The organism is Azospirillum sp. FG154 (assembly GCF_057809575.1).
In genome coordinates this window covers 56995-99735 of record NZ_JBMDKF010000023.1, presented here as the reverse complement: position 1 = coordinate 99735, position 42741 = coordinate 56995, and the positions used below count along the sequence as shown (strand labels likewise).

General features: G+C 67.1%; 34 protein-coding genes (1 of these 34 only partly in view). 23 read left to right on the top strand and 11 right to left on the bottom strand.

Features of this window, described 5'->3' with window-relative positions:
* The first annotated feature begins 180 nt into the window (after positions 1–180).
* Together ACODS4_RS22025 and ACODS4_RS22020 are read left to right on the top strand one after the other, a co-directional pair.
* Positions 181–1467 (top strand): exonuclease SbcCD subunit D C-terminal domain-containing protein, encoded by a 1287-nt coding sequence (locus ACODS4_RS22025; RefSeq protein ID WP_488867568.1) that lies wholly within the window; start codon positions 181–183, stop codon positions 1465–1467.
* Positions 1467–5198, top strand: a complete 3732-nt coding sequence (locus tag ACODS4_RS22020; protein WP_488867566.1) for an AAA family ATPase — start codon at positions 1467–1469, stop codon at positions 5196–5198. The genes ACODS4_RS22025 and ACODS4_RS22020 overlap by 1 nt, the downstream gene beginning before the upstream one ends.
* A 12-nt stretch (positions 5199–5210) precedes the next feature.
* Here ACODS4_RS22020 and hepT read toward each other — a convergent pair whose 3' ends face one another.
* The 3 genes from hepT to ACODS4_RS22005 all read right to left on the bottom strand — a co-directional run bounded on the left by hepT (position 5211) and on the right by ACODS4_RS22005 (position 7085).
* On the bottom strand, positions 5211–5627 hold the full coding sequence (gene hepT / locus ACODS4_RS22015) for a type VII toxin-antitoxin system HepT family RNase toxin (RefSeq protein WP_488867564.1): 417 nt from the start codon (positions 5625–5627) through the stop codon (positions 5211–5213).
* On the bottom strand, positions 5617–6021 hold the full coding sequence (gene mntA, locus ACODS4_RS22010) for a type VII toxin-antitoxin system MntA family adenylyltransferase antitoxin (RefSeq protein WP_488867562.1): 405 nt from the start codon (positions 6019–6021) through the stop codon (positions 5617–5619). Before mntA ends, hepT begins: the two co-directional genes overlap by 11 nt.
* Positions 6022–6110: 89 nt before the next feature.
* Complete coding sequence (locus tag ACODS4_RS22005) at positions 6111–7085, bottom strand: replication protein RepA (RefSeq protein WP_488867560.1); 975 nt, start codon at positions 7083–7085, stop codon at positions 6111–6113.
* Positions 7086–8188: 1103 nt separating this feature from the next.
* Between ACODS4_RS22005 and ACODS4_RS22000 the strand changes: the two genes are divergently transcribed.
* From ACODS4_RS22000 to ACODS4_RS21985, 4 genes are all read left to right on the top strand, one after another.
* On the top strand, positions 8189–9220 hold the full coding sequence (locus tag ACODS4_RS22000; RefSeq protein WP_488867558.1) for an AAA family ATPase: 1032 nt from the start codon (positions 8189–8191) through the stop codon (positions 9218–9220).
* Positions 9207–10079, top strand: a complete 873-nt coding sequence (locus ACODS4_RS21995) for a ParB/RepB/Spo0J family partition protein (protein WP_488867556.1) — start codon at positions 9207–9209, stop codon at positions 10077–10079. The genes ACODS4_RS22000 and ACODS4_RS21995 overlap by 14 nt, the downstream gene beginning before the upstream one ends.
* Before the next feature lie 119 nt (positions 10080–10198).
* The gene (locus tag ACODS4_RS21990) at positions 10199–10549 is read left to right on the top strand and encodes a hypothetical protein (RefSeq protein WP_488867554.1); all 351 of its coding nucleotides are present in this window, start codon (positions 10199–10201) and stop codon (positions 10547–10549) included.
* Entirely contained in the window at positions 10491–11603 is a 1113-nt protein-coding gene (locus ACODS4_RS21985; RefSeq protein WP_488867552.1) for a tetratricopeptide repeat protein, read from the top strand. Before ACODS4_RS21990 ends, ACODS4_RS21985 begins: the two co-directional genes overlap by 59 nt.
* Positions 11604–11719: 116 nt before the next feature.
* On the opposite strand, the gene ACODS4_RS21980 is transcribed toward ACODS4_RS21985, so the two are convergent.
* Positions 11720–12280, bottom strand: coding sequence for a mismatch-specific DNA-glycosylase (locus ACODS4_RS21980; protein WP_488867550.1), 561 nt, complete (start codon positions 12278–12280; stop codon positions 11720–11722).
* Positions 12267–13193: a LysR family transcriptional regulator gene (locus tag ACODS4_RS21975; RefSeq protein ID WP_488867548.1), complete on the bottom strand. Its 927-nt coding sequence runs from the start codon at positions 13191–13193 to the stop codon at positions 12267–12269. The genes ACODS4_RS21980 and ACODS4_RS21975 overlap by 14 nt, the downstream gene beginning before the upstream one ends.
* Positions 13194–13386: 193 nt before the next feature.
* Between ACODS4_RS21975 and ACODS4_RS21970 the strand changes: the two genes are divergently transcribed.
* The 3 genes from ACODS4_RS21970 to mgrA all read left to right on the top strand — a co-directional run bounded on the left by ACODS4_RS21970 (position 13387) and on the right by mgrA (position 16936).
* Positions 13387–14823, top strand: coding sequence for an MFS transporter (locus ACODS4_RS21970; RefSeq protein WP_488867546.1), 1437 nt, complete (start codon positions 13387–13389; stop codon positions 14821–14823).
* A gap of 35 nt (positions 14824–14858) precedes the next feature.
* Entirely contained in the window at positions 14859–15788 is a 930-nt protein-coding gene (locus ACODS4_RS21965; RefSeq protein WP_488867544.1) for a LysR family transcriptional regulator, read from the top strand.
* Positions 15789–15901: 113 nt separating this feature from the next.
* Positions 15902–16936 (top strand): L-glyceraldehyde 3-phosphate reductase, encoded by a 1035-nt coding sequence (gene mgrA, locus ACODS4_RS21960; RefSeq protein WP_488867542.1) that lies wholly within the window; start codon positions 15902–15904, stop codon positions 16934–16936.
* Positions 16937–17183: 247 nt separating this feature from the next.
* On the opposite strand, the gene ACODS4_RS21955 is transcribed toward mgrA, so the two are convergent.
* The 3 genes from ACODS4_RS21955 to ACODS4_RS21945 all read right to left on the bottom strand — a co-directional run bounded on the left by ACODS4_RS21955 (position 17184) and on the right by ACODS4_RS21945 (position 21510).
* Complete coding sequence (locus ACODS4_RS21955; protein ID WP_488867540.1) at positions 17184–18848, bottom strand: ABC transporter ATP-binding protein; 1665 nt, start codon at positions 18846–18848, stop codon at positions 17184–17186.
* A gap of 25 nt (positions 18849–18873) precedes the next feature.
* A complete protein-coding gene (locus tag ACODS4_RS21950; protein WP_488867538.1) occupies positions 18874–19956 on the bottom strand; it encodes an ABC transporter permease in 1083 nt (360 codons plus the stop codon).
* 168 nt (positions 19957–20124) lie between these two features.
* Entirely contained in the window at positions 20125–21510 is a 1386-nt protein-coding gene (locus ACODS4_RS21945) for a CmpA/NrtA family ABC transporter substrate-binding protein (RefSeq protein ID WP_488867536.1), read from the bottom strand.
* An 807-nt stretch (positions 21511–22317) separates the two neighbouring features.
* On the opposite strand from ACODS4_RS21945, the gene nirB reads away from it, so the two are divergent.
* From nirB to cobA, 4 genes are read left to right on the top strand one after another with little or no spacing between them, the layout of a single operon-like run.
* Complete coding sequence (nirB, locus tag ACODS4_RS21940; protein ID WP_488867574.1) at positions 22318–24810, top strand: nitrite reductase large subunit NirB; 2493 nt, start codon at positions 22318–22320, stop codon at positions 24808–24810.
* Between the two features lie 5 nt (positions 24811–24815).
* Positions 24816–25202, top strand: coding sequence for a nitrite reductase small subunit NirD (gene nirD / locus ACODS4_RS21935; RefSeq protein ID WP_488867534.1), 387 nt, complete (start codon positions 24816–24818; stop codon positions 25200–25202).
* Positions 25195–27915 (top strand): molybdopterin-dependent oxidoreductase, encoded by a 2721-nt coding sequence (locus ACODS4_RS21930; protein ID WP_488867532.1) that lies wholly within the window; start codon positions 25195–25197, stop codon positions 27913–27915. The genes nirD and ACODS4_RS21930 overlap by 8 nt, the downstream gene beginning before the upstream one ends.
* Positions 27890–28855, top strand: a complete 966-nt coding sequence (gene cobA / locus ACODS4_RS21925) for a uroporphyrinogen-III C-methyltransferase (protein ID WP_488867530.1) — start codon at positions 27890–27892, stop codon at positions 28853–28855. The genes ACODS4_RS21930 and cobA overlap by 26 nt, the downstream gene beginning before the upstream one ends.
* A gap of 18 nt (positions 28856–28873) precedes the next feature.
* Here the strand turns inward: cobA and msrQ are convergent, their stop codons facing one another.
* The 3 genes from msrQ to ACODS4_RS21910 form a co-directional block, all read right to left on the bottom strand.
* Entirely contained in the window at positions 28874–29548 is a 675-nt protein-coding gene (gene msrQ, locus ACODS4_RS21920) for a protein-methionine-sulfoxide reductase heme-binding subunit MsrQ (protein ID WP_488867528.1), read from the bottom strand.
* A 2-nt stretch (positions 29549–29550) separates the two neighbouring features.
* Positions 29551–30498 (bottom strand): protein-methionine-sulfoxide reductase catalytic subunit MsrP, encoded by a 948-nt coding sequence (msrP, locus tag ACODS4_RS21915; protein WP_488867526.1) that lies wholly within the window; start codon positions 30496–30498, stop codon positions 29551–29553.
* A gap of 209 nt (positions 30499–30707) precedes the next feature.
* A complete protein-coding gene (locus ACODS4_RS21910; RefSeq protein WP_488867524.1) occupies positions 30708–31691 on the bottom strand; it encodes a LacI family DNA-binding transcriptional regulator in 984 nt (327 codons plus the stop codon).
* Positions 31692–32174: 483 nt separating this feature from the next.
* Between ACODS4_RS21910 and ACODS4_RS21905 the strand changes: the two genes are divergently transcribed.
* The 10 genes from ACODS4_RS21905 to ACODS4_RS21860 all read left to right on the top strand — a co-directional run.
* Positions 32175–33254 (top strand): ABC transporter substrate-binding protein, encoded by a 1080-nt coding sequence (locus ACODS4_RS21905; RefSeq protein ID WP_488867522.1) that lies wholly within the window; start codon positions 32175–32177, stop codon positions 33252–33254.
* A 12-nt stretch (positions 33255–33266) separates the two neighbouring features.
* Positions 33267–35417, top strand: a complete 2151-nt coding sequence (locus ACODS4_RS21900) for an ABC transporter permease (protein WP_488867520.1) — start codon at positions 33267–33269, stop codon at positions 35415–35417.
* Positions 35414–36550 carry an ABC transporter ATP-binding protein gene (locus ACODS4_RS21895; RefSeq protein ID WP_488867518.1) on the top strand — a complete coding sequence of 379 codons (1137 nt, stop codon included), beginning with the start codon at positions 35414–35416 and terminating at the stop codon, positions 36548–36550. The genes ACODS4_RS21900 and ACODS4_RS21895 overlap by 4 nt, the downstream gene beginning before the upstream one ends.
* A 55-nt stretch (positions 36551–36605) precedes the next feature.
* Positions 36606–37988, top strand: coding sequence for an alkaline phosphatase family protein (locus ACODS4_RS21890; RefSeq protein WP_488867516.1), 1383 nt, complete (start codon positions 36606–36608; stop codon positions 37986–37988).
* 71 nt (positions 37989–38059) lie between these two features.
* Positions 38060–38836, top strand: coding sequence for an inositol monophosphatase family protein (locus ACODS4_RS21885; protein WP_488867514.1), 777 nt, complete (start codon positions 38060–38062; stop codon positions 38834–38836).
* A 194-nt stretch (positions 38837–39030) separates the two neighbouring features.
* Positions 39031–39816, top strand: a complete 786-nt coding sequence (gene hutC, locus ACODS4_RS21880; protein WP_488867512.1) for a histidine utilization transcriptional repressor HutC — start codon at positions 39031–39033, stop codon at positions 39814–39816.
* Positions 39817–39891: 75 nt separating this feature from the next.
* Positions 39892–40746, top strand: coding sequence for a transporter substrate-binding domain-containing protein (locus ACODS4_RS21875; protein ID WP_488867510.1), 855 nt, complete (start codon positions 39892–39894; stop codon positions 40744–40746).
* Positions 40747–40865: 119 nt separating this feature from the next.
* Complete coding sequence (locus tag ACODS4_RS21870) at positions 40866–41513, top strand: amino acid ABC transporter permease (protein ID WP_488867508.1); 648 nt, start codon at positions 40866–40868, stop codon at positions 41511–41513.
* Positions 41514–41525: 12 nt separating this feature from the next.
* Positions 41526–42200: an amino acid ABC transporter permease gene (locus ACODS4_RS21865; RefSeq protein WP_488867506.1), complete on the top strand. Its 675-nt coding sequence runs from the start codon at positions 41526–41528 to the stop codon at positions 42198–42200.
* A gap of 2 nt (positions 42201–42202) precedes the next feature.
* Positions 42203–42741, top strand: the 5' portion of a protein-coding gene (locus ACODS4_RS21860) for an amino acid ABC transporter ATP-binding protein (protein WP_488867505.1). 292 nt of this gene lie beyond the right edge of the window; only the first 539 of its 831 coding nucleotides appear in the window; its start codon is at positions 42203–42205; its stop codon lies beyond the right edge, outside the window.

Below are 42741 nucleotides of genomic sequence, written 5' to 3'. Positions count from 1 at the left end.
CGCTCCGTTCGGACCGCGTCGGCGCTGTTCGCGTCGGGAGGCGCTTTATAGGCGGCTGCCCGACACCACGCAACTCCTTTTTTCAGGCGTAACGCATTTTTTTCGGAAACCGGGTTCCGCGCCGCTGCGGCGGGCGCCGTTGTATAGTGGCGCCCCGATCCGCTGACCGAGCCTGCCGCCATGCCGTCCCCCCGTCCGTTGCGCCTTCTTCACACCGCCGATTGGCATTTGGGCCAGACGCTGCATGGAATCGCGCGGGATCCCGAGCACGCCCGATTCCTCGATTGGCTGCTCGACCGCCTCGCCGAGCATGAGGTGGACGCGCTGGTGATCGCGGGCGACGTGTTCGACGGGCAGAACCCGCCCATTCCGTCGCTGTCGCTCTTCTATCGCTTTCTCGCCCGCGCCAAGGCGCGCTTTCCCCGATTGGATATTGTCGTGTTGGCGGGCAACCACGACAGCGCCAGCCGGTTGGACGCGCCCGGCCCCTTGATGGACGCGCTGGGGGTGCGGGTGGTCGGCGCCCTGCCCGTTTCATCCGATGGCCGTTTTGATCCGGCGGGGCTGGTGGTTCCCTTGCACGACCGCGACCGCGCCATCGCCGCCCGCTGCGTGGCCATGCCCCATCTGCGCCCCGCCGACCTGCCGCCGCCGGACAATCCCGAGCCGGACAATCCCGAGGATGAGGCGTCCGATCCGCTGATTGAAGGCGTTCGCCAGTTGTATGATCGCGCGGGCGAGGCGGCGCGCGCGGTTCTGCGGCCCGGCGAGGCGCTGGTCCTGACCGGCCATTGCTACATGCGCGGCGGCGTGCTGTCGGATTTGAGCGAGCGCAAGATCCTGGGCGGCAATCTGCACGCTCTGCCGGTGGAGATTTTCCCCGAGGACGCCGCCTATGTCGCCTTGGGCCATCTGCACCGGGCGCAGTCGGTCGGCGGGTTGGATCATGTGCGTTACAGCGGATCCCCCCTGCCTTTGGCGCTGGATGAGGAGCCGTACCCGCATCAGGTGATGCTGGTGGAACTGGCCGAAGGGCGGATGGTCGGGCGGCGCGCCCTGCCCGTGCCGCGCTTCGTCGCCATTCGGCGGATTCCCGGCGGCGGGCGCTTCGCCACGCCGGACGTGGCGCTCGACGCGCTGCGCCGGATGGATCTGGACGAGACTCTGCCGCGCGAGGCCTGGCCCTTCGTCGAGGTTTCGGTCGAGCTGCCCGAACCCCGCCCTGCCCTGCGCGAGGAGGTTGAGGCGGCGCTCGCCGGGCGACCGGCACGGTTGGTCAAGTTGGCGGCGCGTTTGACCGGCGACGGCGCGGCGTTGGCCGACCACGCGCCGACGGTCGAGCTGGCCGCTCTCGCGCCGGAGGATGTGTTTCACCGGCTCTACCGCCGCCAACACCAGGGCGATCCCGCCCCGGATCTGCTGGCGGCCTTTCACGAGTTGCTGGTTTCGGTTCAGGAGGGCGTGTGATGCGGATTTTGGCGGTGCGCGGCGGCAATCTGACCAGCCTCGACGGGCCGTTCGCGGTCGATTTCAACGCCGAACCGCTGCGCCGGGCCGGGCTGTTCGCCATCACCGGCCCGACCGGAGCGGGGAAAAGCACCATCCTCGACGCGCTGTGTCTGGCCTTGTTCGACCAGATGCCGCGCCTGCCCAAGGGACGCGGCGAGCAATCGGCGGCGGAACGCGATCCGAAAACCCTATCGGCCAACGATGTGCGCGGCGTTCTGCGGCGGGGCGCGGCGTCGGGCTGGGCCGAGGTTGATTTCGTCGGCGTCGATGGCCTGTTCTACCGCGCCCGTTGGGAGGTGCGCCGCGCCCGCTTGAAGGCCAGCGGCGCCTTGCAGGCGCAAAGCCTGTCGCTGACCAGTTTGGACGGAGAGCAGCGCTTCGGCGACGGCAAGAAAGCGGTGCTGGAGGAGATTGAGACCCGCCTGGGCTTGAGTTTTGAACAATTCCGCCGCGCCGTTCTGCTGGCCCAGGGTGATTTCGCCACCTTCCTGAAGGCCCCCGCAACGGAACGCTCGGCGTTGCTGGAGTTGCTGACCGGCACCGAAATCTACTCCACCCTGTCGAAAGCCGCCCATGAACGGGAACGGCGGGAGCGGGAGGCGTTGACCGCGCTGACGGCGCAAGGCGGCGGCATCGGCGTTCTGGACGCCGACGCGCGCACGGCGCTGGAAACGGAGGTCGGCGACGCCGACGCGGCGGTCACAGCGGGCGAGCAGGCGTTGGAACTGGCGCGGGCGGCGGTGGCGTGGCACGCGCGCGACCGCCAACTGGCCGAGGCCGAACAGCAAGCGACCGACGCGGCGGCGCGGACCGAGTCGGCGTGGCGGGAGGCCGAACCCCGGCGCGTCGAGGCCGCCTTGCGGTCGGCGTTGCAACCTCTGCGCCCGGTGATCGTCGAGGCCGACCGCGCCGCGCGGGACGCCGCCGAGGCGCAAGCCGCCGACCAACGCGCCCGCGCCGCCTTGCTTCAGGCGCAAACCGCGCTGACCAACGCCGCCGAACACCACAACACGGCCAGCCTGCGCTGGGAGCAGGCGACCGCCGAGCAGGAAGCCGCCGAACCGGATTTGGTCCGCGCCGCCGATCTTGACGGGCAGATCGCCGCGCTGGTCCAGGAAAGCGACGCCGCCCGGCGCGCGCGCGACGCGGCGTCCGAACGCCGGACGACGGTCCACGCCGCGCAGGAACGGGCCGAAGCGGCGCTGACCGATTGCCGGGCGCGGGTGGTCGCCTTGGAAAACGCTTTGGCGGAGCAAAACGGTTTGGCTCCGCTGGCGACGCAATGGTCACGCTGGGACGCCGCGCTGGGACGCCACGCCGAGGCGGCGCGCCAATGCGCCGAGGCCGAACGTGAGGTCGCGCGGCGCGCGACGACGCTGACCGACCTGACCCGGCAGGCTGAAGACGCCGCGTTGGCCGTCACGGAAGCCGAAGGCCAAAACGCCCAGGCCGAGACCACGTTGGCCACCGTTTTGGCAGAAGACGCCCCGGCGTTGGAGGCGACCAGCCAAGCCCGCAAGGCGGCGAGCGAGCAGCGCGACCGGCTGCGCGCGCTGGCCAGCCTCGCCGAACGGGCGGCGCAACGGCGCGAGGAACGGACGACCGCCTGCGCCGAGGAAGCCCGCCGCCGCGACGAGGCCGAGCGCGAAACCGCCGCCGCCGCGACCTGCGCCGAGGAGGCGCGGATCCGGCAGGCGGCGCGCGACGAGGCCGAACAGACCTTGCGCCGCCTGCAACTGACCCAGCGCGAGGATGTGGAAACGCTGCGCCATCGGCTGGTGGCGGGCGAGTCCTGCCCGGTCTGCGGATCGGAGGATCACCCGTGGGCCGACCACCGCGCGCCGCTCGCCCGGCTGACCCACGAGCAAGAGGAACGGCTCGCCGCGTTGAACGAGGCCGTCGCCGCTCTGCTGTCCCGGCAAGCCGGTCACGCGGCGACCGCGCGGGCGGCGCGGGCGGCGGCGGACGCCTTGGCCGAACGCCGCAGCGCCCTGTCGCGCGAGATTGCCGCCGACGCCGGGCGCTGGACCGAACAGGCCGCCGCCTTCGCCCTGCCCGTCGAACCGGACGGCGCGGCGGTCGCGGAACGGCTCGCTGAATTTGATACGCGGCTGGCGACCCTCGCCGACGATGAAACGCGCGCGCTTGACCACCGGCGGCGGTTGGACAAGGCGCGGGCGGCACAGACGCGGGCAAATCAGGCTCTGGTCGAAAAAAGGGCTTCTTTGCAAACGGTTAAAGACACGCTCGACGCGGCGGGCGCCGCCCAGGCGTTGGCGCTGGCCCGGCGCGACCACGCCCAGGCCGACCGCGACGCGGCGTTGGACGAGGTGGCTGAAGCTTGCGCCGGTCAACCCAACTGGCGGGCGGCGGCGGTCGCTGACCCCAACGGATTCCGGGCCGGATTGGCGGCGCGGATCACGGCGTATCAAAATCAGCGAGAGCGGTTGGCGGTGGAACAGCGGGCGGCGGACGAGGCCGCGCTCGATCTTGACCGCAAAAACGCCGAACGGGCTGGGGTGGAGACGGCGGACGTTGAGGCGCGGCAACGCTTTGACGATGTGTCCACACGATTGGCGGCGCGCCAGACGGAGCGCGCCGGGTTGCTCGACGGCCAGCCGGTCGCCGAACGCCGCGCCGCGCTGGCCGCGCGCGCGCAGGAGGCTGGGACGGCGGCGCAACGCGCGGCGCTGGCCCGGCAGGATTCCGCCGCCCGTCTGACCGCCGCCGAACGCGAGGTCGAACGTTGCGGCGCGATGGCCAAAAGCAGCGCCATCCAGGCCGATTCCGCCGCGACGGCGCTGTCCAACGCCGCGACGGCCTGCAAGGTGACGGCAGCGGAGGCGCGGAGCAAGCTGGCGCTTCCCGAGGCCGAACGGCTGGCGGAGGAGCGGGCGCTCGCTGAACTTGAAACGGCGCGGCGCGACGCCGCGCTGCTGGCCAACGAACGCCAACGCCAGCGCGCCGACCACCACGCCCAGCAGCGCCCGGAAACCGACCCGACCGAAGCCGAAGCGGCGGCGAACCGCTTGGCCGAACGCCTGACGGCGGATCGGCTGCGCCAAGGCGCGGCGCGCGGGCGCTTGACCGCCGACGACGCCAACCGGGCGCGCTTGGCCGATCTGACCGTCGCCATCGACGCGCAAAAGGCCCAACATGGGCTGTGGGCCTCGCTGGCCGGGTTGATCGGTTCGGCGGACGGCCAGAAAATGCGCAATTTCGCCCAGAGCCTCAGCCTGGACATGCTGTTAGGCCACGCCAACCGGCATTTGGACGATCTCGCCCGCCGTTACCGGCTGGAACGGGTGGCCGGGGCCAACCTCGACATCCAGGTGATCGACCGCGAGATGGGCGACGAGCGGCGCGGCGTTCACAGCCTGTCGGGCGGCGAATTGTTCCTGGTGTCGCTGGCCTTGGCGCTGGGGCTGTCGGCGATGGCGGCGGGAACCGCCGGGGGGATCGGCACCCTGTTCATCGACGAAGGATTCGGCTCGCTCGACCCCGACAGCCTGGACGTCGCCCTGTCCTGCCTGGAAGCCTTGCAGGCCGGAGGACGGCAAGTCGGCGTCATCAGCCATGTTCCGGCGATGGTCGAGCGCATCGGCGCGCAAATCCGCGTGACCCCGCTGGGCGGCGGGCGCAGCCGGGTGTCGGTGCTGTCCACCGGCGTCGGCGGAACGGAGGCGTAAGACGCGGGCGCGTCAGCCGGGCGAGCGGGTGAGGATCGCCCGGCTGAAGGCCAGAAAATCACCAAGATGGCGCTCGATCACCGCGACGGTGATGGACAGTTGCAGGCTTTGATAATCGTGAACGGCGATGTTGCGGTAGCCGACCATCCGTTGCAGCGCCTTGGCAAGATCGGCGTCGATCCATCCGGCCTGCCCCAGCAGCGTGAAGACGTCGCGGGCGCTCTGGGGGGCGCCCAGCCGCTCGCGCCGGATGATGACATGGCCGATGTCCAGACAGGCCTCGCACGCCCGCTGGATGTTCAGAATGGCGGCGTCCTGCCGGGTGAGGTCGCTGGCGAAGCTGGCCGGATCCTTTTGGTACTCTTCGGTCGCCCGCGCCACGCAGCGTTCGATGGTGGCCGCCTTGTTGAGCAGGACGTCATCCACCATAGACGCGCCCATCCCTCACAATGTCGGCCAACAGCGGCGCGCGGGCTTCGTTCAAGGACGTCATCGCGCTCCTGATGTAGGCGTCGTAACGATCCGCCTCCGCCCCATCGGCAAAGAGGCGGCGTCCGGTGGTGATGATTTGGAATTGCATCACCGTGCTGGCCGTCCGCAAATCAACCAGATCGACATCGACGTTCAATTGCCGGGCGATGGCTTCCCCGGCGTCCCACAGCCGAACGGGATCGGCGGGCTTGGGCAGAAGAACGGCGAGGTCAAGGTCGCTGTCAGGACCATTCGTCCCCGCCGCCCGGCTGCCGAACAGGATCAGCGCCTGGAGATCGGGCAGCGCCGCCCGCGCCGCCGCCAGAATGTCGATGTCGGAGATCGCCGCCATGCCCTCGCCCCACCATCATCCGTTGGGACGATAGCGCGTCGGGCCGCGCGCCGAAAGAGCGTGACGACCCAACCCCCGACCGAGGCCCGTCAGCGCAGCAGGGCCGGACGCAACACCGCGTGCTTGTTCGACGGCACGGCGGGCGGCGACGGACGCAGCAGCAGGCCCTTGGAGGTCGGTTCGATGTTGGCGTCGGGATAGACCGCCATCACGTCCTTCAAGGCTTCCTTCAGGCGGAAGGCCAGCACGCGATGCTCGCTGACCGACCCGAAATGCTGGGACAGCGCGTGCCAGGGCACCAGCGTCTGCTTGTCCAGCCGGTGCAGGCGGTGGACCAGCCAGACATAGGCGTCGAGCGCCAGGGCCGAGTTTTTCAGCTTGGCGATGGCGTGCTCGTCCAGCGGAACGGCGTGTTCCATCAGATGGTCGAAGAAGGAGGTGGTCAGACGGACGAAGCGCACCCATTCGCCGCCGGTGCGGAACAGATCCGGGGCGTCCTCGTCGTCGCGCCACAGCTTGATGCCGTCGATCAGCCGCTGGTCGGAGATTTCGGCGCTGGAGCTGCCGGTCGTGGTCCGCAGGGTGAATTCGCACCGGGCGATGCGCAGAACCTGTTCGCGCACCGGCTTGTAATTGCCGCGCTCGCCGCCGGTGGGGGCCAGACCGAGACGGCGCAGCCACGCGCTCATGCTCGGCCCCAGATCGACGTGCGGCGTGCGGGTCTTGCGCGCCTCGGTTTGCAGGTAAATCATAATCAGCCGCGCCTTGGCGCCGTAAGGCACCCCGACATCCAGCACGGTGCCGTCGCGCAACGGCAAAATGCCGGGACGGACGACGAGCTGGTAGCGACCGTTGTTGCGCACCCAAGGGGCGGTTTCGTCCTTGGGCTTGCGGTGGGGCAGCGAGGCTTGGCAGAATCCGGCGTGGAGATAGCCGATGGCGTCGATCTCGTTGGAGATCGCCTCATGGGCCATAATCACGCGCCGCCGCTCCTTGGGGTCTTCGGTTCGCGCCAAGACCGCCTCAAAGCCCTCCAAGGTCAGTTGCTCGTGGATCTTGGCCATGGACACCCTCTGCTTCCTTCTCGACGCAACCGGCTGCTCACCGCCAGTTCGTTTCAGAAAACACAAAATCTGGGGGCTGTGAAGCCGCGCCACGTCAAGATTCGCTGAGTTTGCAACGTCGGCTGCGGAATCCGTTGCAAGTTCAGCGAAGGCCCAAAGCCGCTGATCCGGTCGCATGTTTCAAATTCAGCGTCAGCCTTTCCGTCGAAACCCCGGAAAATGGCGGTTTTCCGCCAATTCGTCCGAACTGCCGCCGGGTTGTCCACGCTGACTCCGCAACGCGACGGCCCGCTTGGCCAACTGTCCACGCTGACTCCGCAACAGGCCCGTCGCTGAAAACGCAACGCCAACCCCGGATTTCGCGCTGAAGTCGCAACGAATCCAGGGCTTTTCCACGCTGAAGTCGCAACCATGTCCTATATAAGACTCCCTATAAGATTCTCCGATAGAGTCCGGTCGCGCGCAGCCTGCCCGCTCGCATCGCGAGAAACCCAGCGTTTCCGCCAAATTCCCGCCGAATCGCTCCACACCCCTCGCTGAAATCGCAACGCGCCAGCCCCGATTCGGGCTTAGCGAGTGGTTTTCGCGAGGGTTGATCGCTGATTTTGACACGAGGGATGCATTCCCGTGAGACTCGGAAAAGGCCAACCCAGGACCGCTGAATTTGAAACAGAAACACAGCAAAGCATTGCCAACGCTGACTTTTTACGACTCGCCACGACTCGCGATTCGCAACGCTGAACTTGAATCACGGCGTTCCCGAGTCGGAACATTCGAGCAACGCTGAATTGGCAACAATCAAGGTTAAGGGAATCAAGGATCGACTCGCAACCAACGGGTTCCCCCAACGCTGAATTTGAAACATCATCGGCTCGGCCATTCGCCCCTATAAGAGAAGAGTGCGCGCCGACCAAAATTGAGCGTTTCTGACCCATCCCGTCATACGACGTCGTATAGGAAAAACCTCTCATACGACGTCGTATAATCACCCCATCGGACCCTCGTATGACGCAAGCGATGCGGTTCGGCTTGACCGCTTGCGTCACATCCGTAAAGTGGCGGCGAGCGCGGAATCCCGCCTCGCCACCGAATTCGGAGATCTCATGACCGGCGAAGAACTGCGCGCCCTGCGGGAGCGGCGCGGCGAAGACCAGCTTGGATTCGCCGGTTGGCTGAACGGCCATCTCAACCGCCGCTACGACCGTTCGCGAATCAGCCGTTGGGAAAGCGGGGCGGAACGCATCCCCCAGCAGATCGAAAGCTTCATCCGGGCGCAGACCGCGCCCGTCTCCGGCCCTGCCCTGCCCGCCGAACTGCGCCCGGTGCGCCGCGCCGTCATCGCGGTCGCCAACCAAAAGGGCGGCGTCGGCAAAACCACCACGGCGGTCAATCTGTCCTACGCCCTGGCCACGCTTGGCTTGTCGGTTCTGTTGATCGACAGCGACCCGCAGGCCAACGCCACCGTGCATCTGGGCATTGATCCAGGCGAGGTGGAAACCGCGCGCAAGGGGCTTTACGGCGTGCTGCGCGGCGGCGCGGGCTTCGACAGCATTTTGCAGGCGGTCTGCAACGGCGCCTTCACGCTCGCCCCGTCCAGCATCGGCTTGGCGGCGGCGGAAACGGAACTGGTGGCCGAACCCGACAATTCGCTGGTGCTGAAAGAGAAGCTGGCCGACGTGCGGGAACGGTACGACGTCGTCGTCATCGATTGCCCGCCAAATCTGGGCCTGTTGACCATCAACGCGCTGGCGGCGTCCGATCTGGTGCTGATTCCGGTGCAAACGGAGGTCTTCGCGGGCTTGGGCGTGCCGCTGTTGATGGAGACCATCGCCAAGATCCGGCGGCGCTCCAACCCGTCGCTCAACATTTTCGGGATTTTGCCGACCATGTATTCGGCGCGGCTGACCCAGGATCAAGCCAGCCTGAAAGAGATTCAGGCCCATTATGAAGGCCGCACGCGGGTCTTGTCCGTCGTCCCCCGCGCCACCCTGTTCGCCCAGGCGTCCGGCGCCGGGCGTCCGGCGATTGAGGCCGACCCCAATTCGGCCAGCGTCCAGGCCTACACCGACCTTGCCCGCGAGGTCGCCGCTCATCTGATTGCCCGCCCTGTGGAGGCCCGCCATGGCGCCGCGTAAGCTTGAACGCACCAGCAGCTTGATTCTCGACAAGGCGGCGCAGCGCGGCGGCGACGCCCTGTTTGGTCTGTCGGCGGATTTCCCCCGCCTGATCGAGCTGGATCTCGACCGCGTTCACCCCAACCCTGACCAACCGCGCCGCCATTTCGACGAGGAGTCGTTGCGCGAGCTGGCCGACTCCATCGAACGCCACGGCCTGAAACAGCCGGTGCTGGTGCAGGAGATGGGCGAGGGCGAGTACCGTCTGGTGGCGGGCGAGCGGCGCTTGCGCGCTTGCGGCTTGGCCGGGCGGCGCACCATCTTCGCAATCGTCACCGACGGCGATCCCGACGAGCTGGCCTTGATCGAGAACATCCAGCGGGTCGATCTCGACGCCCTGGAAATGGCCCGCGCCTTCGCCCGCCTGATCGACCGCCACGAGTACACGCACGAGGCGCTGGGCCACGTCATCGGGCGCAGCCAGGCGGAGGTGACGCGCACCCTGTCGCTGCTGCGCCTGCCGCTGTGGATCCTCGACGACTTTGAAACCCGCTACCGTTCCGTCCCGAAAAGCATCCTGACGGAGATCGCCGCCGTCGATGACGAGGACGTCCAACGCCGCCTGTGGAATCTGGTGAAGGACGGCGGCACGGTGAAGGCCCTACGCGAGGCCAAGCGCGGCGAAGCCCCCTCCCCGCGCGGCGACCGCAAACCGGCGCCGCCGCCCATGGTCCGGCTGGTCACGGCGGCGCAAAAAATCGCCCGCGACTTCGCCAACGTCGATGTCCGCGACCTGCGCGACCATCGCGGACGCTTGAGCGATGCCGAATGGACGGAACTGCGCCGTTTGCACGCGCTGCTCGATCAGCTTTTGGCGTGATCCGGGTGCGGCGCGCCAACAGCCGGTAAGCGCCGCGCGCCGCGCCAATCTTCAAAGTTGCTTTTCCTCGCCCCTCTTCGCATCATGACCGCTAAGGCGACCGGATGCGGGGATGGGCTATGGATGACGCGCTGCTGAAAAGCCTGGGGCAGATCGCGGGCATTGGCGGCCTTGGCCTGGGCGTGGTCTTGCTGGTGTTCCGCGAGATCATCCGCAAAAGCGCGAGCGGACCGGGCAAGGGCGCAAACGATAGCCTGCTGACCACGCTCGCCTTTCTCATCACGCTGGTCGGATTGGTCGGGATCGCCGCGTGGGTCTGGGGCAACACGAAGGGGGGCGATGCCGCGCCCACACCCTCAACCCACAGCATCAGCGGCGACGTCAAGGCGACCAACGGCGGTGCCGTTATCAATGGCGACGTCCACGGCAACATTGGCGGCGCAGCCCCGTCGGCGCCAAAAGCGCCGTGATCCGATGAACTGCTCTGCCCTTTCCGTGATTGGGGTGTCGTTGCTGTCCCTGTTGGCAGGGGTAGTGATTACAGATCGGTTCTCAACACCCTCCTCAAACGCGCGGGATATCACCGCCGATCACGGCGGCACCGCTGTGAACGGGAATCTATCCGTGTCATTTGGGCTGACGCTGATGCAGCTTAAAAAGTTGGTGATCGAGTACGCTCGGGAGGACAGCGCGGCGGTTCAACAGGTCACGGTCCTCAGCGAACAGTTGGGGGTGACGAAAGGGGCGCTTCGTAGTTTTTTTAAGACCCTGGAGCAGAAGGAGGTTCCGCTCGACCAGCTTGCCACGCGGTTGAGCGAGATCGCGCGCGATCACAAAAAGCTGTTGGCGGAGGTAGCGGCCTTCCGGGGGAAGGATGATCCGAATATCGTCCGCCTCAGCGACGACGCCGAAACCGCCCTCCGTGATGGCCGGAACGATGATGCGCGACGCCTGTTGACTCAGGCCAAGACCGCCAACATCGCCGCCGCTGACCGGCTGGGCAGCGCGAAGAATACACACAAACGCCGCGCGGCGGAAAAGGCAGCGGCGCTGGGGGGCTTGGCCAACACCGAAATTGACTACCAGAGCGCGGCAGCATCCTTCGCCGAAGCCGCCGCGCTGTGCCCACCGGGCGACGCGCCGCTGTGGGCTGGCTATCTGTACAGCGCTGGACTGGCAGAATTCAGAGCCGGACTCTACACGACGGCAATTTCGTTTTTTATCAAAACCCTGGAGATTCGCGAGAGGGCGCTCGGCCCCGATCATCCCGACACCGCCTCCAGCCTCAACAGTCTGGCTGCGGTGTACGCTGCGCAGCGTCAGTATGATGCCGCCATGCCTCTCTTCAGTCGTGCCCAGTCGATTTATGAGAAGGCGTTTGGTCCCAACGATCCCAATACGGTTCTCGTCCTAAATAACCTGGCCAAGCTGCATCAGGCAGAGGCCGAGGCATTGTTCGCGGAGGTCAAAGCACGGGAGGGGCGAGCGGCCAACCAAGCGGCGACGAAAACCGCGCTGCCTTGAGGGCAGGGGGTATCGCATTTGGAAACAAAACTCCTTCCAACGAGGATTTTCGTTATCCCCGCGAAGGCCGGTTTCTTTGAAAAGGAGCCTGCTCGTCATAGGCGATCACTCTAACCTTAAGCCCGCAACCGCTCGATTTCCGCCTTCACCACACCATACCAAACCAGCTTTTCGCCGTAGGGCAGGCGGGCGAGGCCGCTGGGGGAGGGGATGACGATGTCGGTGACGCCGTTGAACAGGGCGTCAGCCTGCACGCCCCAGGGCGCTTCGGCTCGCCCGCTCGCCGCCAGATAGACGCCCTTGCCGGTGTAGGCCAGGATGGCGGGGCGGATGGTTTCGACGATGCGGGCCAGACGGGGCAGACCGGCGCGCAGTTCGGTCCGGCTGAGGTCGGCGGCCGACGCGGTGGCGCGGGCGACCAGATTGGTGGAGCCGAGGCCGAAGCTGGGCAGCAAGCCGTCCTCCTCGCAGCGCAAAAGGCGCGGGGTCAGACCGGACTCGGCCAGCAGGCGCCAGAACTGGTTGCCGCGCCCGGAATAATGATGGCCGAGCGCGCCCGACCGCAGGCCGGGGTTGAAGCCGACGAACAGCGCCGCCAGCCCCGGACCCAGCACATCGGGCAAAGGACCGTCAGGCGGTGGAAGCGCGGCGGCGGCGGTTGGCTCAGGGTTGGTCATGCGGGATGTCCAGGCCGCCCAGCGTGGCGGCGCAGGCGTCGCGCACGCAGCCGCGCAGCCAGCGGTGGGCCGGGTCGGCGTCCAAACGCGGGTGCCAGAGCAGGGAGATCGTCACCTCCGGCGCGGCGAAGGGCAGGGGGAGGCTGCGCAACCCGTCGCGCAACAGGCCGGTGTGGCGTTCCGGCACGGTGGCGATCAGGTCGGAGCGTCGGGCGATGGCCAGCGCGGCGGCGAAACCGCCGACGCTGGCGACGATGCGCCGTTCCAACCCCAACGCCCGCAATGCGCCGTCCACCGGCCCCTTGCCGGGCGCGGTGCGGGTGACGCAGACATGCCGCCCCTGGGCGTAGCGGTCGGGGGTGAGGGGGGCGTCGGCCAGCGGGTGGCCGGGGCGCAGCACGGCGACGAAGCGGTCTCGGAACAGGGCCTGGGCGCGCAGCTCCGGCCCCATCGCCGGGGTGACGACGCCGGTTTCCAGATCGACCGCGCCGTCGCGCAAAGGGGCGCTGTCCTTGTCGGGTTTGGGCAGGAAGAACAGATGCACGCCGGGGGCGACCGCGCCGACCGCCGCGATCAACTCCGGCCCGACATTCTCGACGAAACCCTCGCTGGTCCGCAGGGTGAAGGTTCGGGTCAATTGTTGCGGATTCAGCGTCTCGGTTGGGCGCAAAACCGCCGCGCCCTCCTCGACCAGTTGGTGGACCCGCTCGCGCAGTTCCAGCGCGCGCGGGGTGGGGACCAGAGCGCGCCCGGCGCGGACCAGCAGCGGATCGCCCGTCGCCTCGCGCAGGCGGGCCAACGCGCGGCTCATCGCCGATGGGCTGAGGCGCAGCCGCCGGGCGGCGCGGGCCACGCTGCCCTCGGCCAACAGAACGTCCAGCGTGACCAGCAGGTTGAGATCGGGAAGCGGCATGGGCCGACTGTAGCATGATCCGACGGGAGCATGAATTGGGCTGACGGCGAGGCTGGCGATGTGGCGTCGCGCGCATCCATTCCCTGCGCCCGACGCGCGTTCCGCCGCCGTCCGGGGCGGGGCTAGGTTGGGGGCAACGGTCAGGCCGGGGCGGATCACAGACCCCGGCGCCCATGACGTCGGAGTGTTTGCGATGAAGAATCCCACGGACCCGCCAGCCCCCTCCCCCGGCCTGGATGGCGCGGCGACAGGGCGGGAGCGCCGGGCGCTCGTCAGCCTCTGTCTGGTGACGCTGCTGTCCTCGTTGGGGGCGAGCAGCGCGAATGTCGGCCTGCCCACCCTGGCGCGGAGCTTCGGCGCGTCCTTCCAGGACGTGCAATGGATCGTCTTGGCCTATCTGTTGGCCATCACCTGTTTGATCGTCGGGGCCGGGCGGCTGGGCGACCGGCTGGGCCGCCGCCGTCTGCTGTTGGGCGGGGTGGCGGTCTTCACCGTCGCGTCGCTGCTGTGCGGCGTCGCGCCCACTCTGGGCCTGTTGATCGCGGCGCGGGCGGCGCAGGGGATGGGGGCCGCCGTCATGATGGCGCTGACCATCGCCATGATCGGCGACAGCGTGCCAAAGGCGCGGACGGGCCGCGCCATGGGGTTGCTCGGCACGATGTCGGCCATCGGCACGGCGCTGGGGCCGTCGGCGGGCGGCGCGCTGCTCGCCGTGGCGGGCTGGCCCGCGCTGTTCCTGGTGAACGCTCCGTTGGGGTTGCTGGCCTGGGCGCTGGCGCGCGGCAGCCTGCCCGCCGACCAACCGCGTTCATCGGAGCGGCGGCCAGCCTTCGACGTCGCCGGAACGCTGCTGCTGGCGCTGACGCTGGCGGCTTACGCGCTGGCGATGACGGTCGGGCAAACGGGTGGGGGGGCGGATTTCGGGTCAACCGGGGTGGGGTTTCTGTTGGCGGCGGCGGTCGGGCTGGGGCTGTTCTTGCGGGTCGAGGCGCGGGCCAAGGCGCCGCTGGTCACGCTGGCTTTGTTCCGGGATCGGGCCTTCCGCGCCAGCCTCGCCGCCAACGCGCTGGTGTCCACGGTGATGATGGCGACGTTGGTGGTCGGCCCCTTCTTCCTGTCCCGGTCGCTGGGGCTGGGCGAGGCGCTGGTCGGGTTGGTGCTGGCGAGCGGGCCGGTGACGTCGGCCTTCAGCGGCGTGCCCGCCGGGCGGCTGGTGGACCGCTTCGGAGCCGACCGTATGGTGTCGGCGGGGCTGGTCTTGGCGGCGGCGGGGGCCGTGGCCCTGGCGCTGCTGCCGGGTTGGTTCGGCGTGGCGGGCTATGTCGCCGCCATCGCGCTGCTGACGCCCGGCTATCAACTGTTCCAGGCGGCCAACAACACCGCCGTGATGATGGATGTTCCTCCGGATCGGCGCGGGGTGACGTCGGGGCTGTTGACCCTGTCGCGCAATCTGGGGCTGGTGTCGGGGGCGTCGGTGATGGGCGCGGTGTTCGCGCTGGCCGCCGGCGACGTCGCCAGCGCGGGGCCGCAGGCGGTGGCCGACGGCATGCGGATCACCTTCCTGGTCGCCGCCGGGCTGGTGGTGGTGGCCTGGCTGTGGTTTTCTCCAAAACAGCGCCGCGTTGTCTGATCCGGCGTTCCTGTTGGCGACAGAGTCCAGCCCCCATGCAGTTTGATCGTTCCCGTTTGGCCGACCTCAGCGTCTTCGCCACCATCGTCCGGCGGCAGAGCATCAAGCAGGCCGCGCACGAGTTGGGCCTGACCAGTTCGGCGCTGAGCCACCGTTTGCGCAAGCTGGAGGCGGATCTGGGGGTGCGGCTGGTCAATCGCACCAGCCGGTCTTTGACGCCGACGGAGGCCGGGGCCGCGTTGGCGGCGCAGATCGAGGCGGCGTTGCGGCTGATCGGCGACGCGCTGGCCACGCTGACCAGCCAGCAGGACGCCCCGTCCGGGCGGTTGCGGATCAATGTGTTGCGCGACGCGGCGCGGTATCTTCTGGCCCCGGCGCTGCCGCGCTACGCGGAGCTGTATCCGGGCATGTCGCTCGACATCACCATCGACGACCACATGGTCGACATCGTCGCCGAAGGGTTCGACGCGGGCATCCGCTACGGCGACCGGGTGCCGCAGGACATGATCGGCGTCGCCCTGTCGGGGCCGCAGTCCTGGGTCGTGGTGGGATCCCCGGCGCTGATCGCGCGGGTCGGGCGTCCCCAATCGCCCGACGATCTGTTGCAACGGCCCTGCATCGAGATGCGGTTGGGCGACAACAGCCGTTACGCCTGGGAACTGGGCAACGCGGAGGAACTGCGCCGGGTGGATGTCCGGGGGCCGCTCTGCGCCAACGAAAGCCAACAGGGCATCGAAGCGGCGCTGGGCGGCGTCGGCTTCGCCTATTGCCTGGAGGCGCTGGTCGGCGACCATCTGGCCAACGGTCGTTTGGAGGTGATGTTGCCCGAATGGCGGTCGGACGGCCCACCCTTCATGATCTATTACCCAAGCCGCCGCCAGCTTCCGCCGGGAATGCGCCGGTTGATCGCGCTGATTCGGCAACAGCAGGGGCTTCCCCCATTGGCGATGGACGGCGGTGGCTGACCGCATCGTGTATCTGCGCTCAACCCATCATTGACTGTGGTTCAGGGGGCTGGCGTTGCGTGGGCGGCGGGCTTGGTCCATCTCAGGTGGCGTCGCCTTTCGGGAGAGTCATCATGAACTACGCAGCCGCGCCAAACCGCTACGCCTCGGGCATGGTCTATCGCCGCACGGGTCGGAGCGGCATCGACCTGCCCGCGATTTCGCTTGGCCTTTGGCACAATTTCGGCGGCGCCGATGTTTTTGAAAATGGCCGCGCCATTCTGCGCCGCGCCTTTGATCTGGGCGTGACCCATTTCGATCTGGCGAACAATTACGGCCCGCCGCCCGGCTCGGCGGAGGAGAATTTCGGTCGGATCCTCGCCAGCGATTTCCGGCCCTACCGCGACGAGATGATTGTTTCCTCCAAGGCCGGTTGGGACATGTGGCCCGGCCCCTATGGCGGCATCGGCGGCAGCCGCAAATATCTGATCGCCAGCCTCGACCAATCGCTGCGGCGGATGGGGTTGGATTACGTCGACATCTTCTATTCCCACCGCGTCGATCCCACGACGCCACTGGAAGAAACGATGGGGGCGCTGGCGCATCTGCACCGGCAGGGCAAGGCGCTGTACATCGGCATTTCCAGCTATTCGCCCGAACTGACGCGCAAGGCCGCCGCGATCCTGAAGGAGGAACGGGTGCCGTTGTTCATCCACCAGCCGAACTACAACATGTTCAACCGCTGGATCGAACATGGCCTGTTGGATGCGCTGGACGAGTTGGGGACCGGCTGCATCGCCTTTTCGCCCCTGTCGCAAGGGCTGCTGACGTCGCGCTATCTGAACGGCGTGCCGGACGACGCCCGCGCCAAGCGTCTGGGCGGGTCGCTGGGGGCCAGCGCGGCGAACGAGGCGCTGTTGGGCCGCATCCGCGCGCTGAACGCCATCGCCGAGGCCCGTGGCCAGACGTTGGCGCAGATGGCCATCGCCTGGACGTTGCGCGACCCGCGCGTCACCTCGTCGCTCATCGGGGCCAGTTCGGTCCGGCAGTTGGAAAACTCGCTGGGCGCGCTGGACAATCTGGCCTTCAGCGCCGAGGAACTGGCCGCCATCGAGCCGCACGCCCACGACGCCGGAATGGATTGGTGGAAGTCCTCCACCGAGCTGTGAGTCGGCGAGCTGTGAGCCGGGATCATCGGCTGCGGGCCATTGAGCGGCTTGGCGCGCGGTGGGCAAGGGTGGTAAAACGCTTGTGCGTCGGGCCGCTGAATTGGTGACAAAGCCCGGAAACAGCCTGTGTTTTCAACGCGCCGACGCTGCGATGATACGCAAATCCTGTTTTGCTTCCGAGACTCCTGGTCGGCGCGGCGCGCCCTTCCTCCCCCGCGACGCAGGAGAGGAAGCGGCGGGCGTCGCGTCAGGCCGCTTTCTTGGGGGCGCTGTGGTGGGCGCCCTCCAGGAAATCAAGCAACTCGGCCCGGTATTCGTAATAGCGCGGGTGCTCCAACAGCGATTGGCGGGTGCGCGGGCGGGGAATGTCCACCTTCAGCACATGGCCGATGCGGGCGTTGGGGCCGTTGGTCATCATCACCACGCGGTCGGCCAGCAACAGCGCCTCGTCCACGTCGTGGGTCACGCACACCGCCGTCACCTGCGTGCGCGCCCACACCTCCATCAGCACCTCTTGCAGTTCCCAACGGGTCAGGCTGTCGAGCATGCCGAACGGCTCGTCGAGCAGCAGCAGCTTCGGCGACAGGGCGAAGGCGCGGGCGATGCCGACACGCTGCTTCATGCCGTTGGACAGCTCCGCCGCCTTCTTGTCCATGCTGTCGCCCAAGCCGACGCGGGCGAGGTAATAGCGGACGATGTCGGCGCGCTCCGCCCGCTTGGCGTGGGGATAGACGCGATCCACCCCCAGCATGACGTTTTCATAGGCGGTCAGCCAGGGAAACAGGCTGGGGGCCTGGAAGACGACGGCGCGGTCGGGACCGGCGGTCGTCACCTCCTTGCCGTCCAGCACGATGCCGCCGCTGGTGACGTCGGCCAGACCGGCGACCATCGACAGCACGGTGGATTTGCCGCAGCCGGAATGCCCGATCAGCGAGACGAACTCGCCCTTGCGCATCTTCAGGTCAAAGCCGTCCACGATGGTCAACGGCCCCTTGGGCGTGGCGAAGGTTTTGGTCAGTCGGGTGAATTCCAGATAGCGCTCATCCACCACATGGCTGGCCTGGGCGGCGCGGTAGGCCTTGGGCGGTTCCGACGCGGTGATCGGGCGGATGTCGGGCAGGGGCAGATCCTCCCCCGTCGCGGCGGCGCGCGCGATTCCGGCGTTCATCAGATAGGCCGTGACCTTCGCCCGCAACCGCTTGAAATCCGGGTCGTGGTTGACGGCGGTGCGGTCGCGCGGGCGGGGCAGATCGACGGTGAAGGCCGGACCCAGCGTCGCGCCGGGGCCGGGCGTCAACGGGATGATGCGGTCGGCCAGCAGGATCGCTTCATCGACGTCGTTGGTGATGAGGATGACGGTCTTGCGGTCCTTGCGCCAAATCGCCTCGATCTCGTCCTGCAATTTGGCGCGGGTCAGCGCGTCGAGCGCCGACAGCGGTTCGTCCAGCAGCAGCATGTCGGGCGACATCGCCAGCGCGCGGGCGAAGCCGACGCGCTGGCGCATGCCGCCCGACAGTTCCTTCGGTCGGCGGTCGGCGGCGTGGCCAAGGCCGACGGTTTCCACCGCCCGCCGGGTCAACACGCCGCGTTCGCCGCCGTCCTTGTCCTTGTGGACGGAATCGACGGCCAGCGCGACGTTCTCCTTCACGCTCAGCCACGGCATCAGCGAGTAGCTTTGGAAGACCACGCCGCGCTCAGGCCCGGGGCCGCGCACCGGCTTGCCGCGCATCAGAACCTCGCCGCTGTCGGGCGTCGTCAGGCCGCCGATCAGGTTGATGAGCGTCGTCTTGCCTGAGCCGGAAAAGCCGACGATGGCGACGAACTCCCCCTCCGCGATGGTCAGATCAATGTCGCGCAGGATGTTGGTCGCGCCGTAGGACTTGGAAACGCCCTTGAGTTCCAGAATCGCCATGGTCGTTGTCTCCGGGAGCGAGAGGTCAGCGGTTGCCGGTGTGGGTGACGGCGGTTTGGAAGGCCAGCATCACGCGGTCCAACAGGAAGCCGATCAGGCCGATGGTGAAGACGGCGACCATGATCTTGGCCAGCGAGCTGGACGACCCGTTCTGGAACTCGTCCCAGACGAACTTTCCAAGGCCGGGGTTCTGCGCCAGCATTTCCGCCGCGATCAGCACCATCCAGCCCACGCCCAGCGACAAGCGCAGACCCGTGAAGATGAAGGGCAGGGAGGAGGGCAGAACCAAGCGGCGCACCATGGTCAGGCTGGACAGTTGCAGCACCTTGCCGACGTTCATCAGATCCTTGTCGATGGACGACACGCCGACGGCGGTGTTGATGAGCGTCGGCCACAGCGAACACAGCGTGACGGTGATGGCCGAGGTGAGGAAGGATTTGTCAAAATACGGGTTGTCGCTCGACACCGTGGCCGACACCACCATCGTCACCAGCGGCAGCCAGGCGAGCGGCGACACCGGTTTGAACAGTTGGATCAGCGGGTTCATCGCGGCGTTGATGGTGCTGGACAGACCGCAGGCCACACCCAAGGGAACGGCGATCAGCGCGCCGATCAGGAAGCCGGTGAAGACCGTCTTCAGGCTGGTGACGATCTGGTCGAGGTAGGTCGGCTTCCCGGCGTAGGGGCGGGTCTTGACCTCCGCCGCTGGATCCTTGGCCAGGGTTTCGGCGTTGCGCTTGGCCTGCCGGTCGTAGAAGGCGGCCTCCTTGGCGCGTTCGGCCTTGTGGTCGGCGTAGAGGTTGGTCGCCTGTTCCCACACCTGGGCCGGGCCGGGGATGGCGCCGAGGCTGGTGTGGACCTGCGGGGCGGCCCACGCCCAAGCGGCGAGGAACAGCAGGATGGCGGTCAGCGGAATGCCCATCTGCCGCCACAGCTCGACGGCCTGGACGCGCGGGTTTTCACCGGCGGCGAGCCGCAGCAGCGGCGCCAGCCAGCCCAGCCCGACGGCGGTTAGCCCGGAGGCGATGCGGTTGAGCGTGTGGGCGCGCCGGGCCTTGCGTTGGGCGCGGGCGAGGTCGGATGGGGCGGCGTCGGTCAGACTGGTCATGGTGGTTGGTTCCTTCATGATCCCTTCTCCCCCCTGGGGAGAAGGTTAGGATGAGGGGGTTCGGCGGAGCCGAAAACGTCCGGCTGGCGCGTCCCCCTCACCCTGACCCTCTCCCCGGGGGGGAGAGGGGATGAATCGCGGTGGAGGGACGCGCGGGGAATGGAGCGATCACCCCCCCACCAACTGCCCGCCCTCGACCTTTTGATTGCCCTTCAGGCCGATGGGCTGCTTGTTCAGATACTCGTTCGGCTTGTGGCCGTCGTAGGCGATGCCGTCGATGAAACCGGCGTCGGCCGGCTTGTAGCCGTCGCTGGTCCAGGGGAAATCGGCCTCCTTGGCCTTGCCCTCTTCCACCAGCAGCTTGGCGGCTTTCAGGTAAATCTCGGGCTTGTAGACCTTGCGGGCGGTCTCGTCGTACCAGGAATCGGGCTTGGCCTCGGCGATCTGGCCCCAGCGGCGCATCTGGCTGAGATACCAGACGGCGTCCGAATAGAAGGGGTAGGTGGCGTTGTAGCGGAAGAAGACGTTGAAATCGGGAACGTCGCGCTTGTCGCCCTTTTCATACTCGAAGGTGCCGGTCATCGAATTGGCGATCACCTTGGCGTCGGCCCCGACATACTCCGACTTGGCCAGAATCTTGACCGCTTCGGCGCGGTTGGCGTTGTTGTTTTCGTCCAGCCATTGGGCGGCGCGGATCAGCGCCTTGACCACGGCCAGATGCGTGTTGGGATTCTTGGTCGCCCAACCGTCGGTGACGCCGAAGACCTTTTCCGGGTTGTTCTTCCAAATTTCGGTGTCGGTGATGACCGGCACGCCGATGCCCTTGGCGACGGCCTGCTGGTTCCACGGCTCGCCAACCGAATAGCCATAGATGGTTCCCGCTTCCAACGTCGCCGGCATCTGCGGCGGCGGGGTGACGGACAGCAGCGCTTCGGCCTGGATCTGGCCCGACACGTCGTTGGGGGCGTAAAAACCGGGGTTGATTCCGCCCGCCGCCAGCCAATAGCGCAGCTCGTAATTGTGGGTGGAGACAGGGAAGACCATGCCCATGTTGAAGGGCTTGCCCGCCGCGCGGTAGCTGGCGATCACCGGCTTCAGCGCGTCGGCCTTGATCGGGTGCGCCGGCTTGCCGTCCGGGCCGTTGGGCACGTTGGCCTTCATCTTCTGCCAGACCTCGTTCGACACGGTGATGCCGTTGCCGTTCAGGTCCATGGAAAAGGCGGTCACGACATGCGCCTGGGTGCCAAAGCCGATGGTGGCGCCCAAGGGCTGCCCGGCCAGCATGTGGGCGCCGTCCAATTCGCCGGAGATCACGCGGTCGAGCAGGACTTTCCAGTTCGCTTGCGGCTCCAGCGTGACCGACAGGCCTTCATCCTCGAAAAAGCCCTTTTCGGCGGCGATGGCGAGCGGGGCCATGTCGGTCAGCTTGATGAAGCCGAGCTTCAGTTGTTCCTTCTCGACCTTCAGCGGGGCGGCCAGAGCGGGAATGCTCACCGAAAGGGCAATCGCGGCGGCGGCGGAAGCGAGCAGGGTGCGGAAGGGAAGGGCGGTCATCACGTCGGTTGCTCCATCTCAGAATGCCAGGCAATAGCGGCGGACCATTGGAGGGCGGTGGCGACACCGGCGGCGCCAATCCGAAAGGGCTGTTTTTTGGGCGTCGGCGCAAAGGCCGGGCTTCCATAGAACGCGTCCCGTTGGATCGGTCTCCACAGCCTTGAGAAAGGCCCAGAGAAACCGGGGTCGGCGGCACTGCCGAGGAATGGCCCAACGTTGGACGCTTCGGGATGCGCACCGTCGTTGGCGCGTCTCTCGGCCCATCCTTCGCAAAGCTCATGCCAAAGGATGGTTTTCCCGATGAATTGGCGTGAGGGCTTGGTTTTTGGGCGGTTTCATCGGCGGAAGGTATGGCTCCTCGCAGGGTGGGCCCATACCAAGTGATGAATTTTGCAGCGCACAAACGCTCGTGTGGCTGTTTTCTGACCAATACCTAAGAATGAGCGGAAAACAGGCGCCTAAGCATCGGACGGCGGGATGGTCCGTTTTTGGCGGAAACGCTGGCGTTGCGCCCGCCAACGCCCGACTTCGGCGTGTTTTTTGGCGTTTGGCACGTCCTTTGCGAAGAGAGCGGCGAGACAAGACGGAGGCTGGCAACGTCGCCATCCCCCGCCAAAGGGCCGGATCCGGGCGACGCGGCGCGGATTTCGGCCAAGGTTCGACGACGAACCGCCCGGACAACGGCGTCCGAACAGGTTGGCTCCCGCCCCGCAGCGTGGAAACGCCCGCCCGTTCGGACGCCACTTTTTTTGGCCCCGCGCCTGCCTTGCCGCAGGACGGACACGAGACGAGGCAGACGCCATGGACATGCATCACCCGCTCTCATCGCCCGACGGGCGGATCGCCGCGCAGGACGCGCCGCGCAAGGAACGTTTGGTCGTCGTCGGCAACGGCATGGCCGGAATGCGCACGGTCGAAGAGTTGCTGGCCAAGGAGCCGGACCGCTACGACATCACCGTGTTCGGCGCGGAACCGTTGCCCAACTACAACCGGATCATGCTGTCGCCGGTGCTGGCGGGCGAAAAGACCTTTGACCAGATCGTGCTGAACAGCCGGGCCTGGTACGAGGACAACAACATCACCCTGCTGACCGGCGAGCCGGTGGAAAGCGTCGATCGCGCCGCCAAGACGGTCACGTCGATGAACGGTCGCGTGGTGGGCTATGACAAGTTGCTGCTCGCCACCGGATCAATGCCCTTCATCATTCCGGTGCCGGGATCGACCCTGCCCGGCGTCATCGGCTTCCGCGATCTGGCGGATGTGGACGCGATGCTGGCGGCGGCGGCCAAGGGGGGGCGCGCCGTGGTCATCGGTGGCGGGCTGCTGGGGCTGGAGGCGGCGAACGGCCTGCGGGTCAAGGGCATGGACGTCACCGTCATCCATTTGATGCCGACGCTGATGGAACGCCAGCTTGACCCGTCGGCGGGCATGCTGCTGCAACGGGAGTTGGAACGGCGCGGCATCACCGTGCTGACCGGCGCCGACACCGCTGAAATTGTGGGCGGCGAGCGGGCCGAGGCGGTGCGGCTGAAGGATGGGACGGAGCTTCCCGCCGACATCGTGGTGATGGCGGTCGGCATTCGCCCCAACATGGCGCTGGGCAAGGCGGCGGGGTTGGAGTGCGGGCGCGGCATCCGGGTGGATGATTCGATGCGCACCAGCGACCCGTCGGTGTTCGCGGTTGGCGAATGCGTCGAACATCGCGGCCTGACCTATGGCCTTGTCGCTCCGCTGTTCGAGATGGCCAAGGTGCTGGCCACCGCGCTGGCGGAGGGCGAGGAGAGCGCCTACACCGGCTCCGTCACCTCGACCAAGCTGAAGGTCACGGGCGTGGACGTGTTTTCCGCCGGTGATTTTTCCGGCGGGGAGGGAACGGAGGAGATCGTCTTCCGCGACGCCGCGCGCGGCGTTTACAAGCGCCTGGTCCTAAAGGATGACAAGCTGCTGGGGGCGGTGCTCTACGGCGACACCAAGGATGGCGGTTGGTACTTCTCGCTGCTGAAGGACGGGGCTGACGTCAGCGGCGAACGCGACACCATGATTTTCGGACAGGGCTTTGGGGGGGCCGACGCCGGAAACCCTAACGCCGCCGTTGCAGCCCTCCCCGACAGCGCGGAGATTTGCGGCTGCAACGGCGTGTGCAAGGGAACCATCGTCAAGGCCATCACCGACAAGGGCCTGACCAGCCTGGACGAGGTGCGCGCCCACACCAAGGCCTCGGCCTCTTGCGGAAGCTGCACCGGCACGGTGGAACGGCTGTTGGCGGTGACGGCGGGCGACGCCTTCAAGGCGGGACCGGCGGTCAAGCCGATGTGCAAATGCACACATCACAGCCACGACGTCGTGCGCGCCGCCATCGTCGCCAAGAACCTCCGCACCATGCCGGAGGTGTTCCAGGCGTTGGAATGGACGACGGCGGACGGCTGCGCGTCCTGCCGTCCGGCCTTGAACTATTACCTGCTGTGCGCGTGGCCGGGGGAATACGTCGACGATTACCAGTCGCGCTACATCAACGAACGCGCCCACGCCAACATCCAAAAGGACGGCACCTATTCGGTGGTGCCGCGCATGTGGGGCGGATTGACCAGCGCGACGGAGCTGCGCGCCATCGCCGACGTGGTGGACAAATTCGCCATCCCGACGGTGAAGGTCACGGGCGGCCAGCGCATCGATTTGTTCGGCGTGAAGAAAGAGGATCTGCCCGCCGTTTGGGCGGATCTGAACGCGGCGGGCATGGTGTCCGGCCACGCTTACGCCAAGGGGCTGCGCACCGTGAAGACCTGCGTCGGGTCGGAATGGTGCCGCTTCGGCACGCAGGACTCCACCGGCCTGGGCGTGAAGCTGGAGCGGATGACCTGGGGAACCTGGACGCCGCACAAGGTCAAGCTGGCGGTGTCGGGCTGCCCGCGCAACTGCGCCGAGGCCACCATCAAGGATCTGGGCGTCGTCTGCGTGGACAGCGGCTATGAACTGCATGTCGGCGGCAACGGCGGTCTGCATGTCCGCGCCTGCGACCTGCTGACCAAGGTGGCGACGGAGGAGGAGGTGTTGGAATACACCGGCGCCTTCATGCAGCTCTACCGCGAAGAGGCCCGCTATCTGGAACGCACCGCGCCGTGGGTCGAACGGGTCGGGCTGGACCACATCAAACAAGCGCTGGTCGAGGATCCAGAGGGGCGCAAGGCGCTGCACGCCCGCTTCCTGTTCTCGCAAAGCTTCTCGCAAGACGATCCGTGGGCCGAACGCGCCGCCAAGGGCGTGGACCGTCACGAATTCTCGCTGCTCGCCAAGGTGGGGTAAGACACATGGACCAGATCCTTTCCGTTCTTCCCGAGGACGTCGTGTGGACCAGCGTCGGCGCGGTGGCCGACATCCCGGTTCTGGGGTCGCGCGTGGTTCGCACCGCCAGCGGCGACGTCGCCCTGTTCCGCACGGCGGACGACGCGGTGTTCGCGTTGGAGGATCGCTGCCCGCACAAGAACGGACCGCTGTCGCAGGGCATCGTCCATGGCCGCCGCGTCACTTGCCCGCTGCACAATTGGGTGATCGATCTGGCGACCGGCGACGCGGTGGCCCCGGATGTGGGCAACGCCGGGCACATCCCGGTGCGGGTCGTCGATGGGGCGATCTCCGTCGCGCTGGGGCTGGCCGTGCGGGCGCAGGGCGGCTGCAAAGGAGCCTGCCATGTTTGACGGGCCGGAGCCTGCCCCCGGCGCGCCAAGGGAGGCTGTCGCGCGGGAGGTCAAGACCACCTGCCCCTATTGCGGGGTCGGCTGCGGGGTGATCGCCACGGTGACGGACGATGGCCGAGGGGATGACCGCGTGACCGTGCGCGGCGACGCCGACCATCCGGCCAACCGGGGGCGGCTCTGTTCCAAAGGATCGGCGCTGGCCGAAACGCTGGTGCGCGACGCTGACGGCGGCGGGCGGCTGATCCACCCGGAAATCGACGGGCGGCGCGTCGGTTGGGACGAGGCCCTCGCTGAAGTCGCAACGCGTTTCGCCGACACCATCGCCCGGCATGGGCCGGACTCGGTGGCCTTCTACGTCTCGGGCCAATTGCTGACCGAGGATTACTACGTCGCCAACAAGCTGATGAAGGGTTTCATCGGTTCGGCCAACATCGACACCAATTCGCGCCTGTGCATGGCCTCGTCGGTGGCGGGTCACAAGCGCGGTTTCGGGGCCGACGCGGTGCCGGGAAGCTACGCTGATTTTGAAACGGCGGATTTGGTGGTGCTGGTCGGCTCCAACCTCGCCTGGTGCCATCCGGTGCTGAATCAGCGTTTGCTGGCGGCCAAGGCGGCGCGCGGCACGCGGATCGTCGTCGTCGATCCACGCCGCACCGCGTCGGTCGATGGCGCGGATTCGCATCTGGCGCTGGCGGCGGGCACGGATTCCGTGTTGTTCAACGGGCTTTTGGTCCATTTGCACCAGATGGGCCGCACCGACGCCGTGTTTGTCGGTCGCCACACCAATGGGGAGGAGGACGCGCTCGCCGCCGCCCGCGCCGAGGCCCCCGACATCGCCGCCGTCGCTCGGCGTTGCAAACTCAGCGAGGCGGAGGTCGCCGCCTTCTACGCTGAAGTCGCAACGACGGAGCGGGTCGTCACCGTTTATTCCCAAGGCGTCAACCAGTCGAGCCAAGGCACGGACACCGTCAACAGCATCCTGAACGTCCATTTTCTGACCGGGCGGATCGGCCAGCCGGGCATGGGGCCGTTCTCCGTCACCGGCCAGCCCAACGCCATGGGCGGGCGCGAGGTCGGCGGGCTGGCGAACCAATTGGCGGCCCATATGGGCTTCACGGTCGAGGACATCGACCGGGTTCGCCGCTTTTGGAACGCGCCGCGCGTGGCGGCCAAGCCGGGGTTGAAGGCGGTCGATCTGTTCCGCGCCATCGAACGCGGCCACGTCAAAGCTGTGTGGATCATGGCGACCAACCCGGCGGTCAGCATGCCCGACGCGGGCCGGGTTCGCCGGGCGCTGGCCAAATGCCCGACCGTGGTGGTGTCCGATTGCATCGCCGACACCGACACCGGGCGTCTGGCCCACATCCGCCTTCCGGCGGCGGGGTGGAGCGAGAAAGACGGCACCGTCACCAACTCCGACCGGACCATCTCCCGCCAGCGCGCCTTCCGCGCGGCGGAGGGGCAGGCGCGGCCCGATTGGTGGATCATCGCGCAGGTGGCGCGGCGCATGGGGTTCGCCGATGGTTTCGGCTTTGACAACGCTGCCGCCGTGTTCCGCGAGCACGCGGCCCTGTCGGGATTCGAGAATGACGGCGCGTCGGGGCGAGCGTTCGACATCGGCGCGCTGGCCGAGGTCAGCGACGCTGAATTTGATACGCTGGCGCCGTTCCCCTGGCCCTGGCGGGCGGGTGGCCAGCCGCAGGCGCGTTTGTTCACCGACAACCACTATGTCACCGACGACGGGCGGGCGCGTTTCGTCCCGGTGACGACGAAGCCCTTGCCGCGCACGCTGCCCGACGGCGCGCTGCTGCTGAACACTGGGCGGTTGCGCGACCAGTGGCACACGATGACCCGCACCGGCTTGTCGGCCCGGCTGTCGGCGCACGCCCCCGAACCCTGCCTGGATCTGCACCCGGCGGACGCCGCGTCGCGCGGAATCGTCGATGGCGGTTTGGCCCGAATCACCAGCGTGGCGGGGGAGGCGTTGGCGCGCGTCCGCGTCACCGACGCGCAACGGGAGGGAACCGCCTTCCTGCCGATGCACTGGACCGACGTCTTCACCGGATCCTGCGTCATCGGTCGCTTGATCGACGACGAGGCGGTGGATCCGCTCTCCGGCCAACCCGATTTGAAGCGGATGCCGGCGACGGTGCTGCCCTATGTCCCGGCCTGGACCGCCTTTCTGTTGAGCCGCACGCCGATCAAACCGACCCATGGCGGCTATTGGGCGCGGCGGGCGGTGGCGGGCGGGCACCTGATTGAACTGGCGGGAAGCGGACCCCTGCTGGACTTTGTTGCGGAGTTCGCGCCGGACGACTGCGCGGCGATCAACTTCAGCGACACCGCGCGCGGCAACCAGCGGACGGCGTGGCTGCGCGGCGACCGGCTGGAAGCCTGTTTGTTCGTCAGCGCCGACGGGCGCTTGCCGGGCCGCGACTGGCTGGCCGGTTTGTTGGACCGCGATGGGCTGGGCGACGGCGACCGCGCCGCCCTGCTGGCGGGCCGCGCCCCCGGCGCGAAGGCCGACGACGGGCGCATCGTGTGTTCCTGTTTCAGCGTGGGCGTCAACCGTCTGATCGCCGCCATCCGCGACCAGTCCTTGACCAGCGTCGAAGCGGTTGGCGCGGCGTTGAAGGCCGGAACCAACTGCGGATCCTGCGTTCCCGAACTCAAGGAGGTGCTTCGTCATGCGGTTCAGCGCGAAGTGGCGTAACGGCTTTGGTCGACTTGTTGAGATTCTGGGAGCCGTCGGGCTGCTTCCCCCCACCCCGGCCCTCCCCCGCTGGGCGGGGGTGGGGGATTTCTCGGCCTTGACGCGTGAATCCTCCATCTTGCGGAGGGCGGAACCCCGCCAATCCCCTCTCCCGCCCAGCGGGGGAGGGCTAGGGTGGGGGCACGTCACCCTGGTCGGCGCCGGGCCGGGCGATCCCGATTTGTTGACCGTCGCGGCGGTGAAGGCGCTGGCGGCGGCGGACGTCGTGCTGTTCGACCATTTGGTCGGCGACGGCATCCTTGATCTTGCGCCGCCGACGGCGGAACGGATCTGCGTCGGCAAGCGGTCGGGCCGTCATTCCCTGCCGCAGGAGGCGATCAACGCGCTGATTTCGCAACAGGCGCTGTTGGGGCGACGGGTGGTCCGGCTGAAGGGCGGCGACCCGATGATTTTCGGACGGGCAGGGGAGGAGATTGACCATCTCGACGCGCTGGGCATCCCGGTGCGCGTCATTCCCGGAATCACCGCCGCGCTGGGCTGCGCCGCATCCGCCGGTCTGTCGCTGACCAAGCGCGGCGTGTCGCGCGCCGTCACCTTCGTCACCGCCCATGGCCGCGACGGCGAACGGTTTGAACCGGATTGGGCGCGGCTGGCGGACCCGCAAGGCACGCTGGCGATCTATATGGGGCGCGAACAGGCCCGCGCGGTCGGGGCCGGGTTGACCGGAGCGGGCTTGCCCGCCGACACCCCGGTTCTGGCGGTGGAAAATGGCTGCCGCCCGGACGAGCGCCGTTTCTGGACGACGCTGGGCGCGATGGCGGCGGACGGCGTGGCGGCGGGCAAGGGGCCGACCTTGCTGTTGATCGGCGAGGCGCTGCGGGCGCACGACGCCGCCGACACTCTGGCGGGCGTTGGCGCCGTGATGATGGCCGGGGAGTGACCGATCACAAACGACCGATCACAGCCCCGGCGCCAACCGTCGGGGCGCCCGCGTCGTCGGCAGACGCAGCGGCCAGCGGCGGAAGGCCAGCAAGCCCACGCACAGGGCGGCGTAGACCAGCGGCGACGTCTGCCAGCCCTTGACCAACAGGATGAAATGCAGGCACCCGGCCAGCCCGGCGAGGAACACGCCCTTGTGCAGCGCGCGCCAACGCTTGCCGCCCAACCGCTTGACCATGCCGTTGGTCGAGGTGGCGGCCAGCGCCGACAGGATGACAAAGGCCCCCATGCCGATGGTGATGTAAGGGCGCTTGATGATTTCTTTCCAGATGGCGGGCCAGTCGAAGAATTGATCCAGCCCGACATAGACCGACAGATGAACGCTGGCGTAGAAAAAGGCGAACAGCCCGATCATCCGACGAAAGCGGGCCAGCGCCGCCACCCCGGTCAACATCCGCAGCGGCGACACCGCCAGCGCGATCAGCAGAAAGCGTATGGCCCACAACCCGCTTTGCTTGACGCTTTCCAGAATCGGTTCGGCCCCCAATTCGCCGCTGTAGGCGAGCCAGACGGTCCAGAACAGTGGAACCAGCGCGACGGCGAAGACGATGGGCTTGGCCCAGCGTGACGACAAAGCGGCGTTGGCGATCTGGCGCAGGTTGGCGGCTGGGGCGCTGGCGGGCGTGTTCGTCATGGTCAGAAATTCGCCCGCAGATCCATGCCGCTGTACAGCGACGCGACCTCTTCGCCATAGCCGTTGAAGGGCAGGGTCTTGCGGCGGGAGAAATCGCCGACCCGCCGTTCGGTCGCCTGACTCCAGCGCGGGTGATCGACGTCGGGATTGACGTTGGAATAAAAGCCGTACTCGCGCGGCTGCGAACGGTTCCAGGCGGTTGGCGGCTGTTCCTTGACCAGCGAGATCTTGACCACCGACTTGATGGATTTGAAACCGTATTTCCACGGAACCACCAACCGGATCGGCGCGCCGCTCTGGTTGGGCAGGGTTTCGCCATACATGCCGACGGCCATCAGGGTCAGCGGATTCATCGCCTCGTCCAGCCGCAGCCCTTCGACATAGGGCCAGTTCAGCACCCAGGATTTTTGCCCGTACATCCGTTCGGGATCCAACAGGGTTTGGAAGGCCACGTATTTGGCGTTGGCGGTCGGCTCCACCCGCTTCAGCAACTCGGCCAGCGGGAAGCCGACCCAGGGGATGACCATCGACCAGCCTTCGACGCAGCGCAGGCGGTAGATGCGCTCCTCCATCGAAAATTTCAGCAGATCGTCGATGCCGATGGTGATCGGCTTGGCGACCTCGCCGTCGATGACGATTTCCCACGGGCGGGTGCGCAGCGCCTTGGCCCCGTCGGCGGGGTCGGACTTGCCGGTGCCGAATTCGTAGAAATTGTTGTAGGTGGTCGCCGACTTCATCGGCGTCACCGCGTCCATCGCCACGTCGGCGGGCTTGCGGGTGGTCGGAACCTGGAAGGTCGCGGCGTCGGCCAGACTGGGCCAGCCCGCCATGCCGCCGACGGCGAAGGCCGCCGCGCCGCCACCGATCAGGCTGCGGCGGGAGAGGAACAGCGCGCGCGGCGTCACCTCGTCCTCACGGGCCTGCGAGGCGGCGGGGAATTTGAACAGCATCGGGTCTCTCCCAATCCAAAGGTCAGGTCATAACCATAGAGCGGGAGGATGGCCCCGGCAAATCACAGGCGGACACTTTCCCGTGAAGAGCGGGTGGAATAAAAATTCCATCGCGCCGTCTTCCGTGACCGCCGCGTCTTGACCGTCCAACGCGGTTCAACGCCGATCATACGGGAGGAACAGCGTTTCCCATCCGGCCTTGGCGTCTGTCAGCACGCGGTGCGGCGGATCACCAAGTCCGGCGCCACCAGATCGACGGTGCGGCGAGGCGGGGCGCCGTCGCACACCTCGGCGATCATCGCCATCAGACGGGTCACTTGCGCGTCGAGATTCGGGCGCAGGCTGCTCAGGCCAAAGGCGGGCCAGGCGGCCATCGGAATGTCGTCGAAGCCCAAAATCGCCACATCCTCCGGCGCCCGCAGCCGGAAGGCGGCGGCGGCCTGAAGCGCGCCCAAGGCGAACATGTCGTTGAAGCAGAACAGCGCGTCGGGCCGCTCCAGCCGGGCGAACAGGCGGGTCGCGGCGTTGTAGCCGCCCTCGAAGCTGTTCTCTTCGGAATGCTCCTCCAGCAGCGGCAACCCGGCGGCGTCGAGCGCCGCCGCCAGACCGGCGCGGCGGCGTTGGTTGGAATCGGTCTGCGACGCCTTGGTCAGATAGGCGATCCGCCGCCGTCCGCTGCGGATCAGGAATTGGCCGCCCAGCAACCCGCCAAGATGGCTGTCGCAGGCGACGCCGCCCAACCCGTCCAACTGGCGGCCAAACTGAAACACCGGGGTGTCGAGCGCCCGCAACTGCCCGACCACCCGGTCGGACACCGTGCCGCCGACGACGATGATGGCGTCCACCTGATAATCCAGCGCGTGCATGGTCGATTCGGTGACGTCCTGCCGGGGCGTTTCCGGGATCACCAGGGCGCGCTTGTCGGCCTCCGCGATGGCCAGCAGCAGCTTTTTCAGCACCAGATCGACGTGCGGGTTTTCCATTTCCGCCAGCAGCAGGGCGACCAGCCCGGTGCTGCGCCCGGTCAGCGACCGCGCGATGGCGTTGGGGCGATAACCCAACGCCTCCGCCGCCGCTTCGATCCGCTTTCGGGTGTCGTCGGACACCAGCCCGTCGCCGAAACAGCGGGACACGGCGGATCGCGACACTCCGGCCTTGTCGGCGACATGCTGGGCGGTCACACGCGATTTCACAGACGCCACCGATCCTGTTGATTGCCGACGTTTTTCGGCTCAGGGCGATTCTGGACCGAGAGCGCATCGCTTCGCAAGCCGCCCGTGGCGGGGCGGGCGGGGATGGGCGTTTTTGCGCTGCACGCGCGTGCATAAACAGTGGTTGTTCGGAGCAAGGAACGCTGACCACGCTGGACGACGGGTGATTGCGGCAGGGCGGCCGACGCCATGCTTCGTATCCCAACGGCTAAAATCTGCGGATTTCCTCGCGAGCGCCGCCGGTGGAATATTTTTTCCATCACCGACGCGCCGAGGGATTGACAGTGATTGGGTGTTCGAATAGCTTATGTGGCGAATGAACGCGCGTGCATTAATCAACCCGAACCCGCCGGATGACTCGTCCGGTCGCGGCGTGGGCGGGGCCGCTCCCCCCGTCCGTTTGTGACGACGGCGTGAACGCCGCCGCTGGAGCCAAAACACACCAAATTCTTTGGGAGGACCCTCATGCATCGCAACAACCGCCGCCGTTGGACGGTCACATCGTCGCTGTCCCGTCTGGCGCTGTTGGCGTCCGGCGCGCTGGCGGCCTTTGGCGCCGTTGCAGGCCTTGCTCCCACTGCGGCGTCCGCCGCCGAGGTGGTCGTCTATTGTTCGGTCAACGAGGATTGGTGCCGCGAGGCCGTGACTTCGTTTGAGCGGCAAACCGGCGTCAAGACGCTGATGACGCGCAAAAGCTCGGGCGAGGTCTACGCGCAGCTCCGCGCGGAAAAGACCAACCCCAAGGCCGACGTCTGGTTCGGCGGTTCGGGCGATCCGCATTTGCAGGCCGCCGAGGAAGGGCTGACCGAACCCTACAAATCGAACAAGTTGGACGAGCTGTACGGTTGGGCGGTGAAGCAGGCGGAAAACTCCCATTACCGCACCGTCGGAATTTACATGGGCGCGTTGGGCTTCGGGTACAACCGGGATCTGCTGGCCAAGCGCAAGCTGACCCCGCCCGCCTGCTGGTCCGATCTGATCGGCGCGGGCTTCCGTGACGAGGTTCAGGTCGCCGATCCCAACTCGTCCGGCACCTCCTACACCATGCTGGCGACGCTGGTGCAGTTGATGGGCGAGGACGCCGCCTTCGACTACATGAAAAAGCTGCACAAGAACGTCAACCAATACACCAAATCCGGCGCCGCTCCGGCCAAATCGGCGGCGCAGGGGGAAACCATGGTCGGCATCGCCTTCCAGCATGACTTGCTGACCGAGGTGTTGGCGGGCGCCCCCGTCTCCATCGTCGCGCCGTGCGAAGGCACCGGCTACGAAATCGGCTCCATGAGCATCATCAAGGGCGCGCGCAATATGGAGACGGCCAAGGCCTTCTACGAATGGGCGCTGACGCCGGAAGCTCAGGCGCTGTCGGCCAAGGTGAAGAATTACCAGATCCCCAGCAACGCGGGCGCGCCGATTCCGTCGGAAGCGCCGCGCATCGACAAGATGAAGCTGATTTCCTACGACTTCGCGCGCTACGGTTCGACCGCCGAACGCACCCGCCTGCTCGGCAAGTGGGACCGCGAGATCAAGTCCCTGTCGAAATAGGCGGTCCCCATCATGCAACGACGTCTGGGTTTCTGGTTGGCGGCGGGCTGGGCGGCGGTTCTGCTGCTGCCCTGGCACATCGCCGAGGGCTGGCCCACCCCCTGGCTAACCGGCTCCAACGACGCTGGCGGCGGTTCGGCGCTGCTTCAGGGGCTGCTTCTTGGCCGGTGGTGGCTGTCGCCGCTGGCCCTGCCGCTGTTGGCGGGGCTGGTGGGGGCGCTGAGTCCGGATTCGCAAGGCCGCCCACGCGCCGCTTGGTTGATCGGCGCCGGTTTGGGCGGGCTTGGGTGGTTGGCGCTGGAAAGTGTGCTGGTCGCTCAGCCGGGCTTGGGGTTGGGCGCGGTGCTCTACGCCGTGACCGCGCTGGTTTTGTGCGCCCATGGGTTGGCGCTGCGCGGCTGGTGCAAGGGCGACGTCTTCATCGTGTCGTCCATCGGTTTGGTGCTGGGGTCGATCCTGGTCTTCGTCGGCTATCCGGTCATCCGTATTTTGCTTTCGGCGGTGCAGGACAATGATGGGCATCTGACGTTGGTCGGGCTGTTCGACAAGCTGACCGACGGCGGAATCTGGGGCCTGGGCTGCGTCACCGGGTCGGGCAGCGTGTGCGGCGTGGCCTGGAACACGCTGGCGCTGGCGACCGTGGTCGGGTTGATGACCACGCTGAGCGGGCTGGCCTTCGCCTTGATCGCCGTGCGCACGGGGTTCCGCTTCAAGGCGGCGCTGCGTCTGGTGTCGATCCTGCCGGTCATCACCCCGCCCTTCGTCATCGGTCTGGCCATCATCCTGCTGTTCGGGCGGGCGGGCGTCGTCACCGACCTGATGTCCACCCTGTTCGACAGTCCCCGCTCGCGCTGGATTTACGGCATGCCGGGGGTGGCGATGGCGCAAGTCCTTGCCTTCACGCCGATTTCCTTCCTGGTGTTGGTCGGCGTGCTGCAAGGCGTCAGCCCGACGCTGGAGGAAGCCTCGCAAACCCTGCGGGCCACCCCGTGGGTGACGTTCCGCACGGTGACTCTGCCCTTGATCCGCCCCGGCTTGGCCAACGCCTTTTTGATCTCCTTCATCGAAAGCCTGGCTGATTTCGGCAACCCGTTGGTGCTGGGCGGCAATTTCGACGTGCTGTCCACCAAGATCTTCTTCGCCGTGGTCGGCGCCGCGCAGGATCAAGGCCGGGCGGCGGCGCTGGCGATCATCCTGCTGTCCTTCACCCTGTCGGCCTTTTTGGCGCAACGTCTGTGGCTGGGCCGCCGGTCCTACACGACGGTGTCGGGCAAGGGCGACGCCGGTTTGGCCAGCCCGCTGCCGATCGGCGTGCGTTGGATCGCGACAATCATCGCGGCGCTGTGGACGGCGCTGACCCTGCTGGTCTATGGCGCCATCCTGGTCGGCGGTTTCCTGAAAAGCCTGGGGCGCGACAACACCCCGACGTTGATCCATTACCAGACCGCCTTCGGGATCGAGCATGGCCCCAACGGCTGGTGGTTCAGCGGCTCCGCCTGGGATTCGCTGTTCACCACGCTGGGGGTGTCGCTGGTCGCCATGCCGCTGACCGCCGCGCTGGGTCTGCTGACCGCCTATCTGCTGGTTCGCCAGAACTTCATCGGGCGCGGCGCGTTCGAGTTCATCACGATGCTGAGCTTCGCCATTCCCGGCACGGTGATCGGCGTCAGCTACATCCTGGCCTTCAACACGCCGCCCATCGAGCTGACCGGCACCGGCCTGATCCTCATCATCGCCTTCGTCTTCCGCAACATGCCGGTGGGCATCCGCGCCGGCATCGCCACGCTGAGCCAGATCGACAAAAGCCTGGACGAAGCGTCGCTGACGCTGGGCGCGCGGTCCTTCACCACGCTGCGCCGGGTGATCCTGCCCTTGCTGCGCCCGGCCATCGTCACCGCCATGGTGTACAGCTTCGTCCGCGCCATCACCAGCGTCAGCGCCGTCATCTTCCTGGTCACGGCCAAATACAACCTCGCCACCGCCTACATCGTCGGGCGGGCGGAGGTTGGCGAATATGGTCTGGCCATCGCCTATTCCTCGGTCCTCATCGCCATCATGGTGCTGGCGCTGCTGATGATCCAACTGCTGGTCGGCGAACGCCGCCTTGGCCGCCGCGCCTCCGCCCTGTCCGTCCGCTCTTCAGCCTCGAAGGTCAACGCATGACCCATTTTCCGACCTCCGTTCCGCTGGGAACGCCCGCCCCCGCCCCCGCCCCCGCCTCATCCGTCAACCGCCCAGCGGTGGAGTTCCGCGCCGTCACCAAGCGCTACGGCGCCTTCACCGCCGTGACCGACGTCAGCTTTTCCATCGAAACCGGCACGCTGGTGACGCTGCTTGGCCCGTCGGGCTGCGGCAAGACCACCACCTTGCGGATGATCGCCGGGCTGGAGCAGACCTCGATTGGCAGCATCCTGATCGGTGGGGAGGACGTCACCACCCGATCCGCCGCCGAACGCGACGTCAGCATGGTGTTCCAGAGCTACGCGCTGTTCCCGCACATGTCGGTTCTCGACAACGTCGCCTATGGGCTGGTGGTTGGCGGCATGGCGAAAAAGCAGGCGGAAGAGGCCGCGCGCGCCAAGCTGGAGCTGGTCGGGCTGGCCGGTCTGGAAAAACGGCTGCCCAGCGAATTGTCGGGCGGCCAACAGCAGCGCGTCGCCGTGGCCCGCGCCATCGTGCTGGAGCCGCGCGTCCTGCTGTTCGACGAGCCGCTGTCGAATCTGGACGCCAAGATGCGCCGCCGGGTGCGCGAGGACATCCGCCAGCTTCAGCAAAGCCTGAAACTGACCGTCGTCTACGTCACCCACGACCAGGAAGAGGCGCTGGCCGTGTCCGACCGCATCATCGTGATGGCGGGCGGCACGATCGCGCAGGACGGCTCGCCGCGCGATCTGTACGAGCGCCCGGCCAGCCGTTTCATCGCCGACTTCATCGGCGACGCCAACATCGTTCCGGCGCTGTTGGAGGCGCGCGACGGCGGGCTTGGCCGCTTCAAGGTCGGCGCGGCCTCGCTGATCCTGCCGCACCGCGACGTGGCCGAGGGGCCGGTCGAACTGGCCGTCCGCCCGCACGCCATCCAGTTGGCGGCGGCGGGCGAGGCGAGCGGCGGCGTTCCGGGCCGCATCCTCTACGCCGCCTATCTGGGCGATCACATGGAGTATGAGGTCGCCGTGACGCTGGGCGGGCGCGAGATCACGCTGTTCGCCTGCACGCTCGACGTGGACTCCCCGCGCGCGATTGGCGACGCGGTGTCCGTCGGCTTCGCGCCGCAGAGCGTCACCGTCATTCCCGCTTGATCGTCCGCAACACCCCATCGGGCCGCGTCGGCCCGCAGCGATAAGGAAGTCCGCCGTGGGCGCCACGCATTGTTTCGCCGCCGCCGCTTTGGCCGCGACCGTGACCTTGACGGGAAGTTTTCTGGCCGGCGCCGCGCGGGCGGAACCGGCGGATCCCAAGCTGTCGGTCATCGACAACATCGTCGTCATCTATCTGGAAAACCGCAGCTTCGACACGCTGTACGGGCTGTTTCCGGGGGCCGAGGGGCTGGAATCCGCCCAGCGGACCCAGGCCGGAACCATCCAGGTGGACCGCGACGGCAAACCCTTCGCCACGCTGCCGCCGCCGCTGGACGGCAAGAAGAAGCCGGACGCCCGGCTGGCCCACGTCACCGCCAACGGGCCGTTCCGCCTGGATCCGGCGGTTGGTCTGACCGACCGCGTCGCCAGCCCGATCCACGCCTTTTTCACCCACCAGCGTCAGATCAACGGCGGGCGCAACGACCGTTTCGTGTCGGAAGGCACCACCGGCGGCCTGCCGATGGGCTATTTCGACGGCTCGTCGATGGCGCTGTGGGACGTCGCCAAGCGCTACACGCTTGCCGATCACTTCTTTCAGTCGGCCTTTGGCGGGTCGTTCCTCAATCACATGTGGCTGGTCTGCGCCTGCACCCCGGTGTTCCCCAACGCGCCCGACGCGCTGCGCGAGGTCGCCGGAACCGGCAAGGACGCCAAGGGCGGGGAGCCGACCGTCACCGCCGACGGCTACGCGGTCAACACCATCCAAGGGGCGTGGCTGCACGACACGAGCTTGGAGCAGACCTTGCTGCCGGTCCAGACGCTGCCGACCATCGGCGACCGGCTGACCGACAAGGGAATTGGTTGGACCTATTACGCGGGCGATTTCGATCAAGCGGTGGCCGGGATGGCGGCCAAGCAAAGCCCCGACGGCTTTTCCTTCCACCATCACCCCTTCACCTATTTCAAGCGTTTCGTCGACAGCGCCGAGGAGCGGTCGCTCCATCTGAAGGATCTGACCGATTTTGAAACCGCCATCCTCGACGGCGCGTTGCCGCCGGTGGCCTTTTACAAGCCGACCGGCAAATACAACCAGCATCCCGGCAAGGCGTCGGTGGCCGACGGCGACCGCCACGTCGCCGACCTGATTGGCCTGCTGGAGAAAAGCCCGCAATGGAAGAGGATGGTGGTGATCGTCACCTCTGACGAAAATGGCGGTTTCTGGGATCATGTGGTTCCGCCCAAGGGCGACCGCTGGGGGCCGGGGTCGCGCATTCCCGCCTTGATCGTTTCCCCCTTCGCCCGCAAGGGCGTGGTCGATCACACGCCCTATGAAACAGTGTCGATCCTGCGGTTGATTGAGCAGCGCTTCGGCCTGGATCCGTTGGGCGAGCGTGACGCCAAGGCGACCAGCCTCGCCCGCGCGCTCGACCTTCCCTAACCCCTGTTTTTTCACACTTTCAAGACGACCGGGCCGACCCTGTGGGGCGGCGCCGATGGAGCCTGCACGCCATGACCGATTTTGACAGCCGCCGCCGCCTCGCCATCGACCTCGCCGTGGAGGCGGGCGCGCTCGCCCGTTCCATGCGCCAGGGGTTGGGGGCGATTGAAAGCAAAAGCAGCATTGATTTCTGCACCGCCGCCGATCTGGCCGTAGAAACCCTGGTCCGCCAGCGCCTCGCCGACGCCTTCGGCGATCCGGTGATCGGGGAGGAGGCCGGGGGCGAACCCGCCGATCTGGTGTGGGTGGTCGATCCCATCGACGGCACCACCAACTACATCCACGGCACGAACAACTGGTGCGTCTCGCTGGCGCTGGTTCAGCGCGGCGTGGTCGAGCTTGGCGTGATTTACGCCCCCGACCTCGACCAACTGTTCGTCGCCCGGCGCGGCGCGGGGGCGACGATGAACGGGCGGGCGATCCGCGCCAGCGGCTTGCGCCATGGCGGCGGGGCGGTGGTCGAAATGGGCTGGTCGGCGCGCCGCCCGCTGGCGCACAGCCTGGATCTCATCACCCGGATGATCGCCGACAACATCGAGTTCCGCCGCTGCGGGTCCGGCGCCATGGGGTTGGCCAACGTCGCGCTTGGCGTCAGCGACGGTTATGTCGAGCTGCACATCAACGCCTGGGACGCGCTGGCCGGTTTGCTGCTGGTTCGCGAGGCGGGCGGCTGGACCAATGACTTCCTGGCTGACGACGGCCTGCGCCACGGCAATGTGGTCGTCGCCTGCACCGCCGAACTGACCGAACGGCTGTTGGCGCTGGAGCCGCTGCGCGGCGTGGCCTGACGCCGCGCGCCCGTTTGATTTCATGAGTCCTCCACGGCGCGATGGGCGCGTGGTCCTTGCTCCCCGTCGTCCGATCCGCGTGATCGGACGACGGGGAGTTTTTTCATGTCCGGGGCGTGGTGATTTCCCGATTGACCGGCTGATTATGTACATACATTATCGTCGCCACGCTGAGCGATGATGCGGAGGGCGGGGTGCAGGGTGCGGCGCGACAGAGCCTGACCGAGCGCGCGAGCGGCGCGGATCCCAGCCTTGACGGCAAGGGGCCGCTGTTTGGTCAGATCAAGCGCGCGGTCGCCGGGCAAATCCTGCGCGGGCGTTGGCAGGCCGGGGAACGGTTGCCCAACGAAGAACAGCTTTCCTCCCTGTATGGCGTGTCGCGCCAGACCGTGCACAAGGCCATCGCGCTTCTGGCGCGCGAGGGCTTTCTCGTCCGCCGCCGCCGGGCCGGAACCTTCGTCGCCAGCGTGCGGCATGACCGTTTCGCCCTGCCGATCGAGGACATTGGCGACGTCATCGCCCGCAGCGGCGGCGTGTATGAATTCCGCATTCTCGACCGCAAAACCTTGCGCAACGGCGAGGCGATCCGCTGGCCCGACGTGCCGGACGGAACCCCGCTGCTGTCCCTGGAATGCCTGCATCTGAGCGACGGCGCGCCGATCCAGTTCGAGCGGCGCCTGGTCAATCTCGACGCCGTGCCGGAGGTGGCCGACGAGCCGTTCGACAGCGTCGCCCCCAGCCGTTGGCTGGTCAATCAGGTGCCCTGGTCGTCCGCCGAACACACCGTCAAGGCGGTCAACGCCGCCGCCGACATCGCGGCGCTGTTGGGGGTGGAGCCGGGAACGGCCTGCCTGTCGATCCGCCGCCAGACCGTTCATCTGAACCGCAGCATCACGCTGGTTCATTTCCTGTCCGTCGGCGAGCGTTTCAGCCTGAGCGGCTCGTCGATCACCGACAGCGCGACGGAGCTTAATTTGTAAACACAAAAGACCGGCGATCCGTCAACCAGCGCCGGTCATCCAACAGGGGGTTCAACGATTATGGAGTCTTTTGCGATGCGCGTCTCGACGAACACGACCGGCCGTTTCGGCCAAACCCTGCGCGCCGCCCTGCTGGGCGCGGCGGTTCTGGCGCTGGGCGGCGCCGCCGGCGCGATGGCCGACACGCTGGCCGACGTCAAGAAATCCGGCACGATCAACGTCGCCACCGAAATGCAGTTTCCGCCCTTCGATTTCCTGGAAAACAACGAATACAAGGGCGTTGACCGCGACTTGATCGACGAGGTCGCCAAGGAGCTGGGCGTCAAGCCGAAATACATCGATCTGCCCTGGACCAGCGTTCTGCCCGGTCTGGAAGCCAAGAAGTTCGATCTGGTCATCGCCCCCGTCACCATCACGAAGGAGCGCATGAAGCGCTATTCCTTCACCGTGCCGATTTCCGAAGCGACGGCGGCGATGATGAAGCGCACCGGCGACACGTCGATCAACAAGCCCGAAGACATCGCGGGCAAGAATGTCGGCGGCGGCAAGGGCACCTCGCAGTTGGCCCAGGTCAAGGAATTCGCCCAGGCTCTGACCCCGGCCCCGACCATCAAGGAGTATGTGGACAGCAACCAGTCCTACGCCGATCTGGCCGCCGGTCGGGTGGACGTGTCGGTGAACTCGCTGCCGAACCTCGCCTTCGCCGCCGCCCAGCGCAAGGAGACCTTCACCGTCGTCATGCCGCCGTTCGGCAAGCCGTCCTTCTTCTCGTGGGTTGGCCGTCCCGGCGACGACGACAAGAGCCTGATCGAGGCGGTGAACGTCGCGCTGGTCAAGATCCAGAAGGATGGCCGCATGGCGGCGATTCAAAAGAAGTGGTTCGGCGTCTCCGCCGATCTGCCGACGGTCGTTCCCGAACCGCAATTCTGATCGGTTTCCCAACGACCGTTTCAGGAACGAAAGCCCCGTCTTCCCCTGCGGGGGACGGGGCTTTCCCAGGCTTGCGGGCCGACGCAAGCTTGCGGCTTTGAGAATCCGAAGGTGTGCCGATGAAGTTCAGCGTCATCGTTGACGCGCTGCCCCATCTGTTGGGGGCGGCGGTCACGACCATTTGGATCTCGCTGCTCGGCGTCCTGCTGGGGCAGGTGATCGGCGTGCTCGTCTGCGTGGCGCGGCAATCCGGCAACCGGGGCCTGGACATGGCGGGCGGCGTCTATGTCAGCTTTTTTCGCGGCGTGCCGCTGCTGATCCAACTTTTGTTGATCTATTACATGCTGCCCTTGATCGGCATCGACGTGCCGCCGCTGGTCGCCGCCATCAGCGCGCTCAGCCTCGCGTCGGGCGCTTATGTGTCGGAGATTTATCGCGGCTCGCTGAACGCCGTGCCGCATGGCCAATCGGAAGCGGCGCTGGCGTTGGGCTTTTCCAGCAAGACCATCTGGACCCGCATTTTGCTGCCGCAAGCCTTCCGCTTTTCCGTTCCGGCTCTGGTCAACGAGTTGATTTTGCTGTTGAAGGCGTCTTCGCTGATCTCCGTCGTCGGGGTGGCGGAGTTGACGCGGACCAGCCAGACCATTTCGGCCAGCAACTTCCGCCCGCTGGAAATCTATCTGGCGGCGGGCGTCATCTATCTGGCGATCAACAGCGCGCTGGCCCTGTTCGGCACGCTGGTCGAACGCCGTCTTCAGCAGGGGTGAGGCGACCGATCCATGGACTCCAACCTGCTTGTTCAATACGGCCCGGCGCTGCTGCGCGGCTTCGGCGTGACGATCATGTGCTGGGCGGCGGGCTGCGCCATCGGCTTGGCGCTGGGCTTCGTTCTGATGCTGCTGCGGCGGATCGACGTCAAACCGCTGCGCTGGATCATCCGCACGTACATTGAAGTGATCCGGGGCACCCCCTTTCTCATCCAACTGTTCCTGCTCTACAGCGGCGGCCCGGCCATCGGCCTGCGGTTGGAGGCGACGACCGCCGGGATCCTCGGGCTGGGCGTCTATGGCAGCGCCTATTTCGCCGAGATTTTCCGCGCGGGCTATCAGGCGGTGCCGAAGGGGCAGGTGGAGGCGGCGCTCAGCCTTGGCATGCCCTATGGCGGCATTCTGCGCCGGGTGATTCTGCCCGGCATGCTGGTGTCCACCATCCCGGCGCTGGTCAACATGATGGCGATCTTGACCAAGGAAACCGTCGTGCTGTCGATCATCACCGTGCCGGAATTGATGTACGAGATGCAGACGATGGCGGCGGAGACCTTCGCCAGTTTTGAAACCATTCTGGGCATGGCGCTGTTTTACTGGCTGCTGGTCGAGGCGGTGTCGCGCCTGGGCCGCCGTCTGGAAACGCGCATGACCCGCTTCCTGTCCCACCCGTCGAACGCGAGGGCCTGACGATGGCCGTGACCGATACCCCAACCGCCTCCGTCCAGCGCGTCGCCGCCGCCGATGACACCGCCCCGATGGTGACGATTCGCGGCGTCAGCAAGGCCTATGGCAGCAACGAGGTGCTGCGCGACATCGACCTGACCGTGAACAAGTCGGAGGTCGTCTGTCTGATCGGCCCCAGCGGATCGGGCAAAAGCACGCTGCTGCGCTGCGTCAACTTCCTGGAGGTCTATGATCGCGGCGAAATCCGCATCGAAGGCCAACTGGTCGGCTACAGCGACACGACGCCGCGCCGCCGCCTGTCGAACGCCGAACTGCGCGGCCTGCGCCGCAACGTCGGCATGGTGTTCCAGCAGTTCAATCTGTGGCCCCACATGACGGCGCTGGAAAACGTCGCCGAGGCGCTGGTTCAGGTGCGTGGGCTGGACAAGATCGCCGCCGCCGAGCGCGCCCGCCTGATGCTGGCCCGCGTCGGGCTGGCCGACAAGGCCGATAGCTACCCGTCGCGCCTGTCCGGCGGGCAGCAACAGCGCGTCGCCATCGCCCG

What these genes read in the sequence shown, in the direction of transcription:
- ACODS4_RS22025 (WP_488867568.1), top strand. Translation starts at nt 181, where the DNA reads ATGCCGTCCCCCCGTCCGTTGCGCCTTCTTCACACCGCCGATTGGCAT.
- ACODS4_RS22020 (WP_488867566.1), top strand. Translation starts at nt 1,467, where the DNA reads ATGCGGATTTTGGCGGTGCGCGGCGGCAATCTGACCAGCCTCGACGGG.
- hepT (WP_488867564.1), bottom strand. Translation starts at nt 5,627, where the DNA reads ATGGTGGATGACGTCCTGCTCAACAAGGCGGCCACCATCGAACGCTGC.
- mntA (WP_488867562.1), bottom strand. Translation starts at nt 6,021, where the DNA reads ATGGCGGCGATCTCCGACATCGACATTCTGGCGGCGGCGCGGGCGGCG.
- ACODS4_RS22005 (WP_488867560.1), bottom strand. Translation starts at nt 7,085, where the DNA reads ATGGCCAAGATCCACGAGCAACTGACCTTGGAGGGCTTTGAGGCGGTC.
- ACODS4_RS22000 (WP_488867558.1), top strand. Translation starts at nt 8,189, where the DNA reads ATGACCGGCGAAGAACTGCGCGCCCTGCGGGAGCGGCGCGGCGAAGAC.
- ACODS4_RS21995 (WP_488867556.1), top strand. Translation starts at nt 9,207, where the DNA reads ATGGCGCCGCGTAAGCTTGAACGCACCAGCAGCTTGATTCTCGACAAG.
- ACODS4_RS21990 (WP_488867554.1), top strand. Translation starts at nt 10,199, where the DNA reads ATGGATGACGCGCTGCTGAAAAGCCTGGGGCAGATCGCGGGCATTGGC.
- ACODS4_RS21985 (WP_488867552.1), top strand. Translation starts at nt 10,491, where the DNA reads ATGGCGACGTCCACGGCAACATTGGCGGCGCAGCCCCGTCGGCGCCAA.
- ACODS4_RS21980 (WP_488867550.1), bottom strand. Translation starts at nt 12,280, where the DNA reads ATGACCAACCCTGAGCCAACCGCCGCCGCCGCGCTTCCACCGCCTGAC.
- ACODS4_RS21975 (WP_488867548.1), bottom strand. Translation starts at nt 13,193, where the DNA reads ATGCCGCTTCCCGATCTCAACCTGCTGGTCACGCTGGACGTTCTGTTG.
- ACODS4_RS21970 (WP_488867546.1), top strand. Translation starts at nt 13,387, where the DNA reads ATGAAGAATCCCACGGACCCGCCAGCCCCCTCCCCCGGCCTGGATGGC.
- ACODS4_RS21965 (WP_488867544.1), top strand. Translation starts at nt 14,859, where the DNA reads ATGCAGTTTGATCGTTCCCGTTTGGCCGACCTCAGCGTCTTCGCCACC.
- mgrA (WP_488867542.1), top strand. Translation starts at nt 15,902, where the DNA reads ATGAACTACGCAGCCGCGCCAAACCGCTACGCCTCGGGCATGGTCTAT.
- ACODS4_RS21955 (WP_488867540.1), bottom strand. Translation starts at nt 18,848, where the DNA reads ATGGCGATTCTGGAACTCAAGGGCGTTTCCAAGTCCTACGGCGCGACC.
- ACODS4_RS21950 (WP_488867538.1), bottom strand. Translation starts at nt 19,956, where the DNA reads ATGACCAGTCTGACCGACGCCGCCCCATCCGACCTCGCCCGCGCCCAA.
- ACODS4_RS21945 (WP_488867536.1), bottom strand. Translation starts at nt 21,510, where the DNA reads ATGACCGCCCTTCCCTTCCGCACCCTGCTCGCTTCCGCCGCCGCCGCG.
- nirB (WP_488867574.1), top strand. Translation starts at nt 22,318, where the DNA reads ATGCATCACCCGCTCTCATCGCCCGACGGGCGGATCGCCGCGCAGGAC.
- nirD (WP_488867534.1), top strand. Translation starts at nt 24,816, where the DNA reads ATGGACCAGATCCTTTCCGTTCTTCCCGAGGACGTCGTGTGGACCAGC.
- ACODS4_RS21930 (WP_488867532.1), top strand. Translation starts at nt 25,195, where the DNA reads ATGTTTGACGGGCCGGAGCCTGCCCCCGGCGCGCCAAGGGAGGCTGTC.
- cobA (WP_488867530.1), top strand. Translation starts at nt 27,890, where the DNA reads ATGCGGTTCAGCGCGAAGTGGCGTAACGGCTTTGGTCGACTTGTTGAG.
- msrQ (WP_488867528.1), bottom strand. Translation starts at nt 29,548, where the DNA reads ATGACGAACACGCCCGCCAGCGCCCCAGCCGCCAACCTGCGCCAGATC.
- msrP (WP_488867526.1), bottom strand. Translation starts at nt 30,498, where the DNA reads ATGCTGTTCAAATTCCCCGCCGCCTCGCAGGCCCGTGAGGACGAGGTG.
- ACODS4_RS21905 (WP_488867522.1), top strand. Translation starts at nt 32,175, where the DNA reads ATGCATCGCAACAACCGCCGCCGTTGGACGGTCACATCGTCGCTGTCC.
- ACODS4_RS21900 (WP_488867520.1), top strand. Translation starts at nt 33,267, where the DNA reads ATGCAACGACGTCTGGGTTTCTGGTTGGCGGCGGGCTGGGCGGCGGTT.
- ACODS4_RS21895 (WP_488867518.1), top strand. Translation starts at nt 35,414, where the DNA reads ATGACCCATTTTCCGACCTCCGTTCCGCTGGGAACGCCCGCCCCCGCC.
- ACODS4_RS21885 (WP_488867514.1), top strand. Translation starts at nt 38,060, where the DNA reads ATGACCGATTTTGACAGCCGCCGCCGCCTCGCCATCGACCTCGCCGTG.
- ACODS4_RS21875 (WP_488867510.1), top strand. Translation starts at nt 39,892, where the DNA reads ATGCGCGTCTCGACGAACACGACCGGCCGTTTCGGCCAAACCCTGCGC.
- ACODS4_RS21870 (WP_488867508.1), top strand. Translation starts at nt 40,866, where the DNA reads ATGAAGTTCAGCGTCATCGTTGACGCGCTGCCCCATCTGTTGGGGGCG.
- ACODS4_RS21865 (WP_488867506.1), top strand. Translation starts at nt 41,526, where the DNA reads ATGGACTCCAACCTGCTTGTTCAATACGGCCCGGCGCTGCTGCGCGGC.